Source organism: Paraburkholderia lycopersici (assembly GCF_900096975.1).
Classification (GTDB): domain Bacteria; phylum Pseudomonadota; class Gammaproteobacteria; order Burkholderiales; family Burkholderiaceae; genus Paraburkholderia; species Paraburkholderia lycopersici.
Genome location: NZ_FMYQ01000003.1, coordinates 285,238 through 342,716 on the forward strand (window position 1 = coordinate 285,238; position 57,479 = coordinate 342,716).

The following is a 57,479-nucleotide window of genomic DNA, read 5'->3' on the forward strand; positions in this document are numbered from 1 at the left end:
AGCAGCGAAAGGCGGCCGCGGCCTTCGTCCTTGCGCGCGTGGAAGCTCGCGTCGTCGTCGGGCAGCGGGTCTTGCAGACAGGCGCGGTCGAGCGCGAGTTCGACCAGCTGGTCGCGCAGTTCTTCCTGCGTGGCGCGCGCCATGAACTGCATCGCCATTTCGCGCAGCCCCGGCAGATTCCTCTCCAGGTAGCGGATCGGCTCGCGCAACTGCAGCGCGAACAGACGCCGCAATCCCGCACGATGAATACGCGCGGCCTCCTCCGGCGAGTCGAACACTTCGACGTCGCAATGCGTGCCGCGATCGACGAGCGCCGGATAACCGAACAACGTCTGCCCGCCGCGGCGGATTTCGAGCAGTTCCGGGAGCTTGCCGAAATTCCAGGTCGTGAGGTTTTCGTACAGCGCCGTGGCAGGCATCGTTTCGCCCGCCGCGGGCGCCGTGTGCGGCACCTGGGGCGCATTGCCCTTTCGCGGCGTGTTGCTGCCGCCCGCTTCGCGCACGGGCTGCGCAGGCGTCGAAGCACTTTGACCGCCCTGCGCGTGCGTTTCCAGAGCGGCCAGCGCCGTCGCGCTCGCGAGCTTCTGGAACTGCTGCTGCGCCTGCGCGCCGAGTTCCGCGCGCAATTGCGCGAGGTTGCGGCCCATCGCGAGCTGCCGTCCGTGCTCGTCGACGACCTTGAAGTTCATGAACAGATGCGCGGGCAGCGTTTCGAGCTTGAAGTCCGCCGACTTCAGCGCGATCTGCTTCTGCTCGCGCACGTCGGCGATCAACGCCTCCAGCAGCCCGCCCGCGCCGAAGCGCTCGCCGCCCGCACGCTCCGCGAAACCGGCCGCGTACTCGGGCAGCGGCACGCAATGGCGGCGCAGCTTCTGCGGCAGCGACTTCAGCAGCAGTTGCGCCTTCTCCTTGAGCATCCCCGGCACGAGCCATTCGCCGCGCCGCGCATCGACCTGGTTGAGCGCGTAGAGCGGCACCGCGAGCGTCACGCCGTCGCGCGGCGAACCGGGCTCGAAGTGATACGTGAGCGCCATCGCCACGCCCGACATCGTCATGCGCTTCGGAAACAGGTCGGTCGTCACGCCCGCCGCCTCGTGGCGCATCAAGTCGTCGCGCGAGAGGTAAAGCAGACGCAGCTTGTCCTCGGGCCGGCCGCTCTTTTTCACCTCGTCGCGATACCAGCGCTCGAATGACGCGCCCGAATAGATGCCCTCGGGAATCGCCTGATCGTAGAAGCCGAAGATCAGTTCGTCGTCGACGAGCACGTCCTGGCGGCGCGACTTGTGCTCGAGCTGCTCGATGTCGGCGAGCAGCTTGCGGTTATGCGCGAAGAACGCGAGCTTCGTGTCGAACTCGCCTTCGACGAGCGCGCCGCGGATGAACAGTTCGCGCGCGCGCGCCGGGTCCTGCCTGCCGAACGCCACGCGCCGGCGTTGATACACGGGCAGGCCATAGAGCACGCCGCGCTCGAACGCGCTGACCTGCGCCGCGCGTTTTTCCCAATGCGGCTCGGAAAGCGACTTCTTCAGCAGATGCGCGCCGACCTTTTCGAGCCACTCGGGCTCGATCTTCGCGATGCAGCGCGCGTAGAGGCGGCTCGTCTCGACGAGTTCGGCGGCCACGACCCAGCGCCCCGCCTTCTTCACGAGCGCCGAACCCGGCCACAGATGGAACTTGATGCCGCGCGCGCCGAGATAATGCGGTTCGTCGTCGGCTTTCAGGCCGATGTTGCCGAGCAGACCCGTGAGCAGCGCGTGATGGATCTGCTCGTAAGTCGCGTCCGCTTCGTTGATGCGCCAGCCGTGCTCGCGCACCACGGTCAGCAGTTGCGAGTGGACGTCGCGCCATTCGCGCAGCCGCAGGTGCGAGAGGAAATTCGCGCGGCACGCGTCCACCAGTTGCCGGTTCGACTTCTTGTGCGCGACGGCGTCCTCGAACCACGCCCAGATCTTGAGCCACTGGAGGAATTCCGAACGCTCGTCGGCGAAACGGCGATGCGCCTGGTCGGCCTGCTCCTGCGCCTCGATCGGCCGGTCGCGCGGGTCCTGCACCGAGAGCGCGCTCGCGATGACGAGCACTTCGCGCAGCGCCTGCTCGTCGCGCGCGCCGAGAATCATGCGGCCCACGCGCGGATCGAGCGGCAGGCGTGCCAGCTCGCGGCCGAGCGGCGTGAGCGCGTTGTCGTCGTCGACGGCACCGAGTTCGTTGAGCAGTTGATAACCGTCCGCGATCGCGCGGCCCGGCGGCGGCTCGATGAACGGGAACGTCTCGATCGCCGTGAGGTGCAGCGACTTCATGCGCAGGATGACCGCCGCGAGCGACGAACGCAAAATTTCCGGATCGGAAAATTTTGGGCGCGACAGGAAATCCTGCTCTTCATAGAGACGGATGCAGATGCCGTCCGCGACGCGTCCGCAGCGGCCTGCGCGCTGGTTCGCGGCCGCCTGTGCAATCGATTCGATCTGCAGTTGCTCAACCTTGTTGCGGTACGAATAGCGTTTCACGCGCGCGAGACCCGTGTCCACCACGTAGCGAATGCCGGGCACCGTGAGCGAGGTTTCGGCGACGTTGGTCGCGAGCACGATGCGGCGCGCGTTCGACGGCCTGAACACGCGCTCCTGCTCCTGCGCGGAAAGACGCGCGAAAAGCGGCAGGATTTCGGTGTGCGGCGGATGGTGCTTGCGCAGCGCCTCGGCGGCGTCGCGAATCTCGCGCTCGCCGGGCAGGAACACGAGCACGTCGCCGCTGCCTTCGCGGCAGAGTTCGTCCACGGCATCGACGATCGCCTCCATCAGGTCGCGGTCCCGGTCCCGGCCCGATTCGCGCTGCGACTTCGCGCCCTTTTCGCGGCCCGTCGTGCCCTGCGCGTTCTTCACCGCCGGGCTGTCCTCCTGCACCGGGCGATAGCGCACCTCGACGGGATAAAGCCGCCCGCTCACCTCGATCACGGGCGCGGGCTTCTCGTCGCTGCCGAAGTGGCGCGCGAAGCGGTCAGCGTCGATGGTCGCCGAGGTCACGATCAGCTTGAGGTCCGGCCGGCGCGGCAGGATCTCCTTCAGGTAGCCGAGCAGGAAGTCGATGTTGAGACTGCGCTCGTGCGCCTCGTCGATGATGATCGTGTCGTAGGCCTTCAGCAGCGGATCGGTCTGCGTTTCGGCGAGCAGGATGCCGTCGGTCATCAGCTTGACCGACGCGCCCGGCGAGAGGTTGTCGGTGAAGCGCACCTTGTAGCCGACCACTTCGCCGAACGGCGTATTGAGTTCGTCGGCGATGCGCCGCGCCGTGGCCGACGCCGCGATCCGGCGCGGCTGCGTGTGGCCGATCAGGCCCGTGCCGCCCGCGCCGAGGCCGCGCCCGAGCGCGAGCGCGATCTTCGGCAACTGCGTGGTCTTGCCCGAGCCGGTCTCGCCGCTCACGATCACGACCTGGTTTTCGGCGATCGCGCGCGCGATCTCCTCGCGGCGGCCCGAGACCGGCAGCGCTTCGGGGAACGCGATGGGCGGGACCGCGTTCGGCTCGGCCTTCGCGCGCGCAGGCCGTTCGCTGCGCGGCTTGCGTTCGCCTTGCGTGGGCGCGGCGAGGTCGGCGTTCCGTTCGCTGCGCGCAGGGGGCGGCGTACCCTCGCGCTGCAATGGCTCCTGCTGTGCGCGATGCGGCGGACGTTCTGCCGGGCGCGGCGGCTTCTGCTCGTTGGTGGCGTCGTGCGCAGCGTGTCGTTGCGCGCGCGGCTCGTTGCGCTGCGGGCGTTGCGCGCTGTCCGGCGCCGGACGCGCACCGCGCGCGTCGCGATCCGGTTCGCGCGGCGCGCGGCGCGTCGTCGATTCGATGCGCGGCGCTTCGCGGCGCATATCGTCTGCGCTGTCCGCGCGCGTGGACGGCGGCGCCGCGCCTTTGCGCGGCTGCGCCGCGCGTTCGACGGAAACCTCGCCGCCGCGCGCCTCGCCTTGCGCGGATTGCGTCGCGGCCGGGTTGGGCGTTCCGGCTTTCGCCTGGGCGCCGCGCTTGTCCTGCACGCGCGCACCGCCCAGCGCCCCCGCCCCCACGAGCGCGGCAAGCCGGTCCGCCGACGCCGGCTTCTGACCGTCGCCATACTTCTGCGACGCACGTTTTTCCTGCGCGCCGCCGTGCGCCGCGTCTTTCCCTTCGGGGGTGTTGCCGCCCTGCGCCGAGGCAGGTCTTTTGGGTACATTCGACATGGGGGCGCATTATAATCCCGGGCATGAATTCCCAAACCGACCTCGTCCCCGCCACCGCCAGCGCGCCGGCCTCCGCCGCCGCTGCGGATTCCGCCTCGCAGCTCATGGCGCAGCACGCGCAGTTCGTCGACTGGATGCGATCGGTCGCGCCCTACATCCACGCGTTCCAGGGCAAGACCTTCGTCGTCGGTTTCGGCGGCGAGGTCGTGCACCAGAACCTGCTTAACGCGCTCGTCGCCGACATCGCGCTGCTGCAGGCCATGGGCATCCAGATCGTGCTAGTGCACGGTTCGCGTCCGCAGGTCGAAGAGCAGATGAGCCTGCATGGCGTCGAGTCCGAGTTTTCGCACGGCATGCGCATCACGAATGCGCGCGCACTCGAATCGGCGAAGGAAGCCGCCGGCGAAGTGCGCCTCGACATCGAAGCCGCGATCAGCCAGGGTTTGCCGAACACACCCATGGCCCACGCGCACATCAGCGTGGTATCGGGCAACTTCGTGACCGCGCGTCCGGTCGGCATTCTCGACGGCGTCGACTTCCAGCATACGGGCGTCGTGCGCAAGATCGACGCCGACTCGATCCGCCACTCGCTCGCGAGCCGCAAGCTCGTGCTGCTCTCGCCGCTCGGCTTCTCGCCCACGGGCGAGGCGTTCAATTTGTCGATGGAAGACGTGGCCTCGGCGGCGGCCATCGCGCTGCGCGCCGACAAGATCATTTTCCTCACGGAAACGCAGGGCCTGATCGACGAGGAAGGCGAACTGATCCGCGAAATGTCCCTCGACGACGCCTATAAGCTGCAGGAAACCGGCACCCTGCTCGGCGACGCGGGCTTCTATCTGAAGCACTCCATTCGCGCCTGCCGCGGCGGCGTGGGGCGCGCGCACATCATCCCCTACGCGCTCGACGGCAGCGTGCTGCTCGAACTGTTCCTGCACGACGGCGTCGGCACCATGATCTCGTACGAGAACCTGGAGAGCCTGCGCGAAGCGACGCCCGACGACGTCGGCGGCATACTCACGCTGATCGAACCGCTCGAAACGGACGGCACGCTCGTGCGGCGCGGGCGCCACCAGATCGAGCGCGACATCGACCACTTCTCGGTGATCGAGCACGACGGCGTGCTGTTCGGCTGCGCCGCGCTCTATGCGTACCCGCAGGAGCGTATCGGCGAAATGGCGTGCCTCACGGTGTCGCCCGAAGCACAGGGTTCCGGCGACGGGGAGCGCCTCTTGCGCCGCGTCGAGCAGCGCGCGCGCGCGCGTGGCCTCACGCGCATCTTCGTGCTTACCACGCGCACCGAGCATTGGTTCCTGAAGCGCGGCTTCGTCAAGGCGACGGTGGACGACCTGCCCGAAGACCGCCGCCGCCTCTATAACTGGCAGCGCAAGTCGCTCGTGCTGATGAAACAGCTTTGAGCGTCCCCATCCGCGGATGAGGCGCCACGCCCCCCACATACGACTACAGGAGAAGCACAGCATGGCCCGTATGATCCAATGCGCGAAGCTCGGCAAGGAAGCCGAGGGACTCGACTTTCCGCCGCTGCCGGGCGAACTCGGCAAGCGCATCTACGAAAACGTCTCGAAGGAAGCGTGGCAGCAGTGGCTCAAGCAGCAGACCATGCTCATCAACGAAAACCGTCTGAACATGGCGGATCCGCGCGCGCGCCAGTACCTGATGAAGCAAACGGAGAAATACTTCTTCGGCGAAGGCGCCGACCAGGCCGCCGGCTACGTGCCGCCAACCGAAGGCTGACGCTTGCCGCTGCACACGGGACCTGTTCCCGGCCGCCATCGACGCGGCAAAAACCTTCGCAAAAAACCGCGCCCGAGGGCGCGGTTTTTTTTGCCTTTCGTACGCAATCCCGCGCGCGGAAACGGTTCCATCGAATCGCCTCTATCTCCCGCCGCACGGGGCTTCCAGCCCGCTCCCCGAATCCCCGTAGATACGGCTGTTTGCGCGATCTTCAGCCATCGTGCTATCATGTCGCCTCGTTCAACAGGCATTAGCCATCAATTGCATTCGACGGCGTTCAGCGCGGTACCCGAAACGCCCTCTACCGAATGCGCATATGACAAAAGGAACGCTCCGCCACGCGGGCTTCTTTTTCGTTTCAGCGGCGCCTCACCGGGCACACACGTGCCGGCCCGGCGTCCTCATGTGTCCTGCCCCCCATCCACGGCCACGCAGGCGCAACGTTAAACACAATTTGTCCGAGTGTCGTTTCGCGACATACCGGCTCTGCTTTCGTGCGCCGCTCGCCTCGTGCGATGCACCGTCGGCCGCCCGCCCGCGACGCGCCGCGCCGCGCACGAAATGTGGCCGCTATCGCGAAACGGTACTCTCCGGCAACCGTGGCGAGCCCAAGCGGGCTCGTCGCAGTCATTGGAGATGCAGACCTTGACCGCTTCCACTTCCGGCACATCGGCGCCCGGCGCCGATCTCACCCTCGACGACATCACGATCGTCGACAACAGCCTCCTCAAGCGCGCCGTCGGCGCCATGGCGCTCGGCAACGCCATGGAATGGTTCGACTTCGGCGTGTACAGCTACATCGCGGTCACACTCGGCCAGGTATTCTTCCCGTCGAGCAGCCCTTCGGCGCAGCTCATCGCCACGTTCGGCACGTTCGCGGCCGCGTTCCTCGTGCGACCGGTCGGCGGCATGGTGTTCGGGCCGCTCGGCGACCGCATCGGCCGTCAGCGCGTGCTCGCGATGACCATGATCTTGATGGCTTGCGGCACCTTCGCGATCGGCCTCATCCCGTCGTACAAGTCCATCGGCATCGCCGCGCCCGTGCTGCTGCTCGTGGCGCGCCTCGTGCAAGGCTTCTCGACGGGCGGCGAGTACGGCGGCGCGGCGACTTTCATCGCCGAATTCGCCACCGACAAGCGGCGCGGCTTCATGGGCAGTTTCCTCGAGTTCGGCACGCTCATCGGCTATGTGTTCGGCGCAGGCACCGTCGCCGTGCTGACCGCCGTGCTCTCGCACGAGCAACTGCTCGACTGGGGCTGGCGCGTGCCGTTCATGATCGCGGGTCCGCTCGGCCTCGTTGGGCTGTATATCCGCATGAAGCTCGAGGAAACGCCCGCGTTCAAGCGCGAAGCCGAACTGCGCGAAGCCGAAGAGCATGCACGCCCGAAGCTCACGCTGAACTCGTTGCTTACGCAACATCTGCGCCCCTTCCTGCTGTGCGTGGGTCTCGTGCTGATCTTCAACGTGACCGACTACATGGCGCTCTCCTACCTGCCGAGCTATCTTTCGGCGACGCTGCACTTCAACGAGACGCACGGCCTCTTCCTCGTGCTAATCGTGATGGTGCTCATGATGCCGATGACGCTCGCGTTCGGCCGCCTCTCCGATGCCATCGGCCGCAAGCCGGTGATGCTCGCGGGCTGCGTGGGCCTGATCCTGCTGTCGATCCCCTCGCTCACGCTGATCCAGACCGGTGCGCTCGTGCCCGTGTTCTTCGGTCTCCTGATTCTTGGCGTGCTGCTTTCGTGCTTCACGGGCGTGATGCCCTCGGCGCTGCCGGCGCTGTTCCCGACCGCGATCCGCTACGGCGCGCTCGCCATCGGCTTTAACGTGTCGGTGTCGCTGTTCGGCGGCACGACGCCGCTCGTGGCGGCATGGCTCGTCGAGCATACGCAGAACCTGATGATGCCGGCGTACTACCTGATGGGCGCGGCCGTGATCGGCATCGTTTCGGTGCTGGCGCTCCATGAAACGGCGCGCCGTCCGCTACCGGGCTCCGCCCCGAGCGTCGGCACCAGGGCGGAGGCGCATGCGGTGCTGCGCGGCGTGCGTCTCGCGCGCGAACTCGATGAGGAGTACGCCGTCGCGAACGCGGCGCGCGCCTGATCCGGCGCAGCAACAACGGATTCGCCGCTCGCAAAATCTCGAAAGGCCAGCTTCGCGCTGGCCTTTTTTTCTTGCGCGCGCGGTGTCACTCGATCAGGCTGACGTGCTCGACATGCAGCGCGCCGTCCTTTCCGATCGTCAGCATCGCCGCCGAGACAGGCAGCTTGAAACGCCGTGGCCCAGCGCTGCCGGGATTCACGTAGACCACGCCATCGCGCGTTTCGAGCGCGGGCTTGTGCGAGTGGCCGCTCACGACGACGGCGACACCCTCGGCCGCAAGGTCGCCGCGCAGGCCGGGCAGTTCGTGAACCACGGCGAGCCGCACGCCGCCCAGCGCGACCGTCGTCTGCAGCGGCAACTTCTGCGCCCACTCGCCGCGATCGTTATTGCCGCGTACGGCCGTGAGCGGCGCGACGGCCGCTAGCGCGTCGAGCACGGTCTGGTCGCAGATATCGCCCGCGTGCACGATGGCGTCGGCCCCCTCGACGAAGGCGAGAAGCTCGGGACGCAGCAGATTGTGCGTATCGGAAACCAGCGCGACGCGCAGCAGGTGTTTCGCGGACATGGCGGTTCCTGTGGGTTGAGCACGGGCGATTATCGCCGCGCTCATGCTGCGCGGTCGCCCGTCTCTTTCGCGCCGCCGAAATACACTGCGAGCCATACGCTCGGCACGGCCGGATCGGTCCATGCCACGCGATGGCGGCAGTGCGGCGGAATATGCACGTAATCGCCAGGCAGCAGGCGGCGCGGCGGCTCGCCCGCGTTCTCGAACGCCAGCGTCGCCGCGCCGGCGAGCAGCACGATCCATTCCTCGCGCGCGTCGTCGTACCAAAAGCCGGGCGGGCTCGCCTGCCCTGTCGAGACAATGCGCTCGATCAACACCTCGCCGCGTGCGACGAGCGCATCGAAACGCTCTTCATTCGCCTCGCGAACGATGCCTGCGAAAAGATTGCCGAACGCGGCGACTGTCGGTTCGTTCATTCGCAAGCGCTCACGCGAGCGGCTTCAGGCCGTCGAGCAACGTCGGCACCAGTTCGCTCACGGTCGGGTGCACGTGCATCGCGTATTGCAGCGTCGTGTAGGGCGCGCCGGCCGTCATCGTGTCGATGAACGTGTGGATCGCCTCGTCGCCCTCGATGCCGAATATCGCCGCGCCGAGAATGCGCAGCGTTCGCGCGTCCACGATCGCCTTCATGAAGCCGTCGGTCTCGCCGCGCTCGCGCGCGCGGCCCACGCGCGACATCGGCATCTTCGCGATCAGCGCGGGCGTGCCGCGCTCGCGCACCTGGCGCTCGCCAACACCAACCCGCGCGAACGGCGGATCGACGAATACGGCGTAGGCGGGAATGCGCGCGTCGGCGCTGCGCTCGCCACCGTCGAGCAGATTCGCCGCGACGATCTGGAAATCGTCATACGAAGTGTGCGTGAACGCGCCGCGGCCATTCACGTCGCCGAGCGCCCAGATGCCCTCCACGCGCGTGCGCAGTTGACCGTCCACGGCGATGAGCCCGTGCGCGTCGCATTCGACGCCCGCGGTTTCGAGACCCAGGTCGTCGGTGTTCGGCAAGCGTCCCGTCGCGAAGAGCAGATGCGACGCGTCGAGCACACCGGTATCGAGCGTCACGCGCACGCCCGCTTTGCCTTCGAGCGGCGCCACGCCGCGCGGCTGCGCGCCGAAGCGAAATTCGACGCCTTCGCGCGCAAGCACGTCCCGCACGGCGCCTGAAACGTCGTCGTCCTCGCGCGCGAGCACGCGCTCGCCGCGAACGAGCACCGTCACGCGGCAGCCGAAACGGCGAAACATCTGCGCGAATTCGAGCGCCACGTAGCTGCCGCCGCATATCGCCAGATGCTCGGGCAGTTGTTCGAGCGAGAGCAGCGTCGAGTTGGTTTCGTAGCGGATCGTTTCGAGCCCGGGAATCGCGGGAATCTGCGCGCGCGTGCCCGTGTTGATGAAGATTTCAGGCGCTTCGAGGTCGAGTTGCGCACCATCCTTTGCGCTCACGCGCACCGCGTGCGCGCCCGTGAAGCGTGCGTGCCCCTGGAAGACCGTGACGTTGGGCGCGCCGCGCAGCCAGCGCTCGACACCGTCCCGCGACGCCCCGATGATGCGCTCCTTGCGCGCCTTCACGAACGCGAGATCGACACGCACGTCGCCCGGCTGCGCGCCGTCCCCGATACGCACGCCGAAGTCGGCCGCGTGCCGCGCGACGTGCGCCGCGCGTGCGCAGGCGACATAGGCCTTCGTCGGTGTGCAGCCTACATTCACGCAGGTTCCGCCGAACGACGCCCGTTCGATCACCGCCGTCCTGCGCCCGCTCTTCCCGAGCCGCACCGCGAGCGGCGGCCCGCTCTGCCCCGTGCCGATCACGATCGCATCGAACCGTTGTGCCATGCCGCTCTCCTTTGCCGTTGCCGCGCGTCGAGTCGGGTCGGGTTGGGTTGGGTTGGGTTGGGTCGGGTTGGGTCGGTAAATAAACCGCGAAAGACGCAAAACGCCGCTCGCGCCATCTTACGCGCGACGAGTGACAGGCGTCGGCCGCACGCCGCCGGCTCTGACGCGCATTGCGCAGGAGTGCGAATACGACCCACAGAAAAAAAGAGCCGCCTCGCACGTCGAGGCGGCTCACAGGGTGACGTCACAACGGCAAACGGGCGAAAGCCGCTGCGCGTCAGGGGGACCGGCGAGCGCCCTGCGGGCTTGCAACAGGCGCCCGATGAAGGCGTAACGGGAAATGGGTCGTTAATCGGAAGGAAATCGGCGCGAGCCGGCGCACGCCGCGTCGCGCGCGCGAAATCAGTGCACGCAATCGGCCGGCGCGGATTCGCCATGCCCCCCGTTCCAGAGTTCGCGCGAACGCTGATACGCGGCGCGCGCGCCGCGCGTAGCCACCATCAGCCCGATTTGCCCCATGTTGAAGTCGAGCGACACCATCAGCTGCATCAAGTCCACCATTGGCAGGACTAGCGCTGGCTGAAACAACTGTCGTTCGATAAAGGATTTCATGACCGCTCCCGCTGCATGCCCCGCGTCCTCCTGACGCAGGGTCATTCGATGGTTGTCATTCTAGGAATGCAGCGTGCGCAGATAAATGGGCCGTCCGCGAAGTCACTTGTCGAAAATCGCAAACAATCCGGACAATCGCGGCCATAGCTGCCCATTACGGGCACTGAGCCGGGTGCATCCAGCCCACCCGCGGCTCCGGCAGGCCGACAGAATTCAGACGAGGGGCGTGGCAACGAACGCCGGCAGCGTCTCGGCGCGAGCGGAAAGCGCGGCGATTGCCGGATACCGAGCAGGATTCGCCGAACCGGGCAGGATGTGCTGGGTAAAACGCCAGGCGACGGCCGCCGTGATATCGGCCTGGGTGATACGGCCCGCGCAAAGCCACCCGTCGCGGCCCGCCACGAGTTGGTCGAGCACCGCCCACGCCGCATGCATCTGGACGTTCACGCGCTCGAACCACGGTTCATGCTGCCGCTCGACGGGACGCAGTTCCCGCTCATAGACCTGCTGCACCGTCTTTTCCATGGCCGCGAGCGAAAAACCGTTCACGCGCAGCGCGAATGTGCGCTCCTGGGTTTCCTCCGGCATGAGCCGGCGCGCGGCCGGCACCTTGCGATCCAGATAGTCGAGGATGAGCGTCGAGTCGATCAGCTGGGTGCCGTCGTCGTCGATGAACGTGGGCGCCTTCACCACCGGATTGATCCGGGCAAATTCGTCGTACTGGCGAAATACCGAGATACTGCGGTGCTCGAACGGCAGCCCGAGTACGTGCAGTGAAATCGCGACGCGACGCACATAGGGAGAGTCCATCATGCCGATCAGCTGCATGGGTTCACCTCGCACAGAAAAAAGGGATGGGGCATCGATCTTGCAGGAAGCACCCGCGCTTTTCAAGGCGCGCTGCCCGCACGCGAAACCCGGCCGGCATAGTGGCGCGCTTCCCGTCCCGCAGGAAAACAGTGCCGCATTGCGTGTTTGCTGAGGCCCGTTGTGCAAAAACGCACCGTGTCGATGTGCCACCTCCTCTTCGCCGCGCAACAGGACTACATTCGTTCGCTGACGTCCAATCTGACGCGGCGCGGCATTGTTGCGATGCAGCGTTTTCGCTTCCACGCGAGCGCTTTTCCGCCGTGCCGCGTCGATCAAGGCGCAGCGGCGCGCAGGAGCTACGCCAGGGATGCCGAAGCATTACGCAGTCCGCATGGAAGCGGGTTTTTGCACGCCACATGTGCTGCAGTGCATCGCCGGGAAACTCCTGGATTCGGACGCCGAACGACTGAGATAGTCTCAATGCACAAGGAGACGAAATCATGAGACAAGCATTCAATGTTGGCGTCGTCATCGTCCTCGCACTCCTCCTCGCGAACCGCGCCGTGATACGCGTGCAGGCTCACGAGGCCGGTTCGCTCACCTGTGCTCAAGGCTCGGAACTCGTGAAAGCCGAGGCGCTCGTGCGCGGATTCGGCGAGCGCGGCGCGCGCAGCCAGGGCGAAAACTTCCTCTCTTCCTGCCTCGTTTCCGGCCAAGGCCAGGTCGGCGACCTCATCGCCCACGACTGAGGCGAGCCGCGAGCAGAAACCCGGCGGAACGCGCGCGGCGCGTGTACCGGCGGGGCACCGACCGCATTGCGCCATAACCGCTCCTCGACGCAGAGCGCTGGCGTCGAGCCGGAGCGCGTGCGGTCTGGTCAACGGAACCTGACCGTGCCACGCGGCACGGCGGGATCTCTCCTCTTGCAAGCCTGGCGCCGCGCCGACGCGCGCCGGCCTACCTTTCTTTTGGGTTGCCAATGCCCGGGGTTGGCGGCGAGAATGCTCGCGGACCACGGAGAATCTATGAAAGGGTATGTCCTGTTGTTTGGAGTCGGCATGCTGACGGCGTGCACCTCAGTGACTGCCGTCAATTCGAGACAGGACGGCCATCTCATGGTCACGAGCCGCGCGCGCTGGGATCTCGTTTCGTGGAACCGCGTACGCACCGCAGGCCTCAACGAGGCCGAAGACTACTGCGAAAAACAGAAGAAGCAGATGCACACCGTCGAAATCCATAGCGAGGGGCTGCGCGGCGTGACCTCGCAGAGCGTAGAGGTAATATTCGACTGCATCTGACGTAGTTCGCCGTCATCTCCCGAGCCATCCCCGCCAGACGGGCGTTTCCGCCCTCCTCCCGCCAGTCCTCATCAATTTGCCTGCGATAGCGCAAGAGTTTGTTGTCGTTCACCCTGATACCCAAATCGCATCCTCAGGTTAAACTGACGATACATTTTGTTACGTTTAGGGTCGATTTATGTTGACCGCATTTTTCATCGCCTGCCCCTTCGGCATCGTGGCCTTGTTCGGATTCGCGCGATTGATCAATCCCCACACCGGGAAGATCGGCCATCGTTGAGTGCGCAAGCGCCCTGTTTCGGCGTGGCGCTCGAATGACGCATCAGGCCGCCATTCATACGGCCGCGCCTGGTTTATCCGGCATGCCTTGCCGGTTTATCCGTTTTCTCTCTTCGTCGTAGCCGTGACCCCAGGGTGCGTTTGCGCCGACTCCGCCGTGCAATGAAAAAACCCGCGAAGCGCTGCGCTATCGCGGGTTTTCGTTTCGGGATTCCAGCGCGATTCGCAGGAACAACATCTGGTGCCGGGGACCGGACTCGAACCGGCAAGCCGTCAGGCGGCGGATTTTCGTCACACCACGTCTTTCGACGCCACGCGCCCATCAATGAACGCGCGTTCGTGCGCTGGACTATGCCTTCGCCGTCGCTGCACGCCGCGTTTGCACGCCGCGCCGCCTTAGGCGCCCCCCGTCTAGTCTCTACACCTTCCGGACCGCCGCTTTGTGCGACAACCGGCTTGGCTCGGCGTTGCCTCGGCGCCTCGCGCGCAATGCGCCGATGACCCAGGGGATTCGCCGAATTTGAGGGGTTCTGCACCGGCCGTTTCCGGTCGGGCACTCAATCGCTGTTTAAGTCCGCTATGTTTACCAATTTCATCACCCCGGCAGGGCGGACGCGATTCTACCATTGCGCGGCACGCGCCCCAAAGGGCCTCCCCGCGGATCCACCGCTATCGCGGCGCGGCGTCTTGCCCTCGCGCGCGTCATCTGCCGGTCATACGCGCTTTCCATAATTGGCCCATCGAAAACGTTTACAACGACTTCGGGGCCGCTCGCATGACGCCAACCATCAAGGATGTCGCCGCACACGCCGGATTCTCGATTGCCACGGTCTCGCGCGCGATCAACGCACCTCATACCGTCAACCCCGTCACGCTCGCGCGGGTGCGCGAGGCAATCGACGCGCTGAAGTTCCGGCCGAACCCGCTCGGCCGCCAGTTGCGCGGCGAGCGCACGCGCCTGATCGGCGTGGTGCTGCCCACGCTCGCCAATCCGGTATTCGCGGAGTGCCTGCAGGGCATCGACGATCTCGCCGCCGCACAGGGCTTTCGCCTCATGCTGATGACCACGCAATACGATGCCAACCGCGAGCGCCACGCGATCGAAACGTTGCGCGCGCAACGCGTGGAGGGCTTGATCCTGACCGTCGCCGACGCGGACACCCACCCGCTTCTCGACGAACTCGACGCGGACGGCCCGCTCTACGTGCTGATGCACAACGACACGAAGCGCCGCCCTTCGGTATCGGTGGACAACCACCGGGCCGCTTGCGACGGCGTACGCATGCTGATCGCGCACGGCCATCGCCGCATTCTCATGCTCGCGGGCACGCTGGCCGCGTCCGACCGGGCGCGTCAGCGCCACGCGGGCTATGCGTTCGCGATGCAGCAGGCCGGCCTCGCGCCCGCGCCGGCGCTCGAAATCGATTTCAACGCCGATGAGCTCGCGCCCTCGGTGCTCGCGCATTTGACGACCGGGCCTGCTCGCCCCACGGCGCTTTTCTGCAGCAACGACCTGCTCGCCATGGTCGTGATGCGCGGCCTGCGCCGCGCCCGCCTGCGCGTTCCGCACGACATGTCGATTCTCGGCTTCGACGGGCTCGCAATGGGCGAACTGCTCGCGCCGCCGCTCGCGAGCATCGGCACGCCGAATCGCGAGATCGGCCGCGAAGCGTGGCAATGTCTGATGGCGCGCATCGGAGGCCACTACGCAGGCCCGCTCGCGACCACGCTGGCGCACACGCTGCGCACGGCGGGGACCATCGCGGCCATCGCGCACGCCCCGCTCGGCGCGCATCGGCATGGCGTCCACGGCGCGCCGGGAAGCCCGACCGGTCGCAACCTCGAACTCGGGGACGCACTTTCGTGACCCGCTCGCACAACTGAAGCCGCCAAACGATCCGAGCCGCGCACGCGGCCCTCGATCAATCAGAACGATTTCCCAACCGACCTGGAGACCCGCCGTGACCCGCCGACTCGCCTTCGCCGGCCCGCTCTCACCTGTGCCCGTGCGCGCCGCCTTGCGCACGCTCGCCGCGCCGTTGCGGCGCATGAAACGCCTCGCCCGCGCCCTGCCGCTCGCGGCGAGCGCCGCGGCGTTCGCGGCCGGTATCGGCGCACCGCTCGCCGCACAAGCCGAGCAAACCGCGATCTGCTACAACTGCCCGCCCGAATGGGCCGACTGGGCAAGCCAGATCCAGGCCATCCAGAAGGAAACCGGCATTCGCGTACCGTTCGACAACAAGAACTCCGGCCAGTCCATCGCGCAACTGATGGCCGAGCAGAAAAGCCCGGTCGCCGACGTCGTGTACCTCGGTGTTTCGTCGGCGTTCCAGGCGAAGGACAAGGGCGTAATCGCGCCGTACAAGCCCGCGCACTGGAACGACATTCCCGCCGACCTCAAGGACCCGCAAGGCTACTGGTTCGCGATCCATTCGGGCACGCTCGGCTTCTTCGTGAACAAGGACGCGCTCGAGGGCAAGCCGGTGCCGCGCTCGTGGGCCGATCTGCTCAAGCCCGAGTACAAGGGCATGATCGGCTACCTCGATCCGTCGAGCGCCTTCGTGGGCTATGCGGGCGCCGTGGCTGTGAATCTCGCGCTCGGCGGCTCGCTCGACAACTTCCAGCCCGCCTTCGACTGGTTCACGAGGCTCAAGGCGAACGAGCCTGTCGTGCCGAAGCAGACCGCCTACGCGCGCGTGCTCTCGGGCGAGATCCCGATCCTGCTCGACTATGACTTCGACGCTTACCGAGCGAGGTACAAGGACCACGCGAACGTCGAGTTCGTGATTCCGAAGGAGGGCACGATTTCGGTGCCCTACGTGATGAGCCTCGTGAAGAACGGACCGCACGAAGCCAACGGCAAGAAGGTGCTCGACTTCGTGCTGTCCGACGAAGGCCAGAAGCTCTGGGCCAATGCCTATCTGCGTCCGGTGCGCGCAAGCGCGCTTTCGCCTGAAGCGGCCTCGAAGTTCCTGCCCGCGAGCGACTACGCGCGCGCGAAGCCGGTGGACTTCGCGAAAATGGCGGCCCGGCAGCAGGCCTTCGGCGAGCGCTATCTCCAGATCATGCACTGACCCCCGAGCGAATTACGCCCATGCATGACCTGACTTTCCCTTTGCGCTGGCGCGTGGCGTTCGTCGCGCCAGCGCTCGCGGTATTTCTCGCGTTCTGGCTGCTGCCGATGGTCGCGCTCGTGCAGGTGAGCGCCGACGGGCACCTGATCGAGACATATCGCGCACTGCTAACGAATGGCCGCTACATGAAAAGCCTCGGCGCGACCGTTGCGCTTTCGGCCGCCGTTACCGCTGCGACGCTCGTGATCTCGACGATCTGCGGTCTGCTCCTCGCCCGGCGCGCGTTCGCGGGCCGGCGCGCGCTCGTGGCGCTGCTGACGTTTCCGCTGGCGTTTCCGGGCGTGGTGGTCGGCTTCATGGTCATCATGCTCGCGGGGCGCCAGGGCCTGATCGGCGCGCTCGCGCTGCGTTTCACCGGCGAGCGCTGGGTGTTCGCGTACTCGATGGCCGGGCTGTTCGCAGGCTACCTGTACTTCTCGATCCCGCGCGTGATCGTAACCGTCATGGCCTGCGCAAGCCAGCTCGACGGCTCGCTCGAAGAGGCGGCGCGCTCGCTCGGCGCTTCTTCATGGCGCGTGCTCTGCGACGTGATCCTGCCCGCGCTCGCGCCCGGCCTCGTCGCGGCGGGCGCGATCTGCTTCGCCACGGCAATGGGTGCATTCGGCACGGCCTTCACGCTCGCCACCGACATCGATGTCCTGCCGATGACCATCTACACCGAGTTCACGCTCAACGCCAACATGGTGACGGCCGCCGGTCTCTCCATCCTGCTCGGCGTCGTCACATGGGCCGTGCTCACGCTGGCGCGCAGCATGACGGGCGCAGCCGTCGCCGCCACGGCGTGAGTTCCTTCGCATAACAAATGACCCAGGAATGAATTCGTTCGCCAATCCCACCGCGCCCGGCATGGACGACAGACCGGACCAGCCGCCCGCCGCGCGGCGGCGTCTCGCCCTGCCCTCCGCGCGAGCCTGGCTCGCCTGCGCGCAATGGCTCGTCACGCTCGTCACTTGCGCATTTCTCATCGTGCCCGTGGCGATGTCGATCGTGGCGGGGCTCACGGTCAACTACTTTCGCGGCGTGGCGAGCGGCCTCACGCTGCGCTGGCTCGACCAGGTCTGGACGCAGTATCACGCGAGCGTCTTCCTCTCGCTCGAAGTGGCCGCTGCCACGCTGGCCGCCACGCTCATGGCCGGCGTGCCCGCGGGCTACGCGCTCGCGCGCAGCCGCACGCGCGTCTCGCGCGTGATCGAAGAGCTGCTCGTCTTGCCGGTCGCCCTGCCCGGACTCGCCTCGGCGCTCGCGCTGCTCGTCGTGTACGGCGGCTTCAGCGCGTTTCGCATGAGTGCGGCATTCATCGTGGTCGGGCATGTGGTGTTCACGCTGCCGTTCATGGTGCGGCCCGTCGCGGCGGTGTGCGCCTCGGCCGATTTGCGCACGCTCGAAGAAGGCGCGGCGAGTCTCGGCGCGAGCTTCTGGCAGCGCTTCACGACGATCGTGCTGCCGAACGCGAAGCCCGGCATCGTGGCGGGCGCGCTCGCGGTGCTCACGCTCTCCATCGGCGAATTCAATCTCACGTGGATGCTGCACACCCCCGACACCAAGACGCTGCCCGTGGGTCTTGCGGATACCTACGCGTCGCTGCGCATCGAAGTGGGCAGCGCCTACACGATTCTCTTCTTCCTCATGACGATGCCGCTGCTCGTGGCCATGCAGTGGATCGGCGTGGACGCGCCCGGTGCGGGAACCAGGCAACGAAAAACACGGGTACGGAATAAAAGCAAGGATTCCCAATGAAACTCGAATCGATCCCGATTACGCTCACGCGCTGCGCGAAGACGTTTCGCGGCACGCGCGTGCTGGAACCGCTCGACCTCGCGATCGGCGCGGGCGAAACGCTCGTGCTGCTCGGCCCTTCCGGCTGCGGCAAGACCACCACGCTGCGCATGATCGCGGGTCTGGAGACGCCCGACGCCGGCGGCCGCGTGGCGTTCGGCGAGGAGGACGTGACCGCGTTGCCCATCGAACGCCGCAAGGTCGGCATGGTTTTCCAGAACTACGCGCTCTTTCCGAACCTCGACGTGCGCGGCAACATCGGCTATGGCCTGAAGATTCAGCGCGTTCCCGCCGCAGACGCGCGGGCGCGCGTCGACGAGCTGCTCGCGATGATGCGGCTCGAAGCGCACGCCGCCAAGCCTGTCGACGAGCTTTCGGGCGGCCAGCGCCAGCGCGTCGCGCTCGCCCGCGCGCTGGCGCCGCGCCCGCGCGTGCTGCTGCTGGACGAGCCGCTCACGGCGCTCGACGCGCGTCTGCGCGACACCTTGCGCGGCGAAATGAACGCGCTGCTGCGCGAGCTCGGCGTGACGACGGTCTACGTCACGCACGATCAGGCCGAGGCGATGGAACTGGGCGAGCGCATCGTCGTGATGAGTGCCGGCCGCATCGAGCAGATCGGCACGCCGCGCGAGATCTACTATCAGCCGGCGAGCCGCGCGGTCGCGCAATTCGTCGGCACGCTCAACCGTATCGCCGGACAATGGCAGGGCGACCTGCTGCGCACGAACGGCGGCGCCGTGCGGGCCGGCACCCAGAAGACGACGGGCGCCGCGGAACTCTATTTCCGCCCCGAAGACGCCACGCTCGCCGACCCCGCCGCCGCGCCGCTGCGCGGCGTGATCGAACAGGCGACGTTCCTCGGCGAGCGCACGCGCCTCACCATAGGCGGCGCGGCGCCCGATGCGCTCTTCGTCGACGTGGCGGGCCGCATCGAACTTGCACGCGGCACGCCCGTCGGCATCTCGATCGCCCCCGAAGCGCTCATCGCGCTCGCGTAAATCTTGCAAGCGAGGACTCCCATGCTGCTCGCCCAGATCAGCGACCTGCACATCAAGCAACCGGGCGCGCTCGCGTATCGCCGCGTCGATACCGCTGCGTGCCTCGTGCGCACGATCGCGCGCCTGAACGCGCTCGCGCCGCGTCCCGACGCGGTGCTCGTAACCGGCGATCTCGTCGACCGCGGCACCGCGGAAGAATACCGGCACCTCAAAACGCTGCTCGACACGCTCGAAATTCCTTACTGGCTGCTGATCGGCAATCACGATGCGCGCGAGCCGCTGCGCGAGGTGTTCCCGGAGCGGCCCGAACTGCGCGAAGGCGGCGAGTTCGTCCAGTACGCGGTGGATGTCGGCCCGCTGCGCGTGATCGCGCTCGATTCCATGCAGCCGGGACAAAGCGCCGGCACGCTCTGCGAAGCGCGCCTCGCATGGCTCGCGGAGCAGCTCGAGGCGGCGCGCGGCAAGCCGGTGGTCGTTGCGCTGCATCATCCGCCGTTCGATTGCGGCATCGGCCACATGGACGCGATTCGCCTCGACGTGGCGGCCTCGCAGGCGCTCGAAGCGTTGATCGCGCGGTACCCGAACGTCGAGCGCGTGGTCTGCGGCCACGTGCACCGGCCCATGTTCGTGCGCTTTGGCGGCACCGTCGCCTCGGCGGTGCCCGCGCCCGCGCACCAGGTCACGCTCGACCTCGCGGCCAACGCGCCCTCCACGTTCACGCTGGAGCCGCCCGCCTTCGCGCTGCATCGCTACGCACCGCGCGGCGGACTCGTGACGCATCACGGCTACGTGCAGGCGTTCGACGGCCCGTACCCGTTCCATGAGCCGTCGGGCGAACTGATCGCCTGACCGCTGCGCAAACGGCACGGCAGCCGCCAGCGCGATTGCGCGCGCTCCGGTATGATCGGCACGCTCGAAGCCTGCCTTCCGTATCACGGGCGCCGCCCGCATTCGCACATGTCCACATCCGATCCGGCATCCGCTGGCGAAAGCCAGTCGCTGCGCGGCCTGCTGCTCCTGCTCGCGACCATCGCGGGCGTCGCGGTCGCGAACATCTATTTCAACCAGCCGCTGCTCGACGGCTTCCGTCAGAGCTTCCCCGCCGGCGCCGCCTGGATCGGCGCCGTGCCGGCCGGCACACAGCTCGGCTATGCGGCCGGCATGCTGCTGCTCGCGCCGCTCGGCGACCGCTACGACCGCAGACGCATCATCCTGCTGCAAACGGGGGGGTTGTGCGTCGCGCTGCTCGTCGCCGCCACCGCGCCCTCGCTCGGCGTGCTGGTCGGCGCGAGCCTCGCGATCGGCGTGCTCGCGACCATCGCGCAGCAAGCCGTGCCGTTCGCGGCCGAACTCGCGCCGCCCGAAGCGCGCGGCCACGCGGTGGGCACCGTCATGAGCGGATTGCTGCTCGGCATCCTGCTGGCGCGCACGGCGGCCGGTTTCGTCGGACAGTACTTCGGCTGGCGCGCGGTGTTCGGCGCCTCGATCGTCGCGCTGCTCGTGCTCGCGGTCGTGATCGTGAAGAAACTGCCGAGGAGCAAGCCCACGTCGACGCTCGGCTACAGCAAGCTGCTCGGCTCGATGTGGCATCTCGTGCTGGAACTGCCGGGGCTGCGCGAAGCCTCCGCCACGGGCGCGTGCCTCTTCGCCGCGTTCAGCCTGTTCTGGCCCGTGCTCACGCTGCTGCTCGCGGGCGAGCCGTTCCATCTCGGGCCGCAGGCGGCCGGTCTGTTCGGCATCGTCGGCGCGGCAGGCGCGCTCGCCGCGCCCATGGCGGGCCGCTCGGCGGACAAGCGCGGCCCCCGCGCGGTCATCACGATGTCGATCGCGCTCATGGCGATCGCGTTCGTCATCTTCGCGCTCTCGGGCAGGAGCCTGATCGGTCTCGTGATCGGCGTGATCGTGCTCGACATCGGAGTGCAGGCCGCGCAGATCTCGAACCAGTCGCGCATCTACGCGCTGCGCCCCGAGGCGCGCAGCCGCGTGAACACCGTGTTCATGGTTTGCTATTTCATCGGCGGCGCGACGGGCTCGGCCGTGGGCGCGACCGCCTGGCACGCGTTCGGCTGGATCGGCGTGTGCGCGGCCGGCATGGCATTCACCGCGCTCGCGGGCTGGATTCACTACGCGACGCGCCCGCGCGTCGGCGCAGGCGCGCAGGTTTCCTCCTGACGCCGGCAGCGCTATTTGCGCGTATAGAGCAAGTCGGTCATGTCGTCGGCATGCTCCTCCTCCACGGCGAGGATCTGCTCGAAGATGCGCCGCGTGGTCGTGTCGTCGTTGCCGAGATAACCGACGATCGCGCGATAGCTTTCGATGGCGATGCGCTCCGCGATCAGATTCTCGCGGATCATGTCCTTCAGGTCGGCACCCTCCTTGTATTCCGAGTGCGAGCGCGCGAGCAGCGTCGCGGGCGAGAAGTCGGGCTCGCCGCCAAGCTGGACGATGCGCGCGGCCAGCATGTCCGCGTGCTGCTGCTCTTCATTGGCGTGCTGAAGAAATTCGGCCGCCACCGACTCGGACTCGATGCCCTTCGCCATGAAGTAGTGACGCTTGTAGCGCAGCGCGCAGACGAGTTCCGTGGCGAGCGAATCGTTGAGCAGCTTGAGCACGGTCTCGCGATTCGCGGGGTAATCGGGCGTAACCGGTCCCTCTTCGAGATTGCGGCGCGCTTCCTCGCGCACGCGCTTGAGGTCGAACTCAAACGAAGCCTGTGTTTTCGACATTTGACTCTCCTTCGAACGTGGGGTACAAGAAGTGACTCTGACGGTGCGAGTCATGCGCGCAGCACGCCCAGCAGCAGCGTGACCACGAAGACCACCAGGAAGATGTAAAAGAGGATCCTGGCGATCTCTGCTGCGCCCGCGGCAATGCCCGTGAAGCCGAACACCGCGGCGATGATCGCGATAATGAAAAACACGATGGCGTAGTGAAGCATGGCTGGTCCTCCTTTCGGGCGGATGCTGCGCGTTGTGCTGGCGCCTCCCGCAAACGCCGGACCCGGGCATGGAGGCAGCGCGCGATGAGCGGTGGCACAAATGACCGGGCACGCGCCATGCTGGAGAAGGGTCTCCTTGACACCGTGGAGGACTTCCTCATGAAACGCCTGATTGCCCTCTTTCTCGTTACCGCTTCGATAGCAGCGCTCTCGGCCTGCAACACGATGGCGGGCGCCGGCGAGGACGTTTCCGCAGGCGGCCATGCCCTCACGAACTCCGCGGAAAAGGCGAAGTAGCGATCGGGAGACGGTAGGGGCGCCGGCATGGCGGCCGACTGCACGCGAGGGAAAACCGTGCGGGAGGGGTCGCAGGCGGGGCCGGACACGCGATGGACGGCGGCGGCGCGGCACGTGCGCGGCTGCGCGTGCGCCTCGGCCGCGACCGGAGCGCTCCCCTGCGGAGCCGTGCTCAGGAAACGCGGCGCCGGTCGTCGAACAGGAACGACAGCCCTACGCTGCCGAGAATCAGCACGGTCGCGACGATGGTCCCGCGCGTAACCGGCTCGCCGAGCATGAGCGCGCCGAGTGCGACGGCGACGACCGGGTTCACGTACATGCAACTGCTCGCGACGAGCGGGCTGGTATAGCGAATCAGATAGCCATAGGCCACGTAGGCCGCCATCGTGCCGACGAAAAGAAGGTAGAGGAACGCCGTGAGCGGCAGAAAATGCAGCGAGGTCATGCGCTCGCCGCTGAGCCATGCCACCGCGGTGGAAATCGCCCCGCCGAGGCCGATCTGCAGCGCCGTCGCGATGAAGAGATCGGCAGGCAGCGCGAGCCGTCCCGCCAGGTGCGCACCGATCGCCCAGAAAAGCGCGCCGCAGAGAATCGCGAGACTGCCGCCCGCCGAGCCGGAATTGCCGCCGCCATGGCTCAGGATCGCGATGCCCACGAGCCCGAGCGCGACCGCGGCCCATTCGGCCTTCGCAACGCGCCGCCCGGAGACCGCCGAGATCACCGTTGCGAAGAGCGGCACCGTGGCGACCATCACGGCCGCTGTGCCCGTGCCCACGGTGCGCATGCCGTAGGCGAGCATGCCGCTCGAAAGGCCCACGAGCAGCGTGCCCACCACGCCCGCATTGCGCACTTCGAGGAGCGTCGGCATGACGGGCCGCCGGCGCATCGCGAAGACGAAGAGGCCGACGCCCGCAAGCAGATTGCGCAAGCCGGAGAGCAGCAGCGGCGGGAACGAATCGAGCGCGACCTTCACGCCGAGATACGTCGACCCCCAGACGAAGTAGACGACGGCAAGCGAGAGCACAACGCGTCCGCCGCGCGATTGCGGCAGCCGCACGGCCCGCGCGAGCCGCCATAGCGTCGCCCCCGCGCGTAATGCGCCTGAGGCAATTCGGGACGGCAAATGCGGAGGCGTCGTCATGTCGCCGCGGCGGGTGAAGGGTCGGACCGCGGGCGCCCCGGCGGCAAGGCAGCGGGACGGATGAAGCTCGACGGCATGGTGCGAAAGCGGTGGAACGCGAAAAAGACGGAGTACGAAACACACCCGGCATGGGCGAAGCGCATTATGCAACAACGTCCGGCGTTGCGGAGGCTTTCGGGACGCTTTATGCCCGACAGCGTTGTTGCCGCGCGATAGGGCCAGAAAGTGCCAAAGCGAACGGCGCTCGCATTGCCTGAAAGCCGGGCGGGCGCGTGAAGCGGCGCTATGGACTTCGTGCTAGCATGCCAGATCCTTTCGATTAACTTTCACACCCTATCGCTCGCCATGCGTGAATCTGCCTTGTGCGCCCCCTTCGCCTTGCCGCTGCGCACCATGCGCCGCGTCGCGGCGCGCGCGCACGCCGCACGCATGCGACCGGCCGCCCGGCTTCGCCCGCGGCGTCTGCACGCCCCGCTCCGCGCCGCCCGGCGCCCGCACTGAACCCGCCTCCCCCGCCCCACCGGAGCCGTTCGGTCGGGCTCCGGGCCGATCCGTTGCACCGTCCGGCCACTTGGGCCGCCTGTTGCCTCACGTCCTTACATCGCCCTTTTTTCTGGATCGCAAGGAGAACCGCCATGTCGTCGAAGAGAATCCGCTATCTGACCGAGCTCGATGTCGCGCGCCTCGAAAAATGCGCCGCCGAGCCAGGCGCCGCGCCAGCGCGTCAGGCCATGCTCGACGACCTGCTCGAACACGCCGTGATCGTGGAGCCGCGCGAAGTCGCCGCGAATGTCGTCACGATGAATTCGCAGGTCACACTCGTGAACGAGCGCGATGGCAAAACACTGACGTACACCGTCGTCTATCCGCACGACGCGAACGTCGACGGCGGCCGGCTCAACGTATTCTCGCCCGCGGGTCTCGCGCTGCTCGGCGCGAAGCGCGGCAACACCGTGCGCTTCACGACGCCAGGCGGCGCAGTCGAGACGCTGAAGATCGAGCGCATCCTGTTCCAGCCCGAAGCCTCGAACGATTTCACGCTGTAAGTTCCGCGCGCGGCAAGCCGCGCCTGGCGCATCGCGCACGCGAAGGCACTTGCCAGATCGTCGCAGCGCGGTGTATCGTTTGGCCTGCTTACGCGGGGGTCCTGCGTCATGCGCCGCATCGAACGAAAGTCGTGCAGCGTATTGCGCGGGTGAGAAATACCCTTTGAACCTGATCTGGATAATGCCAGCGCAGGGAAGCGTCCGGACTTCGCAGCACCGCTCAACGCCGCATCTCGTCACAGCGAAGTCCGTCCACGTTCCATCTCGTCTCCTGCTAAGCCGCCGTTCCCACTTTGCTTTGCATGGAGAAGAGACGCATGAACGCGAATCCGAAGTTCATTTCCGCCAACGCGCACGTCGACGAAGCCGCGATCGCGCCGCTGCCCAATTCCCGGAAGATTTACGTGACCGGTTCGCGGCCCGACATCCGCGTGCCGATGCGCGAGATCGCGCAGGCGGACACGCCCACGGGCTTCGGCGGCGAGAAGAATCCGCCGGTCTACGTCTACGACACCTCGGGTCCGTACACCGACCCCGAAGCGAAGATCGACATTCGCGCGGGCCTGCCCGCGCTGCGCCAGGGCTGGATCGAGTCGCGCGACGACACCGAGGCGCTGCCGGGCCTCTCTTCCGAATACGGCCGCGAACGCGCCGCCGATCCGGCCACGGCCGAACTGCGCTTCCCCGGCCTGCACCGCACGCCGCGCCGCGCGCGGGCCGGCAAGAACGTCACGCAGATGCACTACGCGCGCCTGGGGCTCATCACGCCCGAGATGGAGTTCATCGCGATCCGCGAGAACCAGCGCCGCGCCGAGTATCTGGAAAGCCTCAAGGCGAGCGGCCCGAACGGCGCGAAGCTCGCCGCGATGATGGGCCGCCAGCACGCGGGCCAGGCGTTCGGCGCGGCGGCCTTCGGCGCCGACGCGCTCAAGGACATCACGCCCGAGTTCGTGCGCGACGAAATCGCGCGCGGCCGCGCGATCATCCCCGCGAACATCAACCACCCGGAAAGCGAGCCGATGATCATCGGCCGCAACTTCCTCGTGAAGATCAACGCGAACATCGGCAACTCGGCGGTGACGTCGTCGATCGGCGAGGAAGTCGACAAGATGACGTGGGCGATCCGCTGGGGCGGCGACACGGTCATGGACCTCTCGACCGGCAAGCACATTCACGAAACGCGCGAGTGGATCATCCGCAATTCGCCGGTGCCGATCGGCACGGTGCCGATCTATCAGGCGCTCGAAAAGGTCAACGGCAAGGCCGAAGACCTCACGTGGGAAATCTTCCGCGACACGCTGATCGAGCAGGCCGAGCAAGGCGTCGATTACTTCACGATCCATGCGGGCGTGCGCCTGCAATACGTGCCGCTCACGGCCAGCCGCATGACGGGCATCGTCTCGCGCGGCGGCTCGATCATGGCCAAGTGGTGCCTCGCGCATCACAAGGAATCCTTCATTTACGAGCATTTCGAAGACATCTGCGAAATCATGAAGGAATACGACGTGAGCTTCTCGCTCGGCGACGGCCTGCGGCCCGGCTCGATCTACGACGCCAACGACGAAGCGCAGCTCGGCGAACTGAAGACGCTCGGCGAACTCACGCAGATCGCGTGGAAGCACGACGTGCAGGTGATGATCGAAGGCCCCGGCCACGTGCCGATGCAGCTCATCAAGGAGAACATGGATCTCCAGCTCGACTGGTGCAAGGAAGCGCCGTTCTACACGCTCGGGCCGCTCACCACCGACATCGCGCCGGGCTACGACCACATCACCTCGGGCATCGGCGCGGCGATGATCGGCTGGTTCGGCACGGCGATGCTCTGCTACGTGACGCCGAAGGAGCACCTCGGCCTGCCGGACAAGGACGACGTGAAGGAAGGCATCATCACGTACAAGCTCGCGGCGCACGCGGCCGATCTCGCGAAGGGCCATCCGGGCGCGCAGGTGCGCGACAACGCGCTCTCGAAGGCGCGTTTCGAGTTCCGCTGGGACGACCAGTTCAACCTCGGCCTCGACCCGGACAAGGCGCGCGAATTCCACGACGAAACGCTGCCGAAGGACTCGGCCAAGGTCGCGCACTTCTGCTCGATGTGCGGCCCGCACTTCTGCTCGATGAAGATCACGCAGGACGTGCGCGACTTCGCCGCGAAGCAGGGCATGAGCGACGACGAGGCGCTGAAGAAGGGCATGGAAGTGAAGGCCGTCGAGTTCGTCAAGCAGGGCGCGGAGATCTATCAGCGCCAGTAAGCGCGACGTATGGCGAGGCGGACGCGCCCCGTCCGCCGAAACATTTTCTAACGACTCCCACAACTCTTTGACAAGCGCATACATCCGGATACGGATCGTTTGCCTACGATGAGGGTACTGGCGATGCGGCGCGTGCACCCGCGCATGCCGCACCGCGGATTCGATCACACTTCGCGTGGGGAGTCGACAAATGAAAACGCTCGAACATGCACGCACGCTGCTCATGGCGACGACGCTCGTCGCCATGCTGGGCAGTCTTGCGGCTTGCGACAACATGTCGAGACGCGACCGCGACACGGTGATCGGCGCGGGCGTCGGCGGCGTCGCGGGTGCGGCGATCGGCGGCAGCGCGCTCTCCACAGTGGGCGGCGCGGCGGTGGGCGGCATCGTCGGCAATCAGGTGGGCAAGTAACGTGCGCAACGGCTAGCCGATACGCTCGACGATGCGGATAACGGCACGATCGAAGCGACGGCACCGAACAAGCGACACGACAGGCAACACGCCATGAACGGCGTGCATCAGGGAAGGATGCGCGGCGCAGACCCTTGCAAGGGCTGCGCCGCGTTTGCTTGGGTCACGCGTAAACGCGGACGCGGCGCGGCGGGAAACATTCGGTAAGCGAATCGCAACACACGGCGCACGAGTCCGGCGTAAGCTCGAATGGATACGGCCCACCCCGCGGTACGCCTGCGCGGCCGTTCGCCCACTCGCGGAGCCCGCCATGAAACGCCCGTCTGTGACTGAGATCGCCGCTGCCCCACCACCGGTCCGAAACCTGCACGCAGCGCTCGCGCTGCACGACGCATTCAGGCGCGGCGCGGCCGCCAGCGCGCTCCTCGTGCTTTCCGGCTGTTACTACTATCCGTACGGTTACGCGCCCTACTACGCCGGCCCCGTGCCCGTGGCAAGCACGCAGCAGGAAACCGTCATTGCGCAAACGGCACCGAACCCAGCGCCCGTCGCGTTGCCCGACGCGCAATATCCCGGGCCGCTCTATCCCTCGCCGCCTGTCGCGGTCGCCGCGCCTGCCTGGCCCGCCTACCCCGTCGCGTATCCCGCGTATTACCCCTATCCCGCCTATCCCGCGTACGGCTGGGGCTGGGGCGCACCGGCCGTGTCGTTCGGTTTCGGCTACTGGGGCGGCGGCGGACACGGGCATCACCGCTGACACCCGGCGAATCGCAACGCCGCCGCCCTCGTCTGTGCGCAGAAGCGCCGCGAAACGGTGCCGGACCGTACTTTCCCTCCTTGACGCCCCCGTTTCGTTTTCTATCCTCCAAGTGGCTATCGGGGATTGAAGCACTGCCTTAACTAAGCCCGGCCAGGCGCCCCGGCGCGCGCTGCAGCTTCGTTGCGCCGATAACGAACCAGCATAAAGGAGACGTGATGTTCCATCAGCTGTTGACCCCTATCGGCAATTCGCTGCTCTTCTCGTTCCTCGTCGCCGTGCTGCCTATTCTCACGGTGCTCGCCCTGCTCGGCTGGGCCCGCCGGCCCGCCTGGCAAGCCTCGCTCGCGGGCCTTGTGGTCGGCCTGATCGTCGCGATCGCCGGCTGGCAGTTTCCGGTCAATCTCGCGATCAGCTCCGTGCTCGCGGGCGCGGTGTTCGCGCTATGGCCGGTCATGTGGATCGTCGTCACCGCGATCCTGCTCTACAACATCGCCTTGCGCTCGGGCCGCTTCGCGGCCTTTCGCATGTGGCTGCTCGACAATCTGCCCAACGACCGGCGCATCGTGCTAGTCGTGGTCGGCTTCTCGTTCGGCGCGCTGTTCGAAGGGATATCGGGCTTCGGCACGCCGATCGCCATCACAAGCTCGCTGCTCATCATGCTCGGCTTCCCGACGCTCGAAGCGCTCACCTTCACGCTCATTTTCAACACGGCGCCGGTGGCGTTCGGCGCACTCGGCGTGCCGATCACGGTGCTCGGCGCGGTCACGCACCTGCCCGCCGACGTGCTCGGCCAGATGGTCGGCCGCCAGTTGCCGTTCTTCGCGTTGCTGCTGCCGTTCTATGTGATCGCGATCTACGCCGGCATGCGCGGCATGCTGCGCATCTGGCCGGTGCTGCTCGTCGCGGGCGGCAGCTTCGCGCTCACGCAGTTCGTCACGGCCAACTACATCAACTACAGCCTCACCGACGTGCTTTCGTCGCTCGTCTCGCTGATCCTCACCATCCTGTTCCTGCGCGTGTGGAAACCCGCACCCGATGAGCGCTTCACCATCAAGGTCGATCGCGCGAGCGAAGTGCGCGGCACCGTGACGGGCGCGCAGGGCTGGTATCCGTGGATCATCGTCGCGGCCGTCGTGATCGTCTGGACGATCGCGAAGGTCTTCACGATCGGCGACGTGAAAGTGCCGTGGCCTGGCCTCGACAAAGCCGTCTACATCACGCTCTACAACACGCCCTACGGCGCGATCTGGGACTTCCAGCCGCTCGCCACGGGCACGGCGATCCTCGTCGCCGCGATCATCACCGCGTTCGTCGTGCGCCTGAAGCCCGCCGACTTCGGCGGCGCGATCGTCGACACATGGACGCAGACGCGCATCGCCATCCTGACGGTCGCGACCATCGTCGGGCTCGCGTTCCTCATGAACTATTCGGGGCTCACCTACACGCTCGGCCTCGGCGTCGCTTCGGTCGGCGCGTTCTTCCCGCTCGTTTCGGCCTTCCTCGGCTGGGTGGCGGTGTTCCTCTCCGGCAGCGACACCTCGGGCAACGCGCTGTTCGGCAACCTGCAGGTGGTGGCCGCGAAGCAGCTCAACCTCAATCCGATCCTGATGGCGGCCACCAACTCCTCGGGCGGCGTGATGGGCAAGATGATTTCGCCGCAGAACATCGCGACGGGCGTCGCCACCACCGAACTCAAAGGCCAGGAAGGCCACGTGTTCGCGAAGACCTTCAAGCACTCGATCCTGATGACGGTGCTGCTCGGCATCCTCGTCTGGCTGCAGCAGAACGTGCTGACATGGATGATTCCGCATTGAGCACGCGCACATGCAAAAAGCCCGCCGGCGCGACGAAGCGCGGGCGGGCTTTTTGGCGGCGTAGACGCGAGACTTAATGCAGCTCGTCGACCACGAGACCCATGATCTCCCGCGCGGGGCGCGACGCGTCGATCTGGCCGTTGTCGTCGACGATCGCGACGCGGGTCTGGTTCTCGGTCACGGCGCGCACATTCAGCTTGTACTGTTTCGCGATCTTTTCCTTGCGACCGTGAAAGATCTGGTTCCAGAAGCCTTGCTCGTCCGACGTCATGTCCTTCGGATCGACGTAGCGCACGTAGTAAATGCCCTTCGCGCGGTCGCGGTCGTCCACCGTGAAGTTGGCGCGGTCGAGCGCGATGCCCACGCGCACCCAGGCGCGGTCATACGGCTCGCCAAGCGTGAGCTCCGTCGAACTGTACTGCCCCGAGGTGCCCTCGGCGCCCGCCTTCGACGACCCGCTGCCCGACTGCTGCCCCACGGCCGCGACGTTCTGCGCAGCGATGGCGGCGGCAGCCGCATCCGGCCCCTTCGACTTCGAGTCGGTGCCCTTGCTGTTGGCCTTGGCGTCGGCTTCGGCCGCGATCTGCGCGTCGGGCACGCCCGGCTTCGCGTTCGCGAGCGTCATCATGAGACGCTTGAGATACTCGGCTTCGAGCGCGGGATCGTTGGGCTTGGGCACCCACTTGCTCGTGTCGTTGTTGGTGCCCGAAAGCTGCTCGCTCAGACCCTTCTGGCTGATGAACACGTAAGTGCCGCCGGAGGGCGACGTTTCGAGGCGCGTGCGGTACTTGTTGCGCTCGGCGGTCACGTACGAGTTGCCCGTGGCCCACGAGAGCGTGTTGCGGATGAGGCCGTCGCTGATCTTCGGATGGGTTTCGTTCCAGTCCGTTTCCATCACGCCCTTGTCGCGCTGGTCGACCACCAGCAGGAAGCCTTGTTCCTGCCAGAAGCGGCGCACCTGCGCCCAGACCTGCTCGGGCGTACGGTTTTCCACGACGAGCCAGCTTTCCGTGCCGTCGCGCTGGATATGCATGCCAGGCACCTGCGGAAGCACCTGGGTCTGGTCGGACGACGGCGAGGCGGCCTGGGTCTGCTTGAGCGAGGACAACGAGGCTTCGCCGCCCTGCGGCGGAAGCGAACGCTGATCCGACGTTTCGTCGAGCATGTTCGGCGGCACAGCCAGCGAGGACTGCTTTGCCTTGGCGTCACTGCGGTAATCGATCTTGCCCGGCGTCGGCGAGCTGCAGCCGGCGACCAGCCCGCCCGCCATCATGAGCGCAAGGGCGCGTGCGGCAAGACGTTGATGAAAATCACTCATGTTCGGGTAATCCCTTCGGCTACGCCACGGCCAGTTTCCGTGGATCAACCAGCCATTTTACCGGTCTGTCGGCCGGCTGTGCAAAAACCGAGGTGCGGCGCCGCTTTACGGTCGAGCGATGCGCGCCGGGTAGCCGCGACGCCGGTCCCGACTTGCCGCCCGGTAACGTTCGCCGACGTTCGAACCGACGCGGGCCGGCCGCCGCATCGCCGGTCGAGGAACAGGCCGGGCCCGTCGGCGCCGGGCGTGCTCCCCGGCAACAAATGCCGAAGGCTGCCTCTTGCGAGGCCTTCAGCGAGCACGGATTGCGCGGACGCGGCGACGGGACGGCAAACCGGGCGTTGCAAAGCGTGACGACGGCGGCGTGACGACGGCGCAAGCGCGCGTATGCCTTACTCGTCGGCGTTCGGAGCCGGCGTGGTCTTCGCGAGCGGCGCCGGCGCGAGCCAGTGGAACGTCGCGAGTCCGGACTCGTTGAACGTGCATTCCGCAGCCGCCGGGGTGTGCACGGCCTTCTTGATGCCGAGCTTCGCGGCCAGTTCCGCGACCGGCGTGGTCGGCTTGCTTTCCGACGCGGTGCCCTGCGCCGCGGCCGGCGCCACGGGAACGGACATCATGCCGGGCAACGGCGCTGCCACGCCCGTCGGCGCGGTGACCCGGGGCGCTTCCTGAACGTTCGCCGCCGCACCAGACGACGCTTGCACCACTTCCGACGCAGCCTGCGCCGGCAACGCCGCGGCGGCCGGCGCCGTGCCGTGCTCCAGTCGCCCTTCGATCACGACGCGCGCGCCGCGATACGTCGTCGCGCTGTGCGTAACCTTCAGCTCGCCGAGCGTCGTGCCGGCGAGGCGGTTGCGCATCTCTTCTTCGCAGGTGCTGGTATTGCGGTACTGCGCCGCGCATCCCGCGAGCAGGGTGACGGCGGCCGCGAGGCCGGCGAAGCAGGCGTTCCGTATGTTCATCGCTGTTCCGTTTTTCAGGCTGCGGCAATTGTAGCGTAAGGGCCGGGACACCCCTGACGGCGGACGCTCCCGCGCGCGGCCCTGCTATCATCGCCGCTGTATATCCGTACAGTGCCGCGCGTGCTCCCCGACTCTCCCGATCCGTTCTACTACCTCGCGAACTTCGAGCGCGCGCTTGCGTGGCTCGACGAGCGCTGCGCCGACCTGTTCGACGCCGCCGAGCGCCGCTTCGCCGACGCGTTCGTCCGCATGCCGCAAACGTCGCGCGCGCTCTTCGTGCGCATGCTGATGCGCAAGGGGCCGCATTTCCGCGCGAGCCGGCTCGCATACGACGAGATCGGCTGCCCGCGCGCGGCGGCGGCGCCGCTTGTCGCGGCGCGCTGGCTCGACGACGCGCCCGCGCTCGAACTCGACGCGCTCGCCCCGCTCGTGACGAAAGCGGAGCTGCAAGCGCTCGCCGGGCGCCTCGGCATTGCGCTCGAACCCCGCGCAACTCGGGCGGCCACGCTCGCGGCGCTCTACGCGCACGACGCCGCCGCGCCGGGGCCGCGCGCCTGGCACGCGTGGTTCCCGGCTTCGCCCGACACGGTGCTGCTGTTTGCGGCCGCCCCTCTGTGCGAGCGCCTGCGGCTCATGTTCTTCGGCAATCTGCACCAGGACTGGTCGGAATTCGTGCTGGCCGATCTGGGCGTCTATCGCTACGAGAGCGTGCCTTTCGACAATGCCTCGCGCGCGTTCCGGCGCCGCGAGGACATCGACGCGTATCTCGCGCTGCGCGATTGCCGCGACGGATTCGACCGCGCCGCACAGGCCGCGGACTTCGACGCCGCCACCGCGATCGCCGCGACGCTCGCCGGGCTCGACGCCCTTGCGCCACGCGTGCAAGCCAACGCGTGGCTGCGCGCGCGCCACGATAAGCTGCGCCACGCCACGGGACTCGCGGCGGAACGCGCGGGCGAACCCGAACTCGCGTGGCGCGCGTACCTCGACTGCGGCCACCCCGAGTCGCGCTACCGGCGCGTGCGCGTGCTCGAGCAACTGAGCCGGCGCGACGAAGCGCTGGCGCTCGCGCAGACCCTCGCCGACGCGCCCCAAAACGAAGAGGAAGCGCAGCGCGCGGCGCGCACGCTCGGGCGTCTCGCGCGCACGCGCGCGAAGCCGGAGGCCGCCGCCTCGCCGCAGTTCGCGCAGATCGAACTCACGCTGCCCGCCGCGCCCGCGGGCCTGCGTGTCGAGGAAGCCGCGCGCATCTCGCTCGCCGCGCCGCACGCTCCCGTGTTTTACGTCGAGAACACGCTGATCAACGCCCTCTTCGGCCTCCTCTGCTGGCCCGCGCTGTACGCGCCGCTGCCGGGCGCATTCTTTCATCCGTTTCAGCGCGGCCCCGCCGACCTGCGCGCCGCCGACTTCGTCGCGCGCCGCGCTGCGCAGTTCGAAGCTTGCCTCGCCGAACTCGCGACCGACGCCTACCGCGACTCGATCCTGCGGCGCTACGAGGAAAAGGCCGGCATCCAGTCGCCCTTCGTCGCGTGGGCCGCGTTGAGCGACGACTTGCTCGCGCTCGCACTCGACTGCTTTCCCGCCACGCATCTGCGCCTGTGGTTCGAGCGCCTGTTGCGCGAGCCCATGGCCAACCGCTCGGGCCTGCCCGACCTCGTGCGCTTCTGGCCGCTGGAGCGGCGCTACGAGCTGATCGAAGTGAAGGGACCCGGCGACCGGCTGCAGGACAACCAGCGCCGCTGGCTCGCGTACTGCGCGACGCACGGCATGCCGGTCACGGTCTTGCAGGTGCGCTGGCCGGACGTTTCGGCGGAAAGCGGCTCCGCTCAGGCATCGGGCGCGCCATGAGCTACACGGTCGCCGTGCGCACGCTGTGCGAGTTCACCGCGAAGCGCGGCGACCTCGACCTGCGCTTCACGCCCTCGCCCGACGCGAGCGAGGGCCGCGCCGGGCACGCTGCCATTGCCGCGCGCCGGCCGCCCGGCTACGAGACCGAGATCGCGCTCTCCGGCTCCTTCGAATCGCTCACCGTGCGCGGCCGCGCCGACGGCTACGACCCCGCGCGCCGACGGCTCGAAGAGTTCAAGACCTATCGCGGCGACCTCGAAGCGATGCGCGAAAACCAGCGCGCGCTGCACTGGGCGCAGTTGCGCGTCTACGGTGCGCTCTTGTGCGAAAAGCTCGGCCTCGACACGCTCGAGCTCGCGCTCGTGTACTACGACATCGGCTCGGGCCACGAAACGGCGCTCGTCGAGCAGGCGAGCGCGCCGGCACTGCGGGCCGCGTTCGAAGCGCAGTGCAGCCGTTTCGTCGCCTGGGCCGGGCAGGAAGCCGCGCATCGTGCCGCGCGCGACGCCGCACTCGCCACGTTGCGCTTGCCGCATCCGTCGTTTCGCCACGGGCAGCGCGAACTTGCCGAAGCCGTCTGGCGCGCGGCGACGCAAGCGCGCTGCCTGCTCGCGCAGGCGCCTACCGGCATCGGCAAAACGATCGGCACGCTTTTCCCTCAACTGAAAGCCTGCCCGCGCGCGGCAATCGACAAGGTCGTGTTTCTGAGCGCGAAGAGCTCGGGACGTCAACTGGCGCTCGATGCCCTCGCCACGCTTGCCGCCGCGCACGACGATCCCCGCGCCGATGCGCCGCTGCCCTTGCGCGTGCTCGAACTCGTCGCGCGCGAGAAGGCTTGCGAGCATCCCGACGCGGCGTGTCACGGGCAATCGTGCCCGCTCGCGCGCGGCTTTTACGACCGCCTGCCAGCCGCGCGCGCGGCGGCGCTCGAACGCATGCGTCTCGATCGCGCGACGCTGCGCGACGTGGCGAGCGAGCATGCCGTATGTCCGTACTACCTCGGGCAGGAACTGGTGCGCTGGAGCGACGTGATCGTCGGCGACTACAACTACTGGTTCGACGCGAGCGCCGTGCTGTTCATGCTCGCCGCCCACAACCAGTGGCGCGCAAGCGTGCTCGTGGACGAAGCGCACAACCTGCCCGAGCGCGCCCGCGCGATGTACTCGGCGGAACTCGCGCAAACGCGCATCGACACCGTGCGCCGCGCCGCGAGCGCGCCGCTCAGGCGAGCGCTCGCGCGCCTGCAGAAGCACTGGAACGCACAGAACGCCATACGGCCAGGCGTCTGGCGCGCGAGCGACGCCTTGCCCGAAGGCCTCGTTGCCGCACTCGGCGACGTGATCGGCGCGATCGGCGATCAACTTGCCGAGCCCGCGCTCATGCGCGACCCGGAACTGGAGCGCTTCTATTTCGACGCCCTGCATTTCACGCGCATCGCCGAACGCTTCGATACGCATTCGCTCTTCGACGTGACGCCGCTGCCTCACCGGGGCTCGCGCCGCCCACGCTCGACGCTCGCGATCCGCAACATCGTGCCGGCCGATGCCTTGCGCGCGCGCATTGCCAGCGCGCACAGCATGACGCTCTTTTCGGCGACGCTCTCGCCCACGCATTACTACACCGACATGCTTGGCTTGCCGGCCAGCACGGTGAGCATCGACATCGATACGCCGTTTCGCGCCGAACAGCTCGACGTGCACATCGCGCGCCATATTTCGACGCGCTACAAAGACCGCGAGCGTTCGCTCCAGGCCGTGGTCGCACGCGTGGCCATGCAATATGCCGGGCGTCCGGGCAACTATCTGTGTTTTTTCAGCAGCTACGACTATCTGCAGCAAGCCGCCGATGCATTCGTCGCACGCCACCCGGACGTGAACGTATGGCTCCAGTCCCGCACCATGGACGAGGCGGGCCAGCACGCCTTCGTCGCGCGCTTCGTGGAAGGCGGCTGCGGCATCGGTTTCGCGGTGCTGGGCGGGGCGTTCGGCGAAGGCATCGATTTGCCGGGCACACGCCTCATCGGCACGTTCATCGCCACGCTCGGCATGCCGCAGGTGAACGCCGTGAACGAGGCGATGCGCGAGCGCATGGACGCGCTCTATGGCGAAGGCTTCGACTACACGTACCTGATTCCCGGCCTGCGCAAGGTCGTGCAGGCCGCCGGCCGCGTGATTCGCACCGAACACGATCGCGGCGTCGTGCATCTGCTCGACGATCGCTTCGCACAGCCTGGCGTGCGCGCGCTGCTGCCCGCGTGGTGGCGCATCACGTCGAGTTGATCTGGACTCCAAATTACTTTCGACAAAAAACTGACGCGGATCTCGCCGCGCCAGCCCATTCCCGCGTTCCCGCCTCGCTCAAGCGGGTTTCGCCTTGCCCGCGCCCTTGCCGCTCTTCCCTGGCGGCGGGGGCGGGGCGCTGTCCATGTCGTCCGCGGCAATCTCGGGCGCGATCTCGTCGACGGACGGCGTGGCGGCTTTCTTCGCCTTCTTCGCCGGCTTGCTTTCCTTCACGTCGGGCGGCACGGCCACCTTGCTGATCGTGACTTCGCCGTTCGCCTGGTCGTAGCCGACCTCGACGGTATCGCCCGACTGCAGCGCGTTGCCCAGAATCTCCCTGGCGAGGCGCGTCTCCACTTCCTGGCGGATCTGCCGCTTGAGCTCGCGCGCGCCGAACTCGGGTTGATAGCCGGCCTCCACGAGATGATCGACGAGCGACTGGTCCATATAGAGCGTGATGCCCTGCGCGGCCGCCGTGCGCGTGACGCGTTCCAGCTGGATCTGCACGATCGCGCGGATGTTCTCGCGCGAGAGCGCATGAAACACGATGATCTCGTCGATGCGATTGAGAAACTCGGGCCGGAAATGGCCCTTGAGCACCTTCATCAGATCCTCCCGGATCTGCTTGTCGTCGAGGCGCGAGTTCTCGGGACGCTCGAGGTTGTCCATGATGATCGACGCGCCGAGGTTGCTCGTGGCGATCAGGATCGTGTTGCTGAAATCGACCACGCGCCCCTTGCCGTCGGTGAGGCGGCCGTCGTCGAACACCTGCAGCAGCACGTTGTAGACATCGGCGTGCGCCTTCTCGATCTCGTCGAGCAGAATCACGCTGTACGGGCGGCGCCGCACGCGCTCGGTGAGCTGGCCACCCTCGTCGTAGCCCACGTAGCCGGGCGGCGCGCCGATCAAGCGCGCCACCGCATGACGCTCCATGTACTCGCTCATGTCGATGCGGATGATGGCCTGCTCGTCGCCGAACACCGTCTCGGCGAGCGCCTTCGCCAGCTCCGTCTTGCCGACGCCGGTGGGCCCGAGGAACAGGAAGGTCGCGATCGGCCGGTGCGCCTGGCCAAGGCCGGCGCGCGAGAGGCGCACGGCGTCGCTCACGGCGACCACGGCGTCGTCCTGGCCCACCACGCGCTCGCGCAGCGTCTCTTCCATCCTGAGCAGCTTGCGACGCTCTTCCTGGGTGAGATCCGCGACGGGAATGCCGGTCAGCCGCGACACGACCTCCGCAATCGAAGCGACCGTCACCTCCAGCGTTTCGGAACCGGTCTTGCGCTGCCACGCTTCGGTAAGTTCTTCGAGCTTTTCCTGCTTCTCGCTGATGCGCTCCTCGAAACCCTTCGCCTCGTCGAAGCGCTTGCGCGAAGCGGCGTAATCCTGTTCGCGCTTGAGTTGCGCGATCTCGGCTTCGAGCTCCTGCATGTCGGCGGGCCGCGAGGTCGCGCCGATACGCACACGCGCAGCCGCCTGGTCGATGAGGTCGATCGCCTTGTCGGGCAGGAAGCGCGACGTGATGTAGCGATCCGACAATTCGGCGGCGGCTACGAACGCGTCGTCGGCGAAGGTCACCTGGTGGTGCGCTTCGAGCTTGTCGCGCAGCCCGCGCAGGATCACGATGGTCTGCTCGACCGTGGGCTCGGGCACGAGCACGGGCTGGAAGCGCCGCTCGAGCGCCGCGTCCTTTTCGATGTACTTCTGATACTCGTTGAGCGTGGTCGCGCCGATGAGGCTCAACTCGCCGCGCGCGAGCGCCGGCTTCAACACGTTCGCAATGTCGAGGCCGCCTTCGCCGCCGCCCTGCCCCGCGCCGACGATCGTGTGCAACTCGTCGATGAAGAGAATCAGTTCGTCGTTCCTCGCGGTCACTTCGTCGATCAACTGCTTCGCGCGCTCTTCGAATTCACCGCGATACTTCGCGCCCGCCACCATCGAGTTGACGTTCACTTCCACGAGGCGTTTGCCGCGCAGCACCTCGGGCACGTCGCCGTTGACGATGCGCTGCGCGAGCCCTTCGACGATGGCGGTCTTGCCCACGCCCGGCTCGCCGATCAGCACGGGGTTGTTCTTCTTGCGCCGTGCCAGCACCTCGATCGTGCTTTCGATTTCCTGCGCCCGGCCAAGCACGGGATCGAGCTTGCCTTGCCGCGCCATGGCCGTGAGGTCGCGGCCGAACTTGTCGAGCGTGGGCGTGCCCGTGGGCGCCTCGACGCGGCCGTCCTCGGCGCCCTTGCCCACCACCTTCACGACCTTCTGGCGCAGTGCCTCGGGCGTCACGCCGTATTTCTTGAGCAGCGTGCCCGCAATGCTGTCGGGCACCGCGGCGAGACCGATCAGCAGGTGCTCGGGACCGACATACGAATGGCCGAGATCGCGCGACGCCTGAAACGCGAACTGAAACGCTTTTTTCAGGCGCGGCGAGATCGTCATCCTGTCGATGGGTGCATCGGGATCGGCCCTGCCTTTCTGCGCATGCTGGTCGATATAGCCTTTGATGTCCTGCGGCGAGAGTTTCAATTCCTTCAGGAGTGCGGAGCAAACGTCAGTGTCGGCGAGCACGTAGAGCAGATGCTCCGTATCGAGTTCGCTGCGCCGTAGTTCATGGGCTTTTTCCGCGGCCCGCTGGAGGATTTCGAGCGTCTGCTCGCTGAATGCGTCGGTGGCGTCCACGGATTCGCGCGGCACCTCGGCGGCGAGGCCGGGGCCTTCGTCGTCCTCATGTTCGCCCTCGCCGCCAAGGCCGCCGAAAAAGCGCGACAGACCGCTGCCGCCCAGCAGCGAATCGAACGGATTGAGCATGCTTTGGTGACGCATCAACTGGCGGTAGTCGTAGTCGCAGATCGACATCGACCTGCGCTGCCCGTTTTGCACGACAGTCACGCGTGCGACTGCAGGCCGGGCATTACAGATTTCGCAGAGTGTGGGCATGGTGGGCTGGTCTCCGGAGGATCGAATCGAGCCGCGGAACGCGTGAAGCTCGCGCATGGCTTGCGCCAGCCGCCCGACACGGATGCAAACGATTGTGGCAGGAAACGGCCGCGCGCGCGTCGAAGGTGCGACGGCCGGCGCGCAGCGGGTGTAGCGGCACACAGCAAAGAAAAAGGGCGGGACATGAGTCCCGCCCCGAGAACGCGCTCCGGCGCGCGAGGATAGCAACTGCGCGCAACGGTCGTCAGCGCGCGATGCGGCGCGGTGTCACGCGCGATGCAAAATCGCTGTCATGAATCCGCGCTCGCGCGAGCAGGTTTGCAATCGTGCTCGCGCGAGCGGGCGTTCAGCGGCGATTCGATCCCGACACGACGTCGATCCATACGGCCAGCACGAGAATGCCGCCCTTCACGATCATCTGCCAATAGGCGTCCACGTCGAGCATCGACATGCCGTTATCGAGGCTCGCCATGACGAGCGCGCCGATCAGCGCGCCGTACACGGTGCCGGAACCGCCGCGCATCGACGTGCCGCCGATGAAGCATGCCGCGATCGCGTCGAGCTCGCCCATCGTGCCGGCCGACGGCGAACCTGCCGCGAGACGCGCCGTATTGACGATGCCTGCGAACGCGCACATGAGGCCCATCAGCGCGAAGATCGCGAGCTTCACGCGGTTCGTGTTCACGCCGGAAAGGCGCGTCGCTTCGAGGTTCGAGCCCACCGCGTACACGCGGCGGCCGAACACGGTTTGCGTGGCGACCCACGAGAAGACGCCGAGCAGCGCGAGCAGCAGCAGCACGGGCACCGGAATGCCGCCATAGCTGTCGAGCATGAGCACGAACGCGAGGAGGATCGCGCCCGCGCCGACGATCTTCACGCCGTCTTGCCAGAGCGGCACGACGCTGAGTTGATAGCGCCTGCGATTGGCGCGCTGGCGCACCGTGAGCGCAGTTAGCAGGACGAACAGCGCGAGTGCGAGCACGTCGCCCGCAGCGCGCGGCAAATAACCCTGCCCGAGAAACACGAAGTGATCGGACACCGGCGCGATGGTCGAACCGCCCGTGATGCCGAGCAGCACACCGCGAAACGCGAGCATGCCGCCGAGCCCCACGATGAACGAAGGCACGCGACGGTAGGTCGACCACCAGCCGTTGAAGAGACCGATGAGCACGCCGAGCGCAAGCACCGCCGGCACCGTCGCGCCGATGGGCCAGCCACGGTTCACGTCGAGAATCGCGGCCACGCCGCCGAGCAAGCCCAGCAGCGAGCCGACCGAAAGATCGATCTCGCCCGCGATGATGACGAACACCATGCCGCACGCGAGCATGCCCGTGATCGACATCTGCCGCAGCAGGTTCGACACGTTGCGCGGCGTGACGAATGCGCCATGCGTGAGCAGCGAAAAAAATAGCCAGATCACGGCGACCGCGAGCAGCAGCGCGAGAATCTTGTAGCGGACGAAGAGTTGCTGGAAACGCAGCGCGAAACCGCCGCCTTCGTTGTGGCCTTGCGGCAGGTCTTCGCGCGCGCCGGGGGTCGTGACGTCGGGTGTCATGCTGCACTCGCTGTATCAGGTTGGGCGCGCACGCTCTGAATCGCCGCGCCAAGAATGTCTTCCTGCGTGAGGCCTTCGTTGACGAAGTCGCCGCGCAACTCGCCTTCGCCGATCACCAGCACGCGATCGCTGATGCCCAGCACTTCCGGCAGCTCCGACGACACCATCACGATCGCCACGCCGCGTTTGGCCAACTGGAAGATCAGCTTGTAGATCTCGTACTTCGCCCCGACGTCCACGCCGCGCGTCGGCTCGTCGAGAATCAGCACCTTGGGGTCGGTGAGCAGCATCTTGGTGAGCACCGCCTTCTGCTGATTGCCGCCCGAAAGACTCGCAATCGGCAGCATGGGATTCGCCGCGCGCACCGAAAGGCGCTGCATCTCCGTGCGGATCGTGTCGAGTTCGGCTGCGGCGTCGACGCGCCCATGCTTCGAAAAACGCCGAAGCACCGAAAGCGTGATGTTGTGGCCCACGCCTAGCTGCGGCACGATGCCGTGGCGCTTGCGGTCCTCCGGCACCATCGCGATGCCCGCGTTGATCGCATCGAGCGGCGAGCGGATCTTCAGCGGCTTGCCTTCCAGCAGCACCGTCGCCGCGCAAGCGCCCGCGTAGGCGCCGAAAATCGCCTGCATGGTCTCCGTGCGGCCCGCGCCCACGAGCCCGGCCACGCCCACGATCTCGCCGCGCCGCACCAGGAACGAGACGTCGTCCACACGCTTGCGGCGCGGGTTCGTCACGTCGTAACAGGTGACGTTGCGCGCCTCGAACACCACGTCGCCGATCTCATGCGGCTCGCGCGGAAAGAGATTGCGGATCTCGCGCCCCACCATCATCGCGATGACGCGGTCGGTCGTGAGCGTCGCCATCGGCTCGGTAGCCACGTGGCGGCCATCGCGAATCACGGTGACGGTGTCGCATATGGCCTCGACCTCGTCGAGCTTGTGCGAGATGTAGACGCACGCCACGCCGCGGCGCTTCAGGTCGCGCACGATGTCGAGCAGGATCTTCGTTTCCGCCGCCGTGAGCGACGACGACGGCTCGTCGAGAATCAGCAGCTTCGCGCGCTTGTTCAGCGCCTTCGCGATCTCGACGAGCTGCTGGTGGCCGCCGCCATAGTTCATCACGGGCTGCGCCACGTTGATGGCGTCGATGTTCAGTTCGCGCAACAGTTCGTCGGCACGCTGATACATCGCCGCATAATTCATGCGGCCGCCGGGCAACGTGACCTCGTTGCCAAGAAAGATGTTCTCGGCCACCGAAAGCTCGGGCACCAGCATCAGCTCCTGATGAATGATGACGATGCCCGCCCGCTCGGTGTCGCGCACGCTCTGCGCCTCGAGCGGCGCGCCCTCCCAGCGGATCTCTCCGCTCCAGGTGCCGTGCGGATAGACGCCCGAAAGCACCTTCATGAGCGTGGATTTACCGGCGCCGTTCTCGCCGCACAGGCCCACGCATTCGCCTGGCTGCACAGTGAGATCGATGCCGTCGAGCGCTTTCACGCCCGCAAAGGACTTGACGATGCCGCGCATCGTCAGCAAAGGTTCGCTCATACGCTGGTTACTCGCTGCGATGGTCCGCGCCGCCATCGCGGCGCGCGGACCCGTCTGGCCGTTCGCGATTACTGGCTTGCCAGTTGCGCCTGCGTGTAGAAGCCGTCCTTCACGACGACGTCCACATTGCTCTTCGTGAGCAGCGTGGGCTGAAGCAGCACCGTATCGACTTTCTTCTTGCCGTTGTCGTACTGGGCGTTATACGCGGGCTTCTGGCCCTTCGCGAGATCGACGGCGAGCTTCGCCGCCTCGCCCGCGATGAGCTTGAGCGGCTTGTAGACCGTCATGGTCTGCGTGCCCGCCACCACGCGCCTGACTGCCGCGAGATCCGCGTCCTGGCCCGACACCGGCACCTTGCCCGCGAGGTGTTGCGCGGCGAGCGCCTGGATCGCGCCGCCCGCCGTGCCGTCGTTGGAGGCCACGACTGCGTCGATCTTGTTGTTGTTCGCCGTGAGCGCATCTTCCATGATGCGCAGCGCCGTCGACGCGCTCCACTCCGGCACCCACTGCTGGCCGACCACCTTGATGTCGCCGCGGTCGATGGCGGGTTTGAGGACCTTCAGTTGTCCTTCGCGCAGCATCTTCGCGTTGTTGTCCGTGGGCGCGCCGCCCAGCAGGAAGTAGTTGCCCTTGGGCTGTGCGTCGTAGACGCCCTTCGCCTGGAGTTCGCCCACTTTCTCGTTGTCGAACGAGATGTAGCCGTCGATGTCGGCGTCGAGAATCAGACGGTCGTACGACACGACCTTGATGCCGGCTTTCTTCGCTTCGGCCACGACGTTGCCGAGCGTCTTCGAATTGAACGGCACGATCACGATCACGTCCACGCCACGCGAGATCAGGTTTTCGATCTGCGAGATCTGGCGCTCCTCGCTGGCGTCGGCGGACTGCACCGATACCTTTGCGCCCATCTTTTCCGCCGCGGCGACGAAGTAGTCGCGGTCGCGCGACCAGCGCTCGACACGCAGGTCGTCGATACAGAAGCCGATCTCGGGATGGTCCTTGCTCGCGTGCGCGAGCGGCGCGGCGAGCGAGAGACTCGCGAGCACGGCGCCGCACAGGAGCGAACCCAGAACCGAACGACGTTTGGCGAATTTCATGTCTCCATACTCCTCTTGATGCCGATTTGCGGACACGCGCAAACGCGTCTCCGCTGCGGCGATGGTTGTCGAATGTTGCCGGTTTCAACGCGAAACGCACGCGAAAACGTGGGACGTTCGTCTTAATCGTAGTACTGCCAATCGATTGCGCGACTACGCTGGCCGCGCGGCTTTTCCCGCGCCGACACCCTCTTCAGGCGCCGGTCGCGAAAACCGGTTCGAGCGCGCGATACAGCGCGCGGAAGGTCGGGCGACGCGCCTCGCGATACCATGCGTGGCGCTCGGCGTCTGGCTCGCGCACGGCAAGCACGGGGGGCTGCGGACATACCTCGTCGAGCGTCGCGCCGGGCTCGAGCGCAAGGTGCGCGAGCCGTGCGGCGCCCAGCGCCGGGCCGACTTCGCCGCCCGCGCGCAACGTGAGCGCGCGGCCGCTGATATCGGCGAGCATCTGCGTCCACCAGGCGCTGCGCGAGCCGCCGCCGATCACGGTGATCGTATCGGGCACGAGCCCCGCCGCGTGCAGCGCGTCCATGCCGTCGAGCAGCGCAAAACCCACGCCTTCGAGCGTCGCGTTCGAAAGATCTGCGCGCGAGGTCTGCGGCGTCATGCCGTAGAACACGCCCTTCGCGTTCACGTTGTTGTGCGGCGTGCGCTCGCCGCTGAGATACGGCAGGAACCACGGCCGCCGCGCGTCGAGATCGGCGTTCGAATTCGCCTCGGCATCGGCGAGCAAGGCCGCCACGCTTTCGTAACCCGTAAGCCGCGCCGTGAAGTCGAGGCAACTGGCCGCGTTGAGCATCACCGACATCAGATGCCAGGTGTGCGGCAATGCATGGCAAAAGCTGTGCACGGCCGAATCGGGATTGGCGAGAAAGCCATCCGAAACCGCGAAATAGACGCCCGACGTGCCGAGCGAAAGCATCGCATCGCCAGGCCGCACGATGCCAACGCCCACGGCGCCCGCCGCGTTGTCGCCGCCACCCGCGACGACGGGAATTTCGCGCAGCCCGAATTGCCGTGCGAGTTCGGGCCGCAGCGTACCGGTCACCTGGTTGCCTTCGAACACGTCGGGCATCTGCGCGCGCGTCAGACCGCACGCATCGAGCAGCGTCTCGCTATAGTCGCGCTTCGCGATGTCGAGCCAAAGCGTGCCGGCGGCGTCCGACGGATCGGTTGCGAATACGCCGGTGAGCAGCCAGCGCAGATAGTCCTTCGGCAGCAGCACGTGCGCGATGCGTGCGAAGATCTCCGGCTCGTGCTTGCGCACCCAGAGCAGCTTGGGCGCGGTAAAACCCGGCATCGCCAGATTGCCGGCGATGGCGTGAAGCTGCGGTACGGCGCGCTCCAGTTCGATACATTCGGTGTCCGAACGACCATCGTTCCACAGGATCGCAGGGCGCAGCACCTCGCCCTGCGCGTCGAGCAGCGTCGCGCCGTGCATTTGCCCGGTGAGCCCGAGCGCCTCGATGCGCGCGGCGTCGATGCCGCGTCCGCGCGCTTCGTCGATGAGCGCCCGCAAGGCGCTCCGCGTGGCGAGCCACCAGTCTTGCGGCGCCTGTTCGGACCAGCGCGGCTGCGGCCGGCTCGCGGTGAGCGGCGCGCTCGCGCTGCCGAGCACGTCGCCCGCGCGATCGAGCAGCACGGCCTTAACACCCGACGTGCCGAGGTCGATACCGATGAACATGTCTCCTTCCTTCTTTTTTGCGCCAGTTTGCCTTCGACGCCGACTGGCGCAATTGCGAATTTGACGGCGCGCCCTAATGTTTTTTCGCGCGCCGCGGCAGGCCTAGCGCTGGCCGTAAATCGCCTGGTTCACGACATTTTCGAGCCGCTCCTGCTGACCGCTCACGTGCTGCGGGTTCATGTCGTGCGCGAGCGCGTCGGCGGCCAGCGACGAGAGCGAATAGCCGCCCACGAGAATCTTGCGGCCGAACTCGCTGTCCCAACCCGCGTAGCGCTGGCTGCGGAACTGCTCGAGACGGTCGTTTTCCACCAGCACCGCCGCGCGCTCCAGCGCGAGCGCGAGCACATCGATCGCGCCCACGTGGCCGTAGAACAGGTCTTCGGGATCGATGCTCTGGCGCCGCACTTTCGCGTCGAAGTTCATGCCACCGGTCGAGAACCCGCCGTGGCGCAAGATCTCGTAGAGCGCGAGCGTGAGTTCCTCGACGCTGTTCGGGAACTGGTCGGTGTCCCAGCCGTTTTGCTGATCGCCGCGATTCGCGTCAACGCTGCCGAACACGCCCAGCGCGAACGCCGTCGCGATCTCGTGGTGAAACGAGTGGCCCGCGAGCGTTGCGTGATTCGCCTCGATGTTCACGCGGATTTCGTTCTGCAAGCCGTATTGGGTGAGAAAGCCGTGCACCGTGGCGACGTCGTAGTCGTATTGGTGCTTGGTCGGCTCCTGCGGCTTCGGCTCGATCAGCAGCGCGCCCGTAAAGCCGGTACGGTGCTTGTGCTCGACCACCATCGAGAGAAAGCGCGCGAACTGTTCGCGCTCGCGCTTGAGGTCGGTGTTGAGCAATGTATCGTAGCCCTCGCGGCCACCCCACAGGACGTAGTTCTCGCCGCCAAGCCTGCGCGTCGCGTCGAGCGCATGGCAAACCTGGGCAGCCGCATAGGCAAACACTTCGGGATTGGGGTTCGTGGCCGCGCCGCCCGCGTAGCGCGGGTTCGAAAACAGGTTCGCCGTGCCCCATAGCAGTTTCACGCCACTCGCCTGCTGGCGCTCGCCGAGGTAGTCGACCATACGCCCGAAATTTTCCGAGTAGTCCTTCAGATCCTTTCCTTCTGGCGCGACATCGATATCGTGGAACGTATAGTAAGGTGTACCGAGCTTCGAGAAGAATTCGAATGCGGCATCGGCCTTCTGGCGCGCGCGCTCCATGGCGTCGCCGGGTTGCTGCCACGGCCTGTGGAACGCCCCCTGCCCGAAGATATCGATGCCGGGCCAGACGAACGAGTGCCAGTAGCACACCGCGATACGCAGGTGCTCTTCGAGCGTTTTGCCGAGCACCTTCTTCGTGCGGTCGTAGTGATGGTATGCAAGCGGATTATCCGATTGCGGGCCTTCATAACGAATTGCGGGGATATGTTCGAAATACGACATGATGTCTCCAGTGTTGTTGCAGCGCAGCGGCGCGGCATGCATCCCTCTGTGTGACACCATACTGCCCGCGACGCGCAAAGCGCGGCAATTGCGAAATTGCGCGAGACCTTTAATGTTTCCTGCCGACCAACGCGGCAGGTGCGCCCGCGAGCGCCAATGTCGGCCTAAAATAACCCGACGCTTAAAACGACGCGCCGCGGGCGCGCGAGACATCGTAGCGCGGCGCCAGCTGGCATGCACCGCGCCCGAACCGGAGACATGGCCGCTTTACGCCTCGCAGCACGAGGCGAACGCCGCCGACACGACATGAACCGTTCCCCTGCTACCCAGACGCACCATCGCATCGCGCTGCTCTTTAACGCGAACAAGGTGTACGACCGCGAGATCATTGCGGGGATCGGCCACTATTTGCGTTCCACGCGTGTAGCGTGGGACCTCTTTCTCGAGGAAGATTTCCGCTGCCGCCTGGCGGGGATCGAGCGTTTCGACGGTGACGGCATCATTGCCGACTTCGACGACCCCGCCGTAGCCGACGCGTTACGCGGCTGTCCGTTACCGGTCGTGGCCGTGGGCTCGTCATTCGAAGATGCCGCGCAGTACCCGCCCGAACTGCCCTATATCGCAACCGACAACTGCAAGCTGGTTTCGCTCGCGTGGACACATCTGATCGGCGCGGGCTTGCCCAATCTTGCGATGTACAGCCTGCCCGTCGCGCAGGAAAACCGCTGGGCGCAGGAACGCGAGCTGGCGTTCCGGGCCATCGCGCGCGAGGAAGGTCTGGAGGCGCCGATCTACCGCGGCCTCGCCACCAGCGCGAGCGCCTGGAACCAGGCCATCGAGCAGCTGAGCGTCTGGCTGCACAGTCTGCCCAAGCCCGTGGGCGTGATCGCGGTGACCGACGCCCGGGCGCGGCATTTGCTACAGGCCTGTTTGATTCACGGCATTGCGGTGCCCGAACAGGTGGCGATCATCGGCATCGACAACGATCCGCTCACGCGCACGCTCACGCGCATCCCGCTTTCGTCGGTCATCCAGGGCACCGAGGAAATGGGCAAGACGGCCGCGCACCTGCTGCACCAGATGCTGCGCGGCGCGCGTTTTCCGGGACAACGCATTCTGGTTCCGCCCGTCGGCATCAACGTACTCGAATCGACCCGGCATGAGCCGCTCTCGAGCCCTCATGTCATGCGTGCGCGTCACTTCATCCGCCAGTACGCCTGCCGCGGCATCAAGACGGAACAGGTAGCCGACTACGTGGGCGTGTCGCGCTCGTCGCTCGAAGAATATTTCCGGCGCGAGCTCCAGTGCACGGTCCATCAGGAGATCCTGCGCCACAAGCTCGACGCCGCGAAGGCGATGCTCGCGAGCCGCGACGCATCGAGCGCCGAGGTGGCGATCCGCTGCGGATTCACGTCGCTGCAGTACATGTATGCCGTATTCCGGCGCGAACTGGGATGCACGCCGCGCGAGTATCAGGACAGCATTGCGAACGCGGCCGGCGCGCGCGTGTCCACTTCATGAAACCGGCTTCGGCCGGCCGGCAATACGGGCCAATTTCACACGCTCATTTTCCACTTCGCCTCATGAACAGTCTTGCCCATCTGACTTCCGAACCGTGGGGCGCCCTGCCCGGCGGCGACGCCGTCCGGCTCTACACGCTGCGCAACGCGCAGGGCATGAAGGTGACGGTCAGCGACCTCGGCGCGACGCTCGTCTCGTGGCTCGCGCCCGACCGCGCCGGCCGCCTCGCGGACATCGTGCTCGGCCACGACACGCCCGCCGGATATCTGGCGGCCAGCACCTACATGGGCGGCCTGATCGGGCGCTGGGCCAACCGCATCGCCGGTGCACGCTTCACGCTCGAGGGCATCGACTACGGGCTCGATCGCAACGAGAACGGCAATCTGCTGCACGGCGGCGCGAACGGCTTTCACCGGCAGCTATGGCAGGTGGAGGAAGACCGCGGTTCACTGCTGCTGCGCCTCGACTCGCCCGAAGGCGACGGCGGCTTTCCCGGCAACGTGAGCGTGCAGGTGCGCTACACCCTCGACGACGACGGCATGCTGACCCTCGAATACGAGGCCGTGACCGACACGCCCACGCCGCTCAATCTCACGAGCCACGGCTACTTCAACCTCTGCGGCGAGCCGGGTTCCGACATACGCGGCCACGTGCTGACGATCGACGCCGACGCATTCCTCGAAGTCGATCTTCAGATGATTCCCGTGCGCATCGCCGACGTCTCCGGCAGCGCCTTCGATTTCCGCCATGGCGCACCGCTCGGCGCGCGGCTCGACTGGCCGCATGCGCAGCTCGCGCGGGCGCGCGGCTTCGACCACTGCTACGTGCTGCGCGCGCCCGAGAGCACGGCGGGCACGCTGCACGCCGCGTCGGGCCGCTGGCCCTTGCGCACCGTGGCGCGCGTCTACGAACCGGGAAGCGGGCGCGAGCTTGCCGTCTCGACCGACCAGCGCGGCCTGCAGCTTTATACGGGGAATTATCTGGAGGGACAGCCCGGGCGCCACGGTGCGCCGTGCGCGCGCCATGCCGGGCTGTGTCTCGAGGCGGGCGGCTTCCCGAACCAGATCAACATGGAAGCGCCCGCTTGCGACGAGGTGGTGCTGCATCCCGGAAAAACGTATCGCCAGGTCACGCAGTACCGGGTGAGCGTGCTCACCTGAAGGCGCGGAGACAGACGGCGCCCCGGGTGCGCCGCCTGCGCTCAGGCATTGCCGTGCTTCACGACACCTTGTCGTACTGATACACGCCGCGGCCGGTCTTGCGGCCGAGCTGCCCCGCCGCGACCATCTCGCGCAGCAGCGGGCACGCACGATACTTCGAGTCGCCGAAGTCCTTCAGAAACACGTCCATCACCGAAAGACACACGTCGAGACCGATCAGGTCGGCCAGCGCGAGCGGACCGATCGGATGGTTCGCGCCGAGCTTCATACCCGCGTCGATTTCCTCGGCGCTCGCAATGCCTTCCGCTAGCACGAAGAATGCCTCGTTGATCATCGGCACGAGGATGCGGTTCACCACGAAGCCGGGCGAGTTCTTGACGGCGATCGGCGTCTTCTCCAGACGCAGCGCCATCTCGCGCACTGCTCCGGCGACTTGCGGGTTCGTCTGCAGGCCGCGAATCACTTCGACGAGCGGCATCATCGGCACCGGGTTGAAGAAGTGCATGCCGATGAAGCGCGACGGGTCGGCAAGCGTCGTCGCGAGCGTCGTGATCGAGATCGACGAGGTATTCGACGCGATGATCGCGTCGGACCGAGCCGCGGCTTCGATCTGCTTGAGAATGCGCGTCTTGAGTTCGGCGTTCTCGGTCGCAGCCTCGATCACGAGATCGACGCTCGCGAGGCGCTGGTAGTCGGTGGTCGTTTCGATGCGCGCGAGCACGGCGTCGCGCGCGCCGGCTTCGAGCTTGCCCTTCGTCACGAGCCGCTCGAGACTATGGGTGAGCGCCGCGACGCCCTTGGCGAGCGCCGCGTCGGTGACGTCGATCATCACCGCCTTGAGCCCCGCCACCGCCACCGCCTGGGCAATGCCGTTGCCCATCGTGCCCGCGCCCACGATCCCTACTGATTCGATTGCCATGCTGCTCCTCACTGCTTGTCTGCGACGCCGGCGTGTCGCTATGGAAATATGCCGGTCATGCGGCGCAACGCGTGGTGCACCGCACCAAAACCATAGTGTAGCGGGTTGCGGCAAACAACCGGAGCCGACGTGCCGGAGGGCATGGCAGGATGGCGCCGGCCCGCGAGGAAAAGCGCGGCGCGGAGGGGCTTGCGGGCTCGGCGGCGCGACCGCTCGGGCGCGGCCCTAGAAGTTGTACTGGACGTAGACCTGGCTGAAGTTCGCACCCGGGTTCGGCCGCTTGATGTCGGCGTTCGACAGGTGCTGGAAGCGGAATCCGGCCTGATAGTTCCCGTGCTCGCCAAACTGTGCGCCAACGCCGACCATGTCCGCGAACTGGAACGACGTCGACATTGCGCGATCCGGCGTCTCCCGCAGGTGCGAGAGGAAGCGGATGCCCACGCCCGCCTCGATGAACGGCCTGATCCACCCGGAGTCCTTGATGAAGCGAAAAACCGGCGTCACGCCGAATTCCCAGGTGTGCGAATAGACGGCGTCGGCGGCATCGAGCTTCCAGTAGGCTGCGTGCGCCTCGCCGACCACCGTGAAGTGGTAGCCGCCGACATGCCACCACTGCAGGCCCGGATCCCAAACAAGGCCGAGGTCGAACTTTTTCACGTTGTGGTCGGCCACGCCCGCCCCCAACTGAACGCCGAATGTGTTGTCCGCATGCGCGCTGCACGCACCGAATGCGCAGAGCGCGGAAAGCACTCCCTGCACGGCACGAACCTGCCGGACCCTTTTTCTTTCAGTCATGTATTTCCCGATTCGAACGATTCTGCACACGTCACGCATCCGGCGCGGGCCGGCGCGCAACGCGGGTCAAACTACCGCTCCCGCCAGGATGAATAAACAGCCAAAAACACAATGGATCGTTACCGTTTTTGTCGCCGCTCGACGCGCGGGCAATTCGTCGCAATCCGCGACAATTCGCAGCAATTCGCAATTGCATGCCTTAATGAACTCAATACGGCGGCCTGCAATGTTCGCTAATGATCCGCACACATATGGACGGAAGTTTAGCTTCGAAAAAACGAAAGCGCTCGCTGGCGCGTCCGGTGCAGCCCCGCACGCCGCGATTCCCGACGGACAGCTTTCATTTATGGAATTGCCGAATGCGGCAATGAGTCCGGAAAAGTCATTCAGCGGAAGAATTTACGCAATATCGCGGCCGTCTTCTTAATGAATTCACTTCAATTACCGAATCTCGCTTTACCGAGCATTCGAAACTGCGCAATGCGATTGGCCGATTCGCTCGCCGTCCGGCATTCGTCGGGGCAAAACCGGCGCGGCGTTGGAGGCCGGGTATTCCCGAAGCGGGCTGACCGCGCCTGGCCCGCTGTACCCAAATTGAGGACAGCCAGCGCGGCGAGCCCTCGCATAATCCGCGTGAATTGTGATCCGCGGCAAACAACAATGTCATAACCCTTGCCACGCTCACGCCCCGGTGCTTCGGAGGAGACCCATGAGCCCAATCCCGCAAGGGCATGCCTCGCGCGTGCCGCAATCGTCCGCGCCAGCGCGGTCCAGCCATACCGCCGCCACCGAACAGGTAACGCGCAAGGTGTCGCGCCATCTGCTCGGCTTCCTGTTCCTGCTGTTCGTCGTCTCGTTCCTCGACCGCATCAACATCGGCTTCGCGGGGCTGACGATGATGAAAGACCTCGGCCTGTCGAGCACGCAGTTCGGCTTCGCGACCACCCTCTTCTACGTCGCTTATATCGCGTGCGGTATTCCGGGCAATCTCATGCTCGCGCGCGTGGGCGCGCGCCGCTGGATCAGCTTCATCATGATCGCGTGGGGCCTCGCCTCCACCGCGACGATGTTCGCCACCAACGCCACCACGCTCTACTGGCTGCGCATGCTGGTTGGCGTGACCGAGGCAGGCTTCCTGCCCGGCGTGCTGCTCTACCTCACCTGCTGGTTCCCGAGCGCGTGGCGCGCGAGGGCAAACGCGCTCTTCATGATTGCCATGCCCGTGACGGCCGCGCTCGGCTCCGCGGTCTCGGGCTACATCCTCAAGCTTGACGGCCACGCGGGACTCGCAGGCTGGCAGTGGCTGTTCGTACTCGAAGGGATGCCCGCGGCGCTGCTCGGTTGTGCAGCGTACTTCTATCTGGACGACACGCCGCGCGCCGCGCGCTGGCTCAGCGCCGACGAAAAGCGCACGCTCGAAGCCGCGCTCGCCGAGCCGGCCCACGCGCTCGCCGCATCCGACACCCATGCGGCACCCCAGCCCGGCCTCTGGCAACAACTGCGCTCACCGGTGGTCCTGCGCTTCGCGGCGGCGTACTTCTGCCTCGTCAACACGCTCGCGATGGTCGCCGTGTGGGCGCCGCTCATCGTGAAGGGCTTCAGCGCCGGCGCGAGCAACGTGACCGTGGGCCTCGTCGCGACGATTCCGCAGCTCGTCACCATCGTCGCAATGATCGCGTGGGGCCGCCGCTCAGACCGTCTGCAGGAGCGCAAATGGCACCTCGCCGCGCCGATGCTGCTCTCCGGGCTCGGTTGCGTCCTAACCGCACAAGGCGGCGCGCCGCTCGTGCAGTTGCTTGGCGTGTGCCTCGCTTCGGCGGGCTCGTATACTGCGATGTCGATCTTCTGGACCACGCCCGACCAGGCGTTCACGCCACACGCGCGTGCGGTGGGTATCGCCGTCATCAATGCGATCGGCAATATCAGTTCGGCGGCCAATCCGCTCGTGGTGGGATGGCTCAAGGATGCGACGCACAGCTATGCGGCCGGACTCCTCTATTCCGCGCTGCTGCTCGTACTAGGGGCGGTGATCGTGGCAACGCTGCCGATCGGGCGCGAGAAGGAAGTGAAGGCCGTGCCGCGCGGCGCGGCGTGAACGCAAGGCCTGCGCGGCAGCGGAAGCCGCGCAGGCGCTTGATCGGATGGATATCGGATGAACTCGGGCGAACCAAGGAGAGACGTTGGGCGCGCGCTGCGCCTCGTCCGCGCGGCCGGGGCCGCGCCACGCCTGCCCGCTCCGCGCGGGCGACACGCTGGCTAGCGTTCCGCGCCTGCCCGGCTGCGGCGCGCGGTGAGCCCAGGCAAGCGCTTCACGAAGCCGGTTGCGAGCGCGGTGCCCACGAGAATCGCGGCGCACGCTTCGACCATGCCCATCGAGACGCGCTCGCTGAGAAAGAGCGCTCCCCACAAGATGCCGAAGATCGGGATCACGAATGTAACCGTGATCGCGCGGGCGGGCCCAACGGCCGCGATCAGCCGGAAGAACAGCAGATACGCAACGCCCGTGCACGCCACGCCAAGGCCGAGCACGGCGCCCCACGCATGCATCGAGATGGGCGTAGCGGGCCAGGTCGCCACGGCGAACGGCACAAGCACGAGAGTCGCGCCCGTCATCGTGCCCGCGGCCACCGTGAGCGGATCGACACCCGTGAGGTGGCGCTTCGTATAGCTCGCCGCGACGCCGTAGAGCGCTGCGGCGATCAATGCCGCGAGGGCGGCGAGCGCCGCGCTCGTCGAGGACGCGCCGTCGCCGGCGTGCGTGGCGATCTGATCCCAGACCAGCGCGAGCACGCCCGCGAAGCCGATCGCGAGTCCGACCACGCGCAGCCCGCTCAGGCGGTCCTTGAGCCAGAAATATGCGACCACGGCGCCCCAAAGCGGCGTAGTCGCGTTGATGACCGACGTGACGCCCGCTGAAAGCGTCAGCTCGGCCCACGCGAAAAGACAGAACGGCGCCGCCGAATTGAGGATGCCGACGACGAATAGCGGCCACGCGCGCTCGTGCAGCGTACCGAGCGCCTCGCGGGCCGGGCGCCGCGAAAACAGCACGAGCAACAGGAACAGCGCACCGATGCCGACACGCAGCGCCATCAGCGGCGCGACGCCGAAATCGGCCACGCCGACGCGGATGAACAAAAACGACCCACCCCACAGGGCGGCGAGAAAGATCAGTTGCGCGAGTTCGATCGGGTTCATTTGGGATGGCGCTGGGTGAGCGCGAAGTGGCGCGAACGACGCCCGCGGTCGCGGGAATATTACGGGCACGAGGGAACACCTATCGTAAGGTGCACAACACACGCCGTATAACGAAGGATTCTCACCGATATGTGAGAAAAATTGACAGCCGGATCTTGCGGTGTCATTCCCTCGCTCGTCATGCGCTTGTTGGTGCTCGCTGGCGCTGGTTTGTCTTTGTTCGTCTTTGTCGGTGCTTCGCCAGCGCTTATACGCGCGCGCTTGCGCGCCGCGCAAAAGACAAAGCCCGCGTAGTCTTTCGACCACGCGGGCTCTATTCTGGTCGGGGCGAGAGGATTTGAACCTCCGACCACCTGCACCCCATGCAGGTACGCTACCAGGCTGCGCTACGCCCCGAGAGCTAGAGAGTATAACAGACAGTTTCTCTAATTAGAACCGCTTCGATCGCAATTCGTATTCACCGGACAGCCACGCGTATCGAGCAGGACTTCAGCGCCCGAGCATGTCGAGCACATGCAGCAGTTCCTTGCGCAGCTGATCGACATCGACGAGAGCCATTCTGCCTTCGACAACGGGTTCGCCCGATGTTTCGGACTGCGCCGGTTCGCCCATCATCGCCCCGTGCGAATCGAGACGATTGCGCGCGCCGTTGATCGTGAACCCCTGCTCGTAGAGCAGTTCGCGGATCCGCCGGATCAGCAACACCTCGTGATGCTGGTAATAGCGACGATTACCGCGCCGCTTCACCGGCTTCAACTGCGTGAACTCCTGCTCCCAATACCGCAGCACATGAGGCTTCACGCCGCACAGCTCGCTCACCTCGCCAATGGTGAAGTAGCGCTTGGCGGGAATGGGAGGCAAGACGACCTTTTCGCTTGTCGATGTCATCGCCGGGTTGCCGTCGTGGTGGTTGCGCAATGAGGCGTCGCCGCCTGGGTCCTTGAAGTCCGCTAATTCCGCTCATTCATTCACGCCTGCCCTGGTGCCGCCTCCGCGGGCATGCAAGCTCAACGCATCAACGCGGGAAGCTCGCTTCGGCGCCACTCTCCACGAGCGCCTTCAGCTTCTGGCTCGCATGAAACGTCACGACACGGCGCGCCGCGATGGGAATCGCTTCGCCCGTCTTCGGATTGCGACCTGGACGTTGCGGCTTGTCGCGCAACTGGAAATTGCCGAAGCCCGACAGCTTCACGCTGTCGCCGCTTTCGAGCGCGTCGCGAATCACTTCGAAGAAGGCTTCGACCATGTCCTTCGCTTCGCGCTTGTTGAGACCGACGTTGTCGAACAGCAGCTCAGCGAGTTCGGCTTTCGTCAGCGTGGGCGTGTCGTTCGTGGCGCTTGCCGACGAGGCAGGAATGTCGCGAATCATGGCGCTACGCTGTGCCGCAAGAAGGGCTTCGAAATCACTCGAGTTCATTTCGTTCATCTATCTATGAAATGGCGCGCTTCCGGTTGTTTGCGATAACTTGCGGTGATTTGCAAGCTCGCAAACCCGAAAGCCGATGTCGGTACGTGATGAGCCGAGGAGCTTATCCGCGCAACCGGGCGCCATACACTCGAGCCAGGCGATCCACCAGGGACTTGATGGCCGCATCGACCGTTTCGTCCTGAAGGGTTCCGCCAGTATCTTGCAGGGTCACCCGGAAGGCAAGGCTTTTCTCGTCCGCGCCAAGTCCGGAAGTATTTGATTTTGCACGAAATTCATCGAAAAGCGCAACCCTCTGCACAATCCGGCAAGCCTCGTCTTGCATGCCCTTCTGGAACTCGTCGAGCAGCGCTTGCACCTCGATCTTCTGATCGACGACAAGCGCGATGTCGCGGCGGACCGGCGGGAACTTCGAGACTTCGGCCGGTACTGGCAGCTCGCGCGCCATCAGCGCTTCGGCTTCCACTTCGAAAAGGATCGGCGCGTGCGGCAGATCGTACTTCTGCATCCAGCGCGGATGCAGTTCGCCGATCCAGCCCACGGCCTTGCCATCGACTTCGACACGCGCGCTACGTCCCGGGTGCAGCGCCGGGTGTTCGGCCTTCACGAAACGCGGGGCCTTCGCGGCGCCGAGCGACGCAAACAGCGCTTCGAGATCGCCCTTCACGTCGAAGAAGTCCACGCCGCGCGTTTGCGCGCCCCACTGCTCTTCGAGCGCGGGACCGTACGCGAGCGCGCCGATCATCTTCGGTTGTGCGAAACCTTCCACCGCCATCTCGCCGGCCTTGATCGACGGATCGTGCAGGAACACGCGGCCCGCCTCGAACACGCGCACGCGGTCGGCGCGGCGATTGAGGTTATGGCGCAGCACGTTGATGAGGCTGCCGAACAGTGTCGTGCGCATGACCGAGAGCTGGCTCGCGATCGGGTTAAGCAGTTTCACGGGATTCGCGTTGCCCGCGAAGTCCTGCTCCCACTCGGCGTCGACGAAGCTGAAGCTGATTGTCTCCGCGTAGTCGCGCGCAGCGAGCGCGTGGCGGATCGCATGGATCGAGCGGCGCGTTTCGTTCGTTGCGCGCATTTCGCTGCGCGCGACGGGCGGCCGCGCCGGAATCCTCTCGACGCCGTAGATACGCGCGACTTCTTCGATCAGGTCCTCTTCGATCTCGATGTCGAAGCGATACGGCGGCGGCGTCACACTGAAGCTTTCATCGCCGTCGCGTTCGAACGCGAGACCCAGACGCGTGAAAATCTGCGCGATTTCGTCGGCGCCGATCGTCACGCCGATGATGCGATTCGCGCGCGCCACGCGCATCTTCACCGGCTCGCGCTTCGGCACGTTGACGGTTTGATCGTCGACCGGGCCGGCTTCGCCGCCGCAGATATCGAGGATCAGCTGCGTAATGCGCTCGATGTGCTCGACGGTCGTCGACCAGTCCACGCCGCGCTCGAAGCGATGGCCCGCATCGGTCGAGAAGTTGTAGCGGCGCGAGCGGCCACGAATGCTGTCCGGCCACCAGAAAGCGGCTTCGAGATAGATATTCGTGGTGTCGAGCGAGACAGCCGTACTGTCGCCGCCCATGATGCCCGCGAGGCTTTCGATCTCGCGCTCGTCGGCGATCACGCCCACGGTTTCATCGACTTCGACGGTGTTGCCGTTGAGCAGCTTGAGCGTTTCCCCCTTCTTGCCCCAGCGCACGTCCATCGCGCCGTGGATCTTGTCGAGATCGAACACGTGCGACGGGCGGCCCAGTTCGAGCATCACGTAGTTCGAAATGTCGACGAGCGCGGAGATGCTGCG

The 57,479-nt window shown here is 66.4% G+C and carries 47 protein-coding genes, 1 tRNA gene and 1 riboswitch (2 of these 49 only partly in view); of the genes, 23 read left to right on the forward strand and 25 right to left on the reverse strand.

The annotated features are described in order from the left end of the window. Window positions 1-4,196, reverse strand: the 5' portion of a protein-coding gene (gene hrpA, locus BLU17_RS05765) for an ATP-dependent RNA helicase HrpA (protein ID WP_245746731.1). 448 nt of this gene lie to the left of the window's left edge; 4,196 of the gene's 4,644 nt are visible here — the first part of the coding sequence; its start codon is at window positions 4,194-4,196; its stop codon lies beyond the left edge, outside the window. A 23-nt stretch (window positions 4,197-4,219) separates the two neighbouring features. On the opposite strand from hrpA, the gene argA reads away from it, so the two are divergent. From argA to proP, 3 genes are all read left to right on the forward strand, one after another. Further along, a complete protein-coding gene (gene argA, locus BLU17_RS05770; protein WP_091995654.1) occupies window positions 4,220-5,611 on the forward strand; it encodes an amino-acid N-acetyltransferase in 1,392 nt (463 codons plus the stop codon). 61 nt (window positions 5,612-5,672) lie between these two features. Next, a complete protein-coding gene (locus tag BLU17_RS05775; protein WP_028210100.1) occupies window positions 5,673-5,948 on the forward strand; it encodes an oxidative damage protection protein in 276 nt (91 codons plus the stop codon). Between the two features lie 645 nt (window positions 5,949-6,593). After that, entirely contained in the window at window positions 6,594-8,054 is a 1,461-nt protein-coding gene (proP, locus tag BLU17_RS05780; protein ID WP_425434065.1) for a glycine betaine/L-proline transporter ProP, read from the forward strand. An 85-nt stretch (window positions 8,055-8,139) separates the two neighbouring features. On the opposite strand, the gene BLU17_RS05785 is transcribed toward proP, so the two are convergent. The 5 genes from BLU17_RS05785 to BLU17_RS05805 all read right to left on the reverse strand — a co-directional run bounded on the left by BLU17_RS05785 (window position 8,140) and on the right by BLU17_RS05805 (window position 11,889). Beyond that, entirely contained in the window at window positions 8,140-8,619 is a 480-nt protein-coding gene (locus tag BLU17_RS05785; RefSeq protein WP_091995658.1) for a metallophosphoesterase family protein, read from the reverse strand. A gap of 41 nt (window positions 8,620-8,660) precedes the next feature. Further along, complete coding sequence (locus BLU17_RS05790) at window positions 8,661-9,035, reverse strand: cupin domain-containing protein (protein ID WP_091995661.1); 375 nt, start codon at window positions 9,033-9,035, stop codon at window positions 8,661-8,663. Between the two features lie 10 nt (window positions 9,036-9,045). Beyond that, window positions 9,046-10,449 carry an FAD-containing oxidoreductase gene (locus tag BLU17_RS05795; RefSeq protein WP_091995664.1) on the reverse strand — a complete coding sequence of 468 codons (1,404 nt, stop codon included), beginning with the start codon at window positions 10,447-10,449 and terminating at the stop codon, window positions 9,046-9,048. A gap of 402 nt (window positions 10,450-10,851) precedes the next feature. Then, on the reverse strand, window positions 10,852-11,061 hold the full coding sequence (locus BLU17_RS05800) for a hypothetical protein (RefSeq protein WP_091995792.1): 210 nt from the start codon (window positions 11,059-11,061) through the stop codon (window positions 10,852-10,854). 213 nt (window positions 11,062-11,274) lie between these two features. After that, entirely contained in the window at window positions 11,275-11,889 is a 615-nt protein-coding gene (locus tag BLU17_RS05805; protein WP_091995667.1) for a glutathione S-transferase family protein, read from the reverse strand. Window positions 11,890-12,371: 482 nt separating this feature from the next. Here BLU17_RS05805 and BLU17_RS05810 point away from each other — a divergent pair, with 482 nt between their 5' ends. Both BLU17_RS05810 and BLU17_RS05815 read left to right on the forward strand, forming a co-directional pair. Next, the gene (locus BLU17_RS05810; RefSeq protein ID WP_091995669.1) at window positions 12,372-12,620 is read left to right on the forward strand and encodes a hypothetical protein; all 249 of its coding nucleotides are present in this window, start codon (window positions 12,372-12,374) and stop codon (window positions 12,618-12,620) included. Between the two features lie 366 nt (window positions 12,621-12,986). Continuing rightward, entirely contained in the window at window positions 12,987-13,169 is a 183-nt protein-coding gene (locus tag BLU17_RS05815) for a hypothetical protein (protein WP_245746732.1), read from the forward strand. A gap of 133 nt (window positions 13,170-13,302) precedes the next feature. Here the strand turns inward: BLU17_RS05815 and BLU17_RS33025 are convergent, their stop codons facing one another. Continuing rightward, window positions 13,303-13,443, reverse strand: coding sequence for a hypothetical protein (locus BLU17_RS33025; protein ID WP_176928930.1), 141 nt, complete (start codon window positions 13,441-13,443; stop codon window positions 13,303-13,305). A 780-nt stretch (window positions 13,444-14,223) separates the two neighbouring features. On the opposite strand from BLU17_RS33025, the gene BLU17_RS05820 reads away from it, so the two are divergent. The 7 genes from BLU17_RS05820 (at window position 14,224) to BLU17_RS05850 (ending at window position 21,528) form a co-directional block, all read left to right on the forward strand. Beyond that, window positions 14,224-15,315 (forward strand): LacI family DNA-binding transcriptional regulator, encoded by a 1,092-nt coding sequence (locus tag BLU17_RS05820; protein WP_091995673.1) that lies wholly within the window; start codon window positions 14,224-14,226, stop codon window positions 15,313-15,315. Window positions 15,316-15,496: 181 nt separating this feature from the next. After that, the gene (locus tag BLU17_RS05825; protein WP_091995794.1) at window positions 15,497-16,522 is read left to right on the forward strand and encodes an ABC transporter substrate-binding protein; all 1,026 of its coding nucleotides are present in this window, start codon (window positions 15,497-15,499) and stop codon (window positions 16,520-16,522) included. 20 nt (window positions 16,523-16,542) lie between these two features. Further along, complete coding sequence (locus BLU17_RS05830) at window positions 16,543-17,367, forward strand: ABC transporter permease (RefSeq protein ID WP_091995675.1); 825 nt, start codon at window positions 16,543-16,545, stop codon at window positions 17,365-17,367. A 28-nt stretch (window positions 17,368-17,395) separates the two neighbouring features. Beyond that, window positions 17,396-18,319: an ABC transporter permease gene (locus BLU17_RS05835; RefSeq protein ID WP_091995677.1), complete on the forward strand. Its 924-nt coding sequence runs from the start codon at window positions 17,396-17,398 to the stop codon at window positions 18,317-18,319. After that, entirely contained in the window at window positions 18,316-19,356 is a 1,041-nt protein-coding gene (locus BLU17_RS05840) for an ABC transporter ATP-binding protein (protein WP_091995679.1), read from the forward strand. The genes BLU17_RS05835 and BLU17_RS05840 overlap by 4 nt, the downstream gene beginning before the upstream one ends. Before the next feature lie 21 nt (window positions 19,357-19,377). Beyond that, window positions 19,378-20,205 carry a phosphodiesterase gene (locus tag BLU17_RS05845; RefSeq protein WP_091995681.1) on the forward strand — a complete coding sequence of 276 codons (828 nt, stop codon included), beginning with the start codon at window positions 19,378-19,380 and terminating at the stop codon, window positions 20,203-20,205. A gap of 108 nt (window positions 20,206-20,313) precedes the next feature. Further along, window positions 20,314-21,528 (forward strand): MFS transporter, encoded by a 1,215-nt coding sequence (locus tag BLU17_RS05850; RefSeq protein WP_091995796.1) that lies wholly within the window; start codon window positions 20,314-20,316, stop codon window positions 21,526-21,528. 11 nt (window positions 21,529-21,539) lie between these two features. On the opposite strand, the gene BLU17_RS05855 is transcribed toward BLU17_RS05850, so the two are convergent. Together BLU17_RS05855 and BLU17_RS05860 are read right to left on the reverse strand one after the other, a co-directional pair. Continuing rightward, window positions 21,540-22,082 (reverse strand): ferritin-like domain-containing protein, encoded by a 543-nt coding sequence (locus tag BLU17_RS05855; protein ID WP_091995683.1) that lies wholly within the window; start codon window positions 22,080-22,082, stop codon window positions 21,540-21,542. A 50-nt stretch (window positions 22,083-22,132) separates the two neighbouring features. After that, window positions 22,133-22,294, reverse strand: coding sequence for a DUF1328 family protein (locus tag BLU17_RS05860; protein ID WP_091995685.1), 162 nt, complete (start codon window positions 22,292-22,294; stop codon window positions 22,133-22,135). Window positions 22,295-22,453: 159 nt separating this feature from the next. Between BLU17_RS05860 and BLU17_RS05865 the strand changes: the two genes are divergently transcribed. Then, the gene (locus BLU17_RS05865) at window positions 22,454-22,591 is read left to right on the forward strand and encodes an entericidin A/B family lipoprotein (protein WP_091995798.1); all 138 of its coding nucleotides are present in this window, start codon (window positions 22,454-22,456) and stop codon (window positions 22,589-22,591) included. A 172-nt stretch (window positions 22,592-22,763) separates the two neighbouring features. Here BLU17_RS05865 and BLU17_RS05870 read toward each other — a convergent pair whose 3' ends face one another. Next, the gene (locus BLU17_RS05870) at window positions 22,764-23,732 is read right to left on the reverse strand and encodes an EamA family transporter (RefSeq protein WP_091995687.1); all 969 of its coding nucleotides are present in this window, start codon (window positions 23,730-23,732) and stop codon (window positions 22,764-22,766) included. A 635-nt stretch (window positions 23,733-24,367) separates the two neighbouring features. Here BLU17_RS05870 and BLU17_RS05875 point away from each other — a divergent pair. The 5 genes from BLU17_RS05875 (at window position 24,368) to BLU17_RS05895 (ending at window position 30,013) form a co-directional block, all read left to right on the forward strand. Further along, window positions 24,368-24,778, forward strand: a complete 411-nt coding sequence (locus BLU17_RS05875) for a GreA/GreB family elongation factor (protein ID WP_091995689.1) — start codon at window positions 24,368-24,370, stop codon at window positions 24,776-24,778. A gap of 84 nt (window positions 24,779-24,862) precedes the next feature. Next, a riboswitch (TPP riboswitch) is annotated at window positions 24,863-24,992 on the forward strand. A gap of 103 nt (window positions 24,993-25,095) precedes the next feature. Further along, on the forward strand, window positions 25,096-27,027 hold the full coding sequence (gene thiC / locus BLU17_RS05880) for a phosphomethylpyrimidine synthase ThiC (RefSeq protein WP_091995691.1): 1,932 nt from the start codon (window positions 25,096-25,098) through the stop codon (window positions 27,025-27,027). A gap of 190 nt (window positions 27,028-27,217) precedes the next feature. Next, entirely contained in the window at window positions 27,218-27,439 is a 222-nt protein-coding gene (locus BLU17_RS05885; protein ID WP_176928934.1) for a glycine zipper 2TM domain-containing protein, read from the forward strand. Between the two features lie 310 nt (window positions 27,440-27,749). After that, on the forward strand, window positions 27,750-28,196 hold the full coding sequence (locus tag BLU17_RS05890; protein ID WP_245746733.1) for a hypothetical protein: 447 nt from the start codon (window positions 27,750-27,752) through the stop codon (window positions 28,194-28,196). A gap of 218 nt (window positions 28,197-28,414) precedes the next feature. Then, window positions 28,415-30,013 carry an L-lactate permease gene (locus tag BLU17_RS05895; protein WP_091995693.1) on the forward strand — a complete coding sequence of 533 codons (1,599 nt, stop codon included), beginning with the start codon at window positions 28,415-28,417 and terminating at the stop codon, window positions 30,011-30,013. A gap of 73 nt (window positions 30,014-30,086) precedes the next feature. Here BLU17_RS05895 and bamC read toward each other — a convergent pair whose 3' ends face one another. Both bamC and BLU17_RS05905 read right to left on the reverse strand, forming a co-directional pair. Continuing rightward, entirely contained in the window at window positions 30,087-31,331 is a 1,245-nt protein-coding gene (bamC, locus tag BLU17_RS05900) for an outer membrane protein assembly factor BamC (protein WP_091995695.1), read from the reverse strand. A 392-nt stretch (window positions 31,332-31,723) separates the two neighbouring features. After that, entirely contained in the window at window positions 31,724-32,293 is a 570-nt protein-coding gene (locus tag BLU17_RS05905) for a hypothetical protein (protein WP_091995698.1), read from the reverse strand. A gap of 120 nt (window positions 32,294-32,413) precedes the next feature. On the opposite strand from BLU17_RS05905, the gene BLU17_RS05910 reads away from it, so the two are divergent. After that, the gene (locus tag BLU17_RS05910; RefSeq protein ID WP_091995803.1) at window positions 32,414-34,141 is read left to right on the forward strand and encodes a VRR-NUC domain-containing protein; all 1,728 of its coding nucleotides are present in this window, start codon (window positions 32,414-32,416) and stop codon (window positions 34,139-34,141) included. Then, on the forward strand, window positions 34,138-36,420 hold the full coding sequence (locus BLU17_RS05915; RefSeq protein ID WP_091995700.1) for an ATP-dependent DNA helicase: 2,283 nt from the start codon (window positions 34,138-34,140) through the stop codon (window positions 36,418-36,420). The genes BLU17_RS05910 and BLU17_RS05915 overlap by 4 nt, the downstream gene beginning before the upstream one ends. Before the next feature lie 78 nt (window positions 36,421-36,498). Here BLU17_RS05915 and BLU17_RS05920 read toward each other — a convergent pair whose 3' ends face one another. The 6 genes from BLU17_RS05920 to xylA all read right to left on the reverse strand — a co-directional run bounded on the left by BLU17_RS05920 (window position 36,499) and on the right by xylA (window position 46,662). Next, a complete protein-coding gene (locus tag BLU17_RS05920; RefSeq protein ID WP_091995703.1) occupies window positions 36,499-39,351 on the reverse strand; it encodes an ATP-dependent Clp protease ATP-binding subunit in 2,853 nt (950 codons plus the stop codon). Window positions 39,352-39,697: 346 nt separating this feature from the next. Beyond that, entirely contained in the window at window positions 39,698-40,906 is a 1,209-nt protein-coding gene (locus BLU17_RS05925; protein WP_091995705.1) for a sugar ABC transporter permease, read from the reverse strand. Further along, window positions 40,903-42,492 (reverse strand): D-xylose ABC transporter ATP-binding protein, encoded by a 1,590-nt coding sequence (xylG, locus tag BLU17_RS05930; protein ID WP_425434066.1) that lies wholly within the window; start codon window positions 42,490-42,492, stop codon window positions 40,903-40,905. Before xylG ends, BLU17_RS05925 begins: the two co-directional genes overlap by 4 nt. A gap of 32 nt (window positions 42,493-42,524) precedes the next feature. Next, the gene (gene xylF / locus BLU17_RS05935; protein WP_091995709.1) at window positions 42,525-43,553 is read right to left on the reverse strand and encodes a D-xylose ABC transporter substrate-binding protein; all 1,029 of its coding nucleotides are present in this window, start codon (window positions 43,551-43,553) and stop codon (window positions 42,525-42,527) included. A 193-nt stretch (window positions 43,554-43,746) separates the two neighbouring features. Further along, window positions 43,747-45,237: a xylulokinase gene (gene xylB / locus BLU17_RS05940; protein ID WP_091995711.1), complete on the reverse strand. Its 1,491-nt coding sequence runs from the start codon at window positions 45,235-45,237 to the stop codon at window positions 43,747-43,749. 102 nt (window positions 45,238-45,339) lie between these two features. Next, window positions 45,340-46,662, reverse strand: coding sequence for a xylose isomerase (gene xylA, locus BLU17_RS05945; RefSeq protein WP_091995805.1), 1,323 nt, complete (start codon window positions 46,660-46,662; stop codon window positions 45,340-45,342). A 306-nt stretch (window positions 46,663-46,968) separates the two neighbouring features. Between xylA and BLU17_RS05950 the strand changes: the two genes are divergently transcribed. Both BLU17_RS05950 and BLU17_RS05955 read left to right on the forward strand, forming a co-directional pair. Next, on the forward strand, window positions 46,969-48,183 hold the full coding sequence (locus BLU17_RS05950) for a XylR family transcriptional regulator (protein WP_091995712.1): 1,215 nt from the start codon (window positions 46,969-46,971) through the stop codon (window positions 48,181-48,183). 62 nt (window positions 48,184-48,245) lie between these two features. After that, window positions 48,246-49,343: an aldose epimerase family protein gene (locus BLU17_RS05955; protein ID WP_091995714.1), complete on the forward strand. Its 1,098-nt coding sequence runs from the start codon at window positions 48,246-48,248 to the stop codon at window positions 49,341-49,343. 58 nt (window positions 49,344-49,401) lie between these two features. Here the strand turns inward: BLU17_RS05955 and BLU17_RS05960 are convergent, their stop codons facing one another. Both BLU17_RS05960 and BLU17_RS05965 read right to left on the reverse strand, forming a co-directional pair. After that, window positions 49,402-50,262 (reverse strand): 3-hydroxybutyryl-CoA dehydrogenase, encoded by an 861-nt coding sequence (locus BLU17_RS05960; RefSeq protein ID WP_091995716.1) that lies wholly within the window; start codon window positions 50,260-50,262, stop codon window positions 49,402-49,404. Between the two features lie 225 nt (window positions 50,263-50,487). Next, entirely contained in the window at window positions 50,488-51,057 is a 570-nt protein-coding gene (locus tag BLU17_RS05965) for an acyloxyacyl hydrolase (RefSeq protein WP_091995718.1), read from the reverse strand. A 709-nt stretch (window positions 51,058-51,766) separates the two neighbouring features. On the opposite strand from BLU17_RS05965, the gene BLU17_RS05970 reads away from it, so the two are divergent. Next, entirely contained in the window at window positions 51,767-53,152 is a 1,386-nt protein-coding gene (locus tag BLU17_RS05970) for an MFS transporter (RefSeq protein WP_091995720.1), read from the forward strand. 161 nt (window positions 53,153-53,313) lie between these two features. Here the strand turns inward: BLU17_RS05970 and BLU17_RS05975 are convergent, their stop codons facing one another. From BLU17_RS05975 to pheT, 5 genes are all read right to left on the reverse strand, one after another. After that, window positions 53,314-54,252 (reverse strand): DMT family transporter, encoded by a 939-nt coding sequence (locus BLU17_RS05975; protein ID WP_091995722.1) that lies wholly within the window; start codon window positions 54,250-54,252, stop codon window positions 53,314-53,316. Between the two features lie 319 nt (window positions 54,253-54,571). Beyond that, window positions 54,572-54,648, reverse strand: a tRNA-Pro gene (locus tag BLU17_RS05980). A 93-nt stretch (window positions 54,649-54,741) separates the two neighbouring features. Beyond that, window positions 54,742-55,140 carry a MerR family transcriptional regulator gene (locus BLU17_RS05985; protein ID WP_091995808.1) on the reverse strand — a complete coding sequence of 133 codons (399 nt, stop codon included), beginning with the start codon at window positions 55,138-55,140 and terminating at the stop codon, window positions 54,742-54,744. Window positions 55,141-55,267: 127 nt separating this feature from the next. Beyond that, the gene (locus BLU17_RS05990; protein WP_028204248.1) at window positions 55,268-55,678 is read right to left on the reverse strand and encodes an integration host factor subunit alpha; all 411 of its coding nucleotides are present in this window, start codon (window positions 55,676-55,678) and stop codon (window positions 55,268-55,270) included. A 103-nt stretch (window positions 55,679-55,781) separates the two neighbouring features. Next, window positions 55,782-57,479: the 3' portion of a phenylalanine--tRNA ligase subunit beta gene (pheT, locus tag BLU17_RS05995; RefSeq protein WP_091995724.1), read on the reverse strand. 756 nt of this gene lie beyond the right edge of the window; only the last 1,698 of its 2,454 coding nucleotides appear in the window; the start codon falls outside the window, past its right edge; it ends in the stop codon at window positions 55,782-55,784.

Excerpts from the sequence above, each read along its gene's own strand:
- BLU17_RS05925 (WP_091995705.1), bottom strand. The coding sequence starts at position 40,906 with ATGACACCCGACGTCACGACCCCCGGCGCGCGCGAAGACCTGCCGCAA.
- BLU17_RS05955 (WP_091995714.1), top strand. The coding sequence starts at position 48,246 with ATGAACAGTCTTGCCCATCTGACTTCCGAACCGTGGGGCGCCCTGCCC.
- BLU17_RS05950 (WP_091995712.1), top strand. The coding sequence starts at position 46,969 with ATGAACCGTTCCCCTGCTACCCAGACGCACCATCGCATCGCGCTGCTC.
- BLU17_RS05820 (WP_091995673.1), top strand. The coding sequence starts at position 14,224 with ATGACGCCAACCATCAAGGATGTCGCCGCACACGCCGGATTCTCGATT.
- BLU17_RS05790 (WP_091995661.1), bottom strand. The coding sequence starts at position 9,035 with ATGAACGAACCGACAGTCGCCGCGTTCGGCAATCTTTTCGCAGGCATC.
- BLU17_RS05915 (WP_091995700.1), top strand. The coding sequence starts at position 34,138 with ATGAGCTACACGGTCGCCGTGCGCACGCTGTGCGAGTTCACCGCGAAG.
- BLU17_RS05825 (WP_091995794.1), top strand. The coding sequence starts at position 15,497 with ATGAAACGCCTCGCCCGCGCCCTGCCGCTCGCGGCGAGCGCCGCGGCG.
- xylF (WP_091995709.1), bottom strand. The coding sequence starts at position 43,553 with ATGAAATTCGCCAAACGTCGTTCGGTTCTGGGTTCGCTCCTGTGCGGC.
- xylG (WP_425434066.1), bottom strand. The coding sequence starts at position 42,492 with ATGGCGGCGCGGACCATCGCAGCGAGTAACCAGCGTATGAGCGAACCT.
- bamC (WP_091995695.1), bottom strand. The coding sequence starts at position 31,331 with ATGAGTGATTTTCATCAACGTCTTGCCGCACGCGCCCTTGCGCTCATG.
- BLU17_RS05830 (WP_091995675.1), top strand. The coding sequence starts at position 16,543 with ATGCATGACCTGACTTTCCCTTTGCGCTGGCGCGTGGCGTTCGTCGCG.
- xylB (WP_091995711.1), bottom strand. The coding sequence starts at position 45,237 with ATGTTCATCGGTATCGACCTCGGCACGTCGGGTGTTAAGGCCGTGCTG.
- BLU17_RS05840 (WP_091995679.1), top strand. The coding sequence starts at position 18,316 with ATGAAACTCGAATCGATCCCGATTACGCTCACGCGCTGCGCGAAGACG.
- BLU17_RS05855 (WP_091995683.1), bottom strand. The coding sequence starts at position 22,082 with ATGTCGAAAACACAGGCTTCGTTTGAGTTCGACCTCAAGCGCGTGCGC.
- BLU17_RS05965 (WP_091995718.1), bottom strand. The coding sequence starts at position 51,057 with ATGACTGAAAGAAAAAGGGTCCGGCAGGTTCGTGCCGTGCAGGGAGTG.
- BLU17_RS05860 (WP_091995685.1), bottom strand. The coding sequence starts at position 22,294 with ATGCTTCACTACGCCATCGTGTTTTTCATTATCGCGATCATCGCCGCG.
- BLU17_RS05970 (WP_091995720.1), top strand. The coding sequence starts at position 51,767 with ATGAGCCCAATCCCGCAAGGGCATGCCTCGCGCGTGCCGCAATCGTCC.
- BLU17_RS05865 (WP_091995798.1), top strand. The coding sequence starts at position 22,454 with ATGAAACGCCTGATTGCCCTCTTTCTCGTTACCGCTTCGATAGCAGCG.
- BLU17_RS05835 (WP_091995677.1), top strand. The coding sequence starts at position 17,396 with ATGAATTCGTTCGCCAATCCCACCGCGCCCGGCATGGACGACAGACCG.
- BLU17_RS05785 (WP_091995658.1), bottom strand. The coding sequence starts at position 8,619 with ATGTCCGCGAAACACCTGCTGCGCGTCGCGCTGGTTTCCGATACGCAC.
- BLU17_RS05775 (WP_028210100.1), top strand. The coding sequence starts at position 5,673 with ATGGCCCGTATGATCCAATGCGCGAAGCTCGGCAAGGAAGCCGAGGGA.
- BLU17_RS05795 (WP_091995664.1), bottom strand. The coding sequence starts at position 10,449 with ATGGCACAACGGTTCGATGCGATCGTGATCGGCACGGGGCAGAGCGGG.
- BLU17_RS05990 (WP_028204248.1), bottom strand. The coding sequence starts at position 55,678 with ATGAACGAAATGAACTCGAGTGATTTCGAAGCCCTTCTTGCGGCACAG.
- BLU17_RS05885 (WP_176928934.1), top strand. The coding sequence starts at position 27,218 with ATGAAAACGCTCGAACATGCACGCACGCTGCTCATGGCGACGACGCTC.
- BLU17_RS05920 (WP_091995703.1), bottom strand. The coding sequence starts at position 39,351 with ATGCCCACACTCTGCGAAATCTGTAATGCCCGGCCTGCAGTCGCACGC.
- BLU17_RS05845 (WP_091995681.1), top strand. The coding sequence starts at position 19,378 with ATGCTGCTCGCCCAGATCAGCGACCTGCACATCAAGCAACCGGGCGCG.
- thiC (WP_091995691.1), top strand. The coding sequence starts at position 25,096 with ATGAACGCGAATCCGAAGTTCATTTCCGCCAACGCGCACGTCGACGAA.
- argA (WP_091995654.1), top strand. The coding sequence starts at position 4,220 with ATGAATTCCCAAACCGACCTCGTCCCCGCCACCGCCAGCGCGCCGGCC.
- BLU17_RS05815 (WP_245746732.1), top strand. The coding sequence starts at position 12,987 with ATGGTCACGAGCCGCGCGCGCTGGGATCTCGTTTCGTGGAACCGCGTA.
- xylA (WP_091995805.1), bottom strand. The coding sequence starts at position 46,662 with ATGTCGTATTTCGAACATATCCCCGCAATTCGTTATGAAGGCCCGCAA.
- BLU17_RS05890 (WP_245746733.1), top strand. The coding sequence starts at position 27,750 with ATGAAACGCCCGTCTGTGACTGAGATCGCCGCTGCCCCACCACCGGTC.
- BLU17_RS05870 (WP_091995687.1), bottom strand. The coding sequence starts at position 23,732 with ATGACGACGCCTCCGCATTTGCCGTCCCGAATTGCCTCAGGCGCATTA.
- BLU17_RS05850 (WP_091995796.1), top strand. The coding sequence starts at position 20,314 with ATGTCCACATCCGATCCGGCATCCGCTGGCGAAAGCCAGTCGCTGCGC.
- BLU17_RS05810 (WP_091995669.1), top strand. The coding sequence starts at position 12,372 with ATGAGACAAGCATTCAATGTTGGCGTCGTCATCGTCCTCGCACTCCTC.
- BLU17_RS05895 (WP_091995693.1), top strand. The coding sequence starts at position 28,415 with ATGTTCCATCAGCTGTTGACCCCTATCGGCAATTCGCTGCTCTTCTCG.
- BLU17_RS05975 (WP_091995722.1), bottom strand. The coding sequence starts at position 54,252 with ATGAACCCGATCGAACTCGCGCAACTGATCTTTCTCGCCGCCCTGTGG.
- BLU17_RS05905 (WP_091995698.1), bottom strand. The coding sequence starts at position 32,293 with ATGAACATACGGAACGCCTGCTTCGCCGGCCTCGCGGCCGCCGTCACC.
- BLU17_RS05800 (WP_091995792.1), bottom strand. The coding sequence starts at position 11,061 with ATGAAATCCTTTATCGAACGACAGTTGTTTCAGCCAGCGCTAGTCCTG.
- BLU17_RS05875 (WP_091995689.1), top strand. The coding sequence starts at position 24,368 with ATGTCGTCGAAGAGAATCCGCTATCTGACCGAGCTCGATGTCGCGCGC.
- BLU17_RS05985 (WP_091995808.1), bottom strand. The coding sequence starts at position 55,140 with ATGACATCGACAAGCGAAAAGGTCGTCTTGCCTCCCATTCCCGCCAAG.
- BLU17_RS33025 (WP_176928930.1), bottom strand. The coding sequence starts at position 13,443 with ATGGCCGATCTTCCCGGTGTGGGGATTGATCAATCGCGCGAATCCGAA.
- BLU17_RS05805 (WP_091995667.1), bottom strand. The coding sequence starts at position 11,889 with ATGCAGCTGATCGGCATGATGGACTCTCCCTATGTGCGTCGCGTCGCG.
- BLU17_RS05960 (WP_091995716.1), bottom strand. The coding sequence starts at position 50,262 with ATGGCAATCGAATCAGTAGGGATCGTGGGCGCGGGCACGATGGGCAAC.